The organism is Ruegeria sp. BHSA163 (assembly GCF_059613365.1).
On record NZ_JBXWSJ010000035.1, the window covers coordinates 1 to 48,323 of the forward strand.

Here is a 48,323-nt window from a genome sequence, read left to right on the forward strand (position 1 = left end):
CGAGAACATCCTGCATGCCGTCGTTGAATTTCTCGGTCCAAAATATGCGATCGTATCGTCCGCCATTTGCTATCAGGGTTGAGACATGCCCTGACATGGCAGACCAATGAATATCAGGATCCATCGGTCGGCGCCAAAGGATCGTATCTCGAGCAAAGAGTAGAAACCTGCGAAAGCTGGCAATTTGATCGAAATCTCCTTTGCCGTCCTCACCACCAACTTCGATCCCGTAGTTGTAGATCAACGTTGGAACCAGATTACCGCGGTAACGTTTCCCGTTTCGCTGAATGCCGCAAATCTTGTCAAAAAATGAACTCAGGATGCGGGTATATGGGTTTCGAACGCAAGTGAACGTATACGAACCGTGAGACCGTACGTTTCGGGTGATCAAACCCTTGCTTTCGTCAAAGGCCCATTTGTGTAATCCGCTCGTCGCATCGTGTATATCGCCTTCAAAGAATTTGCCGTGATCCGAATAAAACATGATCTGGCCAATCGTCGAGCAGGCGCATTTAGGCACAACTCGGTAGACCATACTTTGGCTCTCGGTCATCCATGTTCCGGGAAAACCCATCGACTGCGCCTCCTCTGCCGGTCGCGTCTTAGAACGACACCCCCGCATTTGAAATCAAAGAACCAAAAATATTCTGTTTATTCAATCGTTCATCATAAGTATCACGGTTGCAAACAGGCAGAAACGGAATTTGCGGAAGTCCAATGGCAAAGATTGCCTTCATCCTTTTGTGCCATAAAAACCCCGATGCGATCATCGCGCAGGCCAATCAACTGACTGCCGCCGGCGATTGTATGGCAATCCACTTCGACGCGCGCTCGGGGCAAGCGGAGTATGAACGCCTGTTTGCTGCCTTGGCCGACAACCCCAACGTCACTTTCACCGCAAAACGGGTTAAATGCGGTTGGGGGGCGTGGTCGCTGGTTCAGGCGACATTGAATGCTTTGCAGGCGGCGACCGAAGCATTCCCACGTGCCACGCATTTTTACATGCTGTCTGGTGACTGCATGGCGATCAAAACCGCCGAATACGCGCATCGCTTTTTGGATGATAATGATGCGGACTTCATTGAAAGCCACGATTTCTTTGAGAGCAATTGGATCAAGACCGGTATGAAAAAGGACCGGTTGATCTATCGGCATTACTTTAATGAGCGAACTCAGGCGGGACGGTTTTATGCAAGTTACGAGTTCCAGAAAAAGCTGGGCCTAACTCGCGATATCCCCCGAGATATTCAAGTTATGATCGGCAGTCAGTGGTGGTGCCTGCGTCGCCGGACGGTGGAGATGATCCAAAAGTTTCTGAACGACCGTCGCGACGTAGTCCGGTTCTTCTCCACAACGTGGATACCGGATGAAACCTTTTTTCAAACTTTGGTTCGCCACCTTATCCCAAAGGAAGAAATCGAAAACCGTACGCTGACATTTCTGATGTTTTCAGACTATGGAATGCCCGTCACATTTTACAATGATCATTATGACATGCTGCTTCGTCAGGACTATTTGTTCGCCCGCAAGATCAGCCCTCATGCCCAAGAACTAAAAGACCGATTGGGACAGCTGTACGCCGGCAAGGACGTAACCTTTCAAATTTCGGATGAAGGTCGAAGTTTACACCGCTTTCTGACCAATCGCGGACGCATAGGTCGCCGATTTACCCAACGCTTTTGGGAAACGTCAAATACACTTGGGCCGGATCGGGATCTATATTTAGTTACTTGCAAAAAATGGCACGTGGCCAAGCGACTTGTGGATCAGATCAAGACAGAAACCGACCTTCCCTGCCTTCACTACGTATTCAACGAAGAGAACACTCCATTACCGGATCTGGGCGGGATTGAAACCACATTGGCGAAACGGTCCCGACACCGCCGTGCAGTTGTAAACATGCTTTACGACCATTTTCGGCGCGACAGGCTGGTATTGTGCGTCGACCCCGGCAGTATCGAGATCATCCGAGATTTCTGCGCCGACCAAGTCAAGCTGCACGTACTAAACATCGCCTGCGAGTTTTCCAACGACTACCTTGCGGGGCATGCCCTTCGGGTCGGCCTGATTGGCGAAAGCAGCCCAGTTGAGTCCGTGCAGCGGATTTTGCCGACTCTTCGCAACGAACTGTCTCACGAAATCGAACAGATCCGATCAGCATCTAAGGAAGAGTATTTTCGTATCTCAGAATCACAGAACCGGGCCAACAACGTCGCTGAGTTGGCCCGATTCTTGACAGTTTCTAATAAGAAAGCCGAAGCTATTTTGAGTTTGGACTACCTGTTCAGCGACTGAATGAAGAAATCAAATGTCGAATTTGACCCCTTGTGCCAAGGGTAACTCAGCAGAGTAGTTAACAGTGTTTGTCTGACGGCGCATGTAGGCTTTCCATGCGTCGGAACCACTTTCTCGACCTCCTCCGGTTTCCTTTTCTCCGCCAAACGCTCCACCAATTTCAGCCCCTGACGGGCCGATGTTTACGTTTGCGATACCACAGTCAGATCCTGCTGCGGTCAGAAACTGCTCGGCCTCGCGCATGTTCAGGGTAAACACACAGGAGGACAGCCCCTGCGGGACATCATTTTGGAGATCGATGGCCTCTGAGAACTCATCGTAGCCCATAACGTAAAGGATCGGGGCAAAGGTTTCAGTTTTGACCGTCCGAGTTTGGCCTGGCATCTCGACAATTGCGGGTTCCATGTAAACGCCAGCGGGTACACCCTCTGTCACGCGTTTACCGCCGAACACGATGCCGCCTTCGGCCTCGGCGGCGCTTAGAGCGGCTGTCATCGCAGCACCGGAGGCTTCGTCCACCAATGGCCCGACCAGTGTTCCTTCGCTCAGCGGATCGCCGATCGGCAGGCCGGAATATGCTTTCTTCAACCGAGCGACCAACTCATCTTTTATCGAGTTGTGAGCAATTAAACGGCGGAGCGAGGTACAACGTTGCCCAGCTGTGCCAACAGCAGAAAAAACGACCGCCCGAACCGCCATTTCAAGATCGGCAGAAGGTCCGACGATCATCGCGTTATTTCCGCCCAACTCCAAAATGCATTTGCCGAACCGTTGAGCCACAACCGGCGCAACAGCGCGACCCATACGGGTGGATCCAGTTGCGGAAATAATCGGAACATCTTCGCTTGCGACCAGAGTTTCCCCTAAATCTGTTCCACCAATTACCGTTTGCAGCAGTCCGTCAGGCGCGTCGCCAAACCGAGCCAGCGCACGCTCGAAAACCCTCTGGCAGGCCATGGCGGTAAGTGGGGTTTTTTCAGACGGCTTCCAAATCACCGGGTTACCGCAGACAAGGGCAATTGCGGCATTCCATGACCAAACGGCCACCGGAAAATTGAAGGCAGAGATGACACCAACCGGGCCAACCGGATGCCAAGTTTCCATCATTCGATGTCCGGGGCGTTCCGAAGCGATGGTCAGGCCGTACAATTGGCGCGACAAACCAACGGCAAAGTCGCAGATGTCGATCATCTCCTGCACCTCACCCTGCCCTTCAGACGTAATCTTACCGACCTCCCAACTGACCAAGGCACCCAGATCGTTTTTAGCTGCACGCAGTTCCTCACCCAGCAGCCGTATCAACTCACCCCTTCGTGGAGCAGGTACAACGCGCCAATCACGAAAAGCTGCCTTTGAACGAGCAATGATAGCGCCCATCTCAACCTTGGAGGTCTCGTTCACCGTGGCCAGCTGCCTTCCATCGATTGGGGAAGTCACACGCAAGGTTCCACCGCTTAAGTCAGCGGCCGTCAGATCCAGATTCGCCAAAACAGTGTCTACAGTCATCATGACATCTTTCATTTCTCAGGCAGCCTTGTTTTGTTGAGTTACGTTGCCAGCGCGGTACAGCCGGCCAAATTCTGTATTCAGAAACTCGGGTAACTTGACTTGTTCCTGTCGAATAAATCCTTGCGACGGCAGCACACCCGTCCGCATCAAATCCACAACGCCCAGCACTCCCGCAGCGGTTGTTACCTGAATTGCACTCCAAACCCGCCCGTCTATGGTGCGCGCGAAGGATTTGTTGATCAAAGATTTCTCGCGCAGCGATCCGTCGATCGTGCCACGTGCAGTGCAAAAAACCAAAACCACATCTTGATCCGTGCGTGGCAACGCATTCTCGAAAATGTTTTTAAGAAGGTCCTTGCGCTGTCCCAGCCCTAGGTCATTTAACAGCAAACGCAAAATATCCCGGTGTCCTGGATAGCGAATTGATCGATATGACACAGCCTGCGCTTTGCCTTCCAGGGTTTCGGGCAATGTTCCAAGCCCTCCCGAGGTGTTAAAGCATTCGTATTCCACCCCGTCATGGCCAAAGATTTCATAATCCTCCAACGGGGCAGTTTTGACGCATTGGCCATTTACGATTGCATCGCAGGGATTGCAGTATTCGTTGATCAAACCGTCAGTCGACCACGTCAGATTATATTTCAGAGCATTGGTTGGATACAAAGGCAGGGCGCCCACCCTCATATGCAGGCTGTCTATCTCGTCGAACTCTGCTGCCAGGGCAGCGCCGGCGATTCCGACAAAACCAGGTGCAAGGCCGCATTGCGGCATCATTGCGGTTTGGATCTTACTTGCCAGCTCGCGCACTGCCTGCGTTGCCGAAACATCCTCGGTAAGATCAAAGTAATGAGCGCCGACCGTGCATGCGGCTTTGGCGATTGCCGGAGTCAGAAAAAACGGGGCTGCGGAAATTACTGCATCAAATCCCTGCAACCCACGTATTAGATTGTCATCATCAGATGCATCAATCTGCCGTGTCGAAACACCCATCTTATTTAGTGCTGACAACGCAGCAAGATCATGATCAGCTATTGTTACTGAATAGTTCGCCGATGTTTTCAGCAAGGTGGCGATCATCTGCCCGATCTTACCTGCGCCGACAATGCAAATGCTCCAAGTCACGAAATGCCTCCATTTGTTGTTTCTTTTGATTATGAAAGGCAATTTGTTCGTTTCGCAGGGGTAATCATGACGAAATTCACGCCAGTGTCAGCGTTTTGACGAAAACTTCGGCAATATGCTGGCTGGCGAGACTGGAATCGATGGGTGCCATGACTTTCTCCACCTAAGGTAGACGGGCTGAGATCAAGCCCCTCAAGCCAAACGTTTGACCCATTAGTACTGAAAAACTGGATACGATGTTGATCGCGAAAACCACCAGATTTGGCCGGATATTATGTGTCCAAGGGTATTTGAATGCCCGTATTTGGAGACAAAAATTACTTCTTTCTCTTTTCAGGCGGTTTTGTGCTATGGTCTCAAGATAGTTTATACATTTAAAATTCTGGAGGATGTGAGTCCTTTGTCGGAAGCCCAAATTAGGAACTACAGGCTGCGCCCTCTGGAGAAGGTGGACCTGGAAACGGTAGTGCGTTGGTTTCAAGACGTTGAGGATTTGTCGCTTTTTGACCGGACCTCGCGCGTCCCGTTGAACCATTGGCAGACCGAAGACGCATGGAAGGACGTGATCGACGGATCTCATGCCGGATGCAAGTGTTGGTTTGTTGTCGAGACCGCCGAAGGACTGCCCTTGGGTTTGACAGGTTTAGAAGCAATTTCAAACATTAACCGCGATGCCGTTATTCCGCTGTTCGTAGATAAGTCAGCCCGTCGTATGGGTATTGGAATTCGCGCGGCTGCATTGACTCTGGACTTTGCATTTCGACAACTAGGGCTTCATCGGATCACGTCCTATTACCGCGCAGACAACCACAGCACACGGGACCTTGTTAGTCGGTTGGGTTGTCAGGTCGAGGGGAATATGCGGCAAGCGTGGTTCGCAGACGGGCGGTATCATGACATGGTCGTGGTGGGAATACTTCAACAGGAGTGGAGCAAACGGCGAGAGGAGTTGGCCAAAGAGCTGTCCAACAACATAACTATTAGCTTTGGTGACGGCGCATCAGATAGCTGGTGCTGGCCGCCGAGAGGTGCCAAGCTTGACTAGGACATTAAGATTCGCAACACTCTTTCAAAACAAAATTCTGCTATATCTTGTTCGTCAGTATCGCCGAAAAGTTTTAGCTGAGTGCCCACTGTGAACAGTACACATTCTCAAACAACGATCAGGCAAAAGCTGGGCGCCGTCGTTTTCGCGGATGTTGTTAGCTATTCGCGGCTAATGAGCGAGAATGAGATGGCTACGTATAACGCGTTGAAGTCTCTGCTATCGCAGTTGGAACAAGTCTGCGAGCAACATCAAGGCCGGGTAATCGAGGTCCGTGGCGACGGAATTCTGGCGCTTTTTGAAACTGCCACCAGCGCAGTCGAATTCAGCGTGGAATTACACCGGATAGCAAGCCAGCACAACCAGGCGCGAGATGACGATCAACAGATCAAGTTTCGAGCAGGGGTTCATTTGGGCGAGGTCCTGATGGACGAGCGGGGCATTCACGGCGACAACGTCAACATAGCCGCACGATTGCAGGAAATTGCCGAACCCGAAAGGGTTTACGTCAGTTCGGCAGTCTACGATCAGATCCGAAACCGGCTGCGATATGGATATGAGTTCCTTGGACCCAAGCAACTTAAGAACATCCTGTCACCGGTCGCAACCTATTGCGTACGCAGCGAGATTGAAGGCGCAACCATGGCTGCAACTCTGCGACCCGAAATGCAGCTCGAGGTGTTAGAACGTCCAGACATCCCATCTGTGGCGGTGTTGCCTTTTGCAAGCCAAGGCAGCGATGAGGACGATCATTGGGTCGCTGAGGGGCTGACCGACGACATTATCATGAACTTGTCCAAGTTCCGGAACCTATTCATAATCGCGCGGAATTCGTCGTTCTTCTTCAAGACACAGTCGATGCCTCCACAAGAAGCAGCGCGACGGCTGAATGTCCGCTACGTGGCTCGCGGTAGTGTACGCAGGTCGTCCAGCCGAATCCGCATCACAGCCGAGCTAATTGACGCCAATTCTGAACGAACGATTTGGGGAGAACGTTTCGACCGCAAAATCGACGACATATTCGACATTCTGGACGAAGTTACAGAATGTATCGTAGCGGCCACTGCAGTTATGATCGAAAGCCACGAAAAGCAGCGAATGGTCCAGTCTGTACCGTCCGACATGCAGGCCTATGGATCGGTACTACAGGGGCAGCACCATATCCTGAAGTATACGCGGAACGATAACCGCAGGGCCCAGCACTGTTATGAGTCTGCACTCCAGCGCGACGGCGGTTATGCGCGGGCAGCGGCGGCGTTGTCGCGGACGCTAAATATCGATTGGCGGTATTCATGGACTGAAGACCCAAACAGCGCCTTGGACAAGGCCTTAAAGCTCGCACAACGGGCAGTCGAATTAGACCCGACTGACGCTCGCGGATTTGGCGAACTCGGTTATGTGCAGCTTTATCGTAAAGAACATTACTCAGCTATCGAGTCTTATAAACGGGCATTGCAACTTAATCCCAATGACGCAGATATGCATTCTGATTATGCTGACGCTCTGGCACATTGGGGTGACAACGAAGCTGCAATAAAACATATCCAACAGGCGATGCGACTGAATCCGTATTTTCCTGACCAATACCTCTGGCACTTGGGTGGCGCCTATTACAATCTGAAACGCTATGACGACGTAATTTCAGCGGTCAACAAGATGAATAACCCGACAGAAGGTCAGCGGGTTTTGGCAGCCAGCTACGCTCAATTGGGCAAAATGGATATGGCGAGGCAGATCGCCGACAAGCACCGCGCGGCTCATCCCAACTTTTCCCTTTCTCGCTGGGCGGAAGTTCAACCCGATCGTCTGGCGGACGATACCCAACATTTTGTTGAAGGTTTGGAAAAGGCAGGGTTCTGAACGTGAAAAAGGGCGCACGTCAAATGCGCCCCTTGCCTTATTTTAAGAGTGATTATTCGCCGCGAGCCTTTGCACCGCTGACTTTTGCACCACTCACTTTCGCTCCGCTAACCTTTGCACCGCTGACTTTCGCGCCGCTGACTTTGGCGCCGCTCACCTTGGCTCCGCTGACTTTGGCGCCGCTCATCATAGGCGCATCATATTCGAAATAGACGTCCAGAAGGACTTCTTCGATCTGACCAGCTGCAATGTCCATACGGATCGTGTAATCAGCTTGATCGTAGTTCCAGACACGGATGTCATTGGCCATCTGGTAATCCGCTGCCGCAACACCAGAAACCGAAGGATCCAGAGGCGCACGTGCCGTTTGCCGCGTTGTATCGGGGCCACCAGTGTTTTCCAGATTGAAGCCGCGCGGAAGGTTGCCCCCAGTGGCGCTTTCTCCATGTCCATGCACCAAGAATATCGTTGGCTCCGGCAGTTCGTAGTAAGTTCCATCATATGCAAAGCCATAAATCCGGGCCAGGCGAGCATCGCCTCCGAACTGATCTCCGATGAAATTATTCACTCCACGACCGCGCCTGCGATCATCCTGTTCGATGAACAATTGTCTATTGTGAGTGTTGGAATCCTGTAACCAGAACGTATGTTTAAATTGGCGACCGCGCCGCACATAAACGTAAGATTGATATTGGGCTTTCTTCCGCTTGTCCAGGTTGAACGCACCAGCACCATCATCCACAACTTTGTAGATCCCAGATTCGTTATTGGCAGTGTCACCCTTTTGAACCAGAACCCTGTCGTCCAACCGGACTGTCACCCCATCAATAGTTGTGAAGCCTGTGGGCAGAGAACCCGCCGCCGGAATTTCAACCGCTAGGCGAACGGATTTCTGTTTTAGTTTTAGATCGCTTAACTCTCTTCCAAACAATAATACTTCTGAAAAACTGAGTAAGGACTCAGACATATCAATTTCTCCCTATGGTAAGAAAGATGACGTCGTAGACCCCATCCACCCCTCTAACGCATCAATGCGCGCTCAGTCTCAAATATCATCCCTTGCGCACAAGTTGCCACAAAACGCGGCCAAAAACAAAGACTTTCAGGTCGTTCTACTCTGGTTTCAATGTTCGAACTGAAGATGCGTGGCTGGTCCCATCCGGTTTGCTCAGACGCGGACCGGGTCTCGTCAGCCCAATTTCGCGCATTCTAAAGTTGCCTTCAATGATCCTGCGAAAAGCACCTCCGGTGATCTCCTGATCAACGACAAACAGCGCACGCTCAACTCCAAAATAACTGAGCATGTCTGCATCCAGCATCTCCCACGCGTCGGCGAGATATGAACCCAAAAGATCCCTGGCCTCGACCAATGCAATTCTGAAACCCTCTGGATTTTCCGCGTAATGCTCGTCGAACAAGTCCTGCATTATCTCGTTATATTCCGGGGTACCCTCAAGTTCATCCGACAAGTCCTCCATCTCGGGATCAATCACGTCGTGCGCCACCAACCTTTCGTGATAGATATCCACCAAGATGTCGAACATCGCGCCGGTCAAAGGTTCCGATAGCGCATGTTCACTGGACCACCCGTGTGAAAACTCGGACAGAACCCGGTCGTTGGCAGCGATCCTAATCTGCGCATTTTGAGAAAGTTCGGCAAACCGACTGAGGCGGTTATAGGTGTATAGGTTTCCCCTCGTGTTTCTAAGCAAGTCTTCGACAACCGACCCGAAATGCAGCGATGCAAGCAAAGCCACCATGTCCGCTGCGGATTCATGGAATCCGTAGTACTCGCCCGATGCGTCTCCGTCGGACGGCAAACCGATGACGCTGTATATTATTGCATGTCCAATTTCATGCGCCACCACATCAAAATTCAAGCTATATGGGCGGTATTCTTCCCCATGCTCAGTTGTCCCACCGGTTTCCAGAAAACCCCATCCGATATGCGCGTTGTCGAGGCTTGGCAGTAAAGACAATTCCAGCCGATCAAAGTCTTGTTCGAAATGCCACGGTATAGGCCGCCCGAAATACCCCTCCCAAACATCCATTGTGAAATGCGCGGACCCAAACAAATGCGCGGCTTCAAAAGCCGGATCAGACGGATCTATGTGAATGAAATTGCCGAACTCATCCGGTTCAGGCGGCGGAAGAATGTATCCGTCCCAAGCTGGAAGGTACATCTGCGGCCCGTCAGGTCCCGGGATCATCGCCCCATATGGCGTCGTCTTGCCAATCGGGTTCATTGCGTACATCCGAGGCCCAGAAGGGCCTGGGCCGATAGAGCCTTGCGGCGCAGAGATTTCAACCATCTCGGGTTTCATGCCCGGTTCCAGAAATGGCGATTGCGGATACAAAAGGAACCGGGTGCCCGGTATCTCTTCTTCAGCAGTCACAGACCAGCCCATCTGTCTCCCCCTAGGATTTACCAAGCGGCGCGGCACCGATTAAATCCCAATGTCCGCGTTAAGCCTGGGACCTGTCAAAATGACAAAACAAGTATTCGGCTTCAATCAATTCAATCAACTCTTCACGCCCTTCCAGACCAAGAGCGGCTGCATAGGATTCAAGATCATCAGGTACGTCACGGTCAAGACAAGTTTCAAAATACCACATCAGGATCTGGGTCCGATTGGTCGGGGCTCTTGTCTCGACTGCATCAGTCTGATCTTGCACTACCAACGATTTTCGGTGTGCTCGGTCCTTCAAATCCGAATAAACTCCATCGCGCCGCAGCTCATCTATTATGGCAACATTCAACGTGTGATTCCGCTCGGCGATTGCCGCATCGGTGTGGCACTGATCAGCAAGCAGTGTCTCGTATTGTTGCAAAGTCAGATCATTGTCTTCCAGCCACGACATCAGATCCGAGCGTCGTGGCAGACCCGCTTCAAAGCGGTGGCGCGACATTTGCTGAACCAAATCGTTGCGCTGCAATTGGCGTTCAGCTCGGCGTGCTTCTTCTCTCGACAACAGGGCAAGAGCCGCTCTGTCCCGTAGGCGCGCGTAATGCGTCGGGGTAAGCCTTAATTCATCTACCAAAGCAGCGTCACCTTCGATTCCCAAGGGGCGTTCGGCGTCAACGCGATCGCAAAGCTCGCGCCAAGCCAGCGTCCGTTCGACTCGGGCAGGTTCACCAACAAGCTGCGCAGTTCCGCCAAGGTGTTGGGCCATCATTGACAGCATCTCGCGAGCGTCGTCGGCCTTTACGTCAACGCCACCCTGCGGCAGCCAATCAAGGAAAGCCTCTATTCCAGAAAGTCCGGCGGCGGAGCCTGTGATCCTGTCCCAACCTCGGTCGCGATAATTCAGTTCCTTCGTCAATCGCACCAGTTCAACAGCTGTATCAGGAGGCAAAACGCCTTCTTCCCGCGCCTTTGTTACAGTTGCACGGACCGAGACCATAGGCTCGCTCAAAGGTTTGAACCCAAGTTCCGCGGGGCCGTGAATAACAGCAACTTCATCGTCGTCGAGGATTGTGCCACTCAAGTAATCCTGGAACACGCGGCCCACACCGATCATACCAAAGTCTGCCAATTCGGCGGCACGTAATGCACCCATGCTTGCGCTACCGTAGACCGGAATACCCTGTTCCATCGCCCACAGAATTTCCTTATGCCAAACGGATGGAACCCCATCAAAATACCCATCGATAATTCCGATGGCTTTGGGATTGCTTTTGACTGCACGATAAACGTCACCCTGCTGCACCGGAGGCAGAATAGTCGCATCAAGAATTTCCGAAACACTGTTGGCCGAAAGTGTTGGCCCTACAAACACAATTACATTCATGCGTGCACTTTCGCGGCCTGTCTCGCACGTGGCCCTGCCACGAAATCCGGGTCGTCATGCGGTGCCTCAAGACCCGGGATTACAGCCCGAACAACCGAGATGTCAATTTCAGGTCGCGAAAGGTCTACGATCACAATCTGCGGTATTCCAACAATGGAAAGCTGAGTCTTAATAAGAGCCAAATCTTCGTCAAATGAGTCAGTCATATGTGTCGGGCACATCCTGAAATCCTCGCTCGCCGCGGAGTTTTGGATCAGATCCTGAATGTACTGTCCACGCCAGGATCGAGATGAACTTGAGAATTCGTCTGGATCCAGATCGTCTCTTGCACCAGATATGTAAGTCAGTCGGGTTTGCGCAGCTTCGGTTAACGCCCGCAACAGCGCGATGGATCGGTCCGGGTGACATCCATCCCCAATACCGATATGGCCGGATACGGCACCCAATTCGCAGATAACGCAACGGAAACTCGCAATCCCAATATCCGAGGTTGTGTTCCAAATACCAAGGTCCAAGCCCGCTGCAGCGATCCTTTCCATCGCTTGTCGGCACCTTTGATCCTCAATTGTCCCGGGATCGATGCGCGCCTGAGGACCTCGGAAATGCCAAAGCGTTGTGGCGTCCCGCTCAATCAGTTCACAAATTGCATGGCAAGTTGCCTCTGTCAGATCATTCCCTGACGCTAAACCATTGGTCGTTCTAGGAAAGGCCCGGCGGCCACTGACTGGCGATGAGGTGTAATCTGTGTCTACCATCTCATAGGGAACCCAGCAAGGGCGTCCCTTCGTCAAATCCTGCCCCTTGACCCATAGGATACTGGCATGCGGGACGAAACGACCGCCTGTGACCTCTGGCAGTTTGTCAACCTCAACGACATACTCAGTCTCAACAAGGTCGGAATAGCTGGCGAGGCGTAGACCCAACTCGATCCGTTCGGCATGCCAGGATTCAATCGCTTCCATTACCCCCGAGGCTTGGGCCGCACTCAAAGAGAGCCCCTTGCCCAGTGAGACCGCAACCGAACGCGAATTGGGTCTTGTGACCATGACGGTGGGCAAGCCGATGCGGTCCAATCCGGTAATGTTAGCGATGCGGGTTATGCCCATATCCTTGAGAAATGGCTGTACAACGGCCAGAGTTTGTTCCGGATCCCGCAGTCTGTGGGTGTCGTGCATATACGTCTTCTGAGAATTTCCAGGCATACGCTAACCTTGCTATTCCATTGAAAAAGAACCCGAAACCCCGACAAAACAATACCCGAGGTCCGTAACGGTTCGGGTTAGGATGCTGAATCAGACAGCGTGGGTCAACAGCGCCGGTTTTTCAGATATGTTTTTATTGAATGATTGATCCCCCTTGCACGGACTGGTCTCTACAGTTAAATCGGCCTTCGCATAGCCTCAATAGCTCAACCGTTAGAGCAGATCCTTCATAACCAGCGGGTTCATTCGCAATTGACGCTCGAGGCCAGTAGGTTAGAGAAGGCGCGCAGTAACGAGTAGGGCCATAGTAGGGCCGCGGAAAAAGAAGGAGGCCGCTGTAGCTCAGCTGGTAGAGCACGTCATTCGTAATTAGCGGGTCCCCGCGAGAATGGCTTGCGAAACCAACGAGTTCGCGGCAAAGGAGTAGAACTAGTAGGGCCATAGTAGGGTCCGAGAAGCCGCTGTAGCTCAGCTGGTAGAGCACGTCATTCGTAATGATGGGGTCGGGGGTTCGAGTCCCTTCAGCGGCACCAGTTCTATAAAAATCCAATCTCTTAGTCCGCATTTGGCCCTAAGCCGACCCTCGGCACACAGTATGGATGCTGCGATTGCAGCCCGCTTTGCGGTCGTTCGCGGCGAGCGCGAAATCTAAGCTCGGTCGAATCTGCAGTTCGCGGACGAATTTGCCGTTCGTTCCACAGCGCTCGATAGCGGCAATCATCCCAGACCCGCAATACGGTGTCGTCGTACGACAAAGGTCTACGGGACGAAGCGGACCTTGGCCCTCCAACGGTTCGCGAGCCGTGCATCGCCGGACCGCGGGCTGGCGACCCTAGCGATTCCCTCGCTTGATGCAGTGGGGCAAACATTCATCATGTTTGCATCTCCAGCCAAGGTTCGGGCGGTTCTTGGTGCATTCTGGTGCAACCCTGTGTAGGTTGGTGCCAAACTACACCAGGGAGCGGCCATGTCCGGCACCGGAAAAACAGAAATGCGCCGTTTCACGATCTCGCTGGAGGCGTCTGCTTATGAAGAACTAAAGGACATCGCTGCTTCACAACGCCCGCCACTCACCCTACAGTACACTGTCAGATACGCCCTTCTTCGCTTTCTTGATGAGAACAGAGGCCAGCAGCTCAAGCTGGACATCGAGTAACATGCAGACCCTTAAATTCATTGATTTATTCGCCGGACTCGGCGGTTTTCACCTCGCCCTCAAATCACTCGGTCATGAGTGCGTCTTTGCGTGTGAGCGTGACGACAAACTTGCCGCGCTCTACCAAAAAAATTTCGGTATCAGACCCCACGGCGACATCCGTGCGCTTGATCTGGCGTCTGTGCCTGCCCACGACATCCTGTGCGCCGGATTTCCCTGTCAGCCCTTCTCGAAAGCGGGTGGGCAACAGGGATTTCAGTGTCCGCAATGGGGCGATCTAATCGATTACATCGTGCGCATTCTGCGGCTGCACAAGCCCCGGTTTTTCATCATCGAGAACGTGCCAAACCTTGTCCGGCACAGGCAGGGGCAGACCTGGCGTTCGATTATCCACCGGCTACGGCTGGCGGGTTACAGCGTAGATGACAACCATTTCTCGCCTCACGAATTCGGCGTACCACAAATCCGCGAGCGGGCATTCATTGTCGGTCGGCGCGGCGGTCTGGAAGACTTCTCATGGCCCGCCCCCGACGCCAATACCGATCTGTCGATAAAAAGGGTTCTGGACAAGAACCCGACCGATGCGCGCGTATTGCCTCCGGCATTCATTAGTTATCTGGAAGCATGGCAAGCATTTCTTGACAGGTTTCCTGCAGACGAACAGCTTCCGTCGTTCCCGATATGGGCCATGGAATTTGGCGCAACATATCCTTATCGCGACCGCTCTCCTTACGGCACCAGATTGTCAAAGCTCAAATCCTATAAAGGCTGTTTCGGGAAGTCGCTGCGTGGCTTGGCAGCCGACGAGATCACAGCGGCGCTTCCTGCTTATGCGCGAGATACGCAAGAGAGCTTCCCCAAATGGAAGATCGAATTCATTCGGCAGAACCGTGAGCTTTATGAGCGTCACAAGGGTTGGATTGACGAGTGGCTGCCGCGCATCCGCGGCTTTGCGCCCAGCTTTCAGAAATTCGAGTGGAACTGCAAAGGCGAGCAGCGCTCGATTTGGGATTTCGTCATCCAGTTCCGGGCTTCCGGCATTCGTGTGAAACGTCCCGTCACAGCGCCGTCGCTCGTGGCGATGACGACAAGCCAGGTGCCGGTGATCGCATGGGAGCGGCGCTACATGACGACCCGCGAATGTAGCCGACTGCAAAGCATGGGTACTCTCAAGCATTTGCCGGAAGCGCAGACAGCAGCCTTTAAAGCGCTCGGAAACGCCGTGAATGTTGAAGTCGTGCGCGCGATTGCCCGCCAGTTGCTTTCCGTTGCTCCTGATGAGCAAGGCGAGACGGCGAAAGCTCCCATCCGTCCCAAGCGGGAAGACAACGTGCAAGCAGCCCTCATTTCAGCGGCCTGATACGCGCACAATTTGAAGGAACATAGGTTTGGCGCCCAACAAGGTTGATATTCGGCCCGGAGTCAGTGTGCTCGCGGTGCTTCGGCACCTAAACTACAAGCCGTGGTTTGCGCTTGCCGAATTCGTGGACAACTCCGTCCAAAGCTACTCGCGGCATCGAGAGGCGCTTCGCGCGCACCACGGGGATGAATTCAAGCTTGTCGTCAGTATCGATATCGATACCGCCGCACCCGCCCGCATTTCCATCCGCGATAATGCGGCGGGCATTGCGCTTGAGGATTTTGGGCGTGCATTTCGTCCGGCTGCCATTCCGCCTGATCGGACCGGCCTTGCCGAATTTGGAATGGGTATGAAAAGCGCCGCCTGCTGGTTCGCACCGCAATGGTCGGTGCGCACATCCGCGTTCGGCGAAGACGTAGCCCGAACTGTTCGCTTCGAGATCGAGAACATCGTCAATGATGAAATCGAAGAGCTCGATATTCATGAAGAACCCGAGGACGTAAACCACCACTATACCGAAATCATTCTGGAGGACATTTTCCAGGTCCCGGTGGGACGGACGGTCGGGAAGCTCAAGGAGCATCTGACCGATATCTACCGTGTGTTTATTCGCGAAGGCACATTGGAGCTCCGCTTTGGCGGTGATGCGCTGGCACCGCAAGAACCGCCTGTCCTAACGGCACCGTACTTTCGGGAGAAGGACAAACCCGCCAAGCTTTGGCGCAAGGACGTGGCTTTTGATTTCGGCGACGGGCTTTCAGTTCACGGCTTTGCCGCGCTGCGTGAAACGGCGAATACAGCCAAAGCAGGATTCTCCCTGTTTCGACGCGGGCGCGTCATTGAAGGCAGCGGTGATGAAGGTTACCGCCCCGCCGCGATTTTCGGCAGTTCGAACAGTTTCCGATATCAGCGGCTTTTCGGCGAGTTGCACCTGGATGGCTTCGAAGTGAGCCATACGAAGGACGGCTTTCGTTGGGACGAGAACGAGCAGCCATTCCTTGAGCTCTTGCGCGAGCATTTGGACAGCGAAGAGTTGCCACTTCTCAAGCAGGCCGAAGGTTATCGCGCGCGACCGGCACGCGCGCAGCTTACCAACACGGCCACACAGGCGGTCAGCAACACAGCGCGGGCCATGGAGGACAATCTGCCATCGGCCTTACCGGATATTGCGGACGCGCCGCCGGTCGATACGCCGGACGAGGAACCGCCCCATGCCGGAACGCTGGCACGCAAGGAGTTCAACATCCGGTTTCGTGACAAAGATTGGCATATTAGCATCGAGTTGACCGAAGACCCTGCTGAGAGCCAGTGGCTTGTGTTTAGCGACGTTGCAGCCTCAACAGAGCAGCCGCGTCGTCTGGATATCCGTGTTTCGATGATCCATCCATTCATGGTGCGCTTTGCCCAGACGGACAGCGAAGATGTCGAGGCGCTATTGAGGGTTGCCGCCGCACTCGCGCTTGCTGAAGTCATTGCCCGGGAATCCGGTGTCCGTCATGCCGGAACGATCCGGCGCAACGTTAATGATATTATTCGCAGTGCGCTCTCCGAGGCGTGAAAAACATAGGTGAAAAATGACAGATGATGCGCCGCTGATTGTCCAGCCAGTCGCCGGAGGCGCGCCCGGTGCGCGCTGGCAACCTGCCGTCGGCCCCGAAACACAGGATTTTCTGGATCACGTCGTACCCGCTGAAAGTCGCGATGACATTGCCGGTGCGGCGGCCTCAATCCTTGGGCGCGGGATCACGCCAGCCGATGCGAATGGTCACGAAACAGGGCTTGTCGTCGGCTACGTGCAGAGCGGAAAGACCATGTCCTTTGAGACTGCCGCAGCCCTCGCGCGGGATAACGGTTTCCAGATGGTCATCATCGTTGCAGGAAGTTCCAATCCGCTGCTTGAGCAATCAACAGGTCGTGTGCGCCGCGACTTGCGTCTTGATGATCCCGACCGGGCACGGGGCTGGATGCATTTCCAGAACCCCGAGCATGAAGATTCGACAGTCCAGACCATGCGCGATGTCTTCGAGGCATGGCGTGATCCGGGAACGCCCAACGATTACAAAATGACAGTCCTTGTGACTGTCCTTAAGCACTATCAGCGGCTTGGGAACCTAACGGCATTGTTGCGCGCTGTTGGCATGGAAAGCGTGCCGGTTCTGATCATTGACGATGAGGCCGATCAAGCCAGCCTGAACACCGAAGTTGCGCAGGGCGATGAGAGCAGCACCTATGCGCGGCTTATGGAGATGCGCAGTACGCTGCCGCTTCACACCTATCTCCAGTATACTGCCACCCCGCAGGCCCCCTTGCTCGTCAGCATCGTAGACTCGCTTTCCCCAAATTTTGTCGAAGTGCTGACGCCGGGTGAAGCTTATGTCGGTGGACGCGATTTCTTCGCTGACAACCAGGCGCTTGTGCGTACGATCCCGACAGCGGAAGTGCCGACAAACGCTAATCCGCTCACAGAACCCCCTGACACGCTTCTTGAAGCCTTGCGGATATTTATGGTGGGCGTGGCTGCCGGACTTCGCCAAGGCGGAAATCGTGGCAACCGATCGATGCTCGTGCATCCTTCGCACCGTACAGCCCAGCACAGGGAGTACTACAATTGGGTCCGCGACATTTTTGAGGAATGGAAGCGCATCTTGGGCTTGCCGGACAATGATCCGGACAAGCAGGAACTCCTGGACGAACTGCGCGGTGCGTACGAAGATCTCGCTGAGACTGTGCAGGACGGTTTGCCCACGTTCGACGAGCTTGCGCCGACGCTACGCTTTGCGTTTCGCAGCACCCGCATTCTTGAAGTTAATGCCAGCGGCGGGAGAACACCGCCGGTGGACTGGCGAAGCGTCTATGGCTGGATTCTCGTAGGCGGGCAGGCCATGGATCGTGGCTTCACCGTTGAAGGCCTGACCGTCACATACATGCCGCGCGGCATCGGTGTCGGCAATGCCGACACGGTGCAACAGCGCGCGCGCTTTTTTGGGTACAAGCGCGGCTATCTCGGTTTCTGCCGGGTGTATCTGGAGCAGGGGACGCATCGCGCCTTTCAGCGCTATGTCGAGCATGAAGAAGACATGCGCACCCAACTCGAACAAATCCGCGATAGCGGACGCTCACTCAATGACTGGAAACGGGCGTTTGTTCTGGATAACGCGCTCCGGCCTTGCCGTCACAACGTTCTGGAATTCGACTATATTCGCGGGCGCTTTTCGGATAGCTGGGTTGCACCGCGGGTCGTCCTTGCCGCGGACGAAGTCGTACGAGCAAACCGGCAGACTGTAGCGGATTTCATAGCCACCACGAACTTTGAAGAAGTGGACGGCCACCCGAACCGTACCGACGAACAGCGCCACGAAATCGCGTCCGGTTTGTCGCTTCGCGCTGTGATGGAGCAGCTTCTGGTTCCAATGCGCATTACCAGTTCGCGCGACTCCCAGCAGATCACGGGCTTGCTTTTGCAGCTTAGCCGCGCGCTTGAGCAGAACCCGGATGAAGTTTGCACTGTCTACCGGATGAGCCCCGGCACCCGGCGCAGACGATCAGTTGATGAAAACGGGGCGGTCGTAAATCTCTATCAAGGTGCCAACCCGCAATGGCCGCGTGAACGCCGCGGTGAAATCTACCCTGGTGACCGCGACATGCGCGAGGACGGTCAAGTCAATATCCAGATACACACGTTGGATTTACGCAGAGAGCAGACCGGTCCGATTATCGCCGAGAATATTCCGGTCTTGGTGGTCTGGGTTCCCGCGCGCATGGAAGCCGCCTGGGTTAATCAGGACCAGCCCGGTCAGAACACATGACCGCTGCGCTCTTCGAAGTCTTCGAAGCACTTGCTGCGCCGCCTGCCGATCAATCCGGTACACCAGTATTTGCCGTAAGGCCGGTCGCTTCGTATCAGAGCTACTTCGTCGGCAAGGACTCGCGGGGCAAAGCCTGCCTGCTTGTGCGCACGTCCGATGCCAGCGGGCGCGCGCCGCCGCCGATCAGACTGGAATCGCTCGATGCGCAGTTTGAACTCGGTTGCCGGATCACCGATACCCATGGTGATACGCAAGATGGACGCTTTACGGTTGCGCGTTGCCGATCCGCCGAGCCGGAGACGATCCGTTATTTCCTGTCCGTGTGCCATATCATCATGCGCCACATGGGAGACACACCCTCGCGTACTGATCTTGCGAGTGCCGTGCAGCGACTTGCCTCGATATTCCAGAGCATTCGCAGGCCGCCCGTCAGATCGCTCAACGGACTCTTTGGCGAGTTGTTTTTGATATCACGGTGCCGCAGTCCGGCGCGCGCTCTGGCCGCGTGGCGGATCGATGACAGCGCGCGTTTTGACTTCTCGGCCGGCGACATCAGGCTTGAAGTAAAAACATGCGCCGGCCGATTGCGGCAGCACAGTTTCTCATTTGACCAATGTAACCCGCCACCCGGCACGGTTGCCGTTCTCGCCTCGCTGATGATTGAACGGGTGCCGGCAGGATTGGCACTTTCTGATCTGATTGCGATGATTGAAGACCGGATAGCCGATGACGAAGACCTGCTACTCAAGCTCCACGACGTGGTTGCATCAACGCTCGGCACAAGTTTTGCGATCTCTCTTGATGTACCTTTCGATCAACGACTTGCCGAGAGTTCACTACGATACTTCGATTTGCGCACCATACCGGCGATGCGTGAGCAGCCGCCTGCAAACGTATCGGACGTGCGCTTTACCTCTGATCTGTCTGGAAGCACGCCCTTAGATGCTACCGCATTGGTTGATCGCGATCCGCTGTTCTGGGACCTGCTTCCGGCTGACATCGCTTAGCGCGATGTTTGGTTGCGAATTCCTTGCAGCGATGCCTACGAATTCAAAATTTCGTGTTTAATATCAGAATTTTAGTTGTTTTTCATCCACAAGAAATCATGTCCGCCCCGCGCGCCAATACTTCAGGTTGAAATCGAACCTCAGCGCGAATGTCGGCTTCCGCTGTCAGATAGGGACGCACTCGCGAGCACGGCGAAAGCCCGCTTTCCGCCCCTCATGTTCTGACAGGTAGTTTGGATGTGTCTGTATTGAACCGTTTAGCTAAACTTCCTCCATGAACTTCGTCTTCTACGATACCGAAACCACTGGTACGGACACCACATTCGACCAGATCCTGCAGTTTGCAGCGATCCGGACGGATGAAGACCTGAACGAGCTTGACCGCTTCGAAATCCGCTGCCGCCTGCTGCCGCATGTTGTCCCCGCGCCAGGCGCCCTACTGGCAACGCGAGTATCGCCAGCGATGCTGACGGACCCCAGCTTACAGACGCACTACGAAGCGATGCTGGCCATTGCCCAGAGGCTGCGCGAGTGGTCGCCGGCGATCTTCACCGGATACAACACACTCTCCTTCGACGAGCCTCTGATGCGGCAGGCGTTCTATCAGACGCTGCAGCCGATCTACCTGACCAACACGAACGGCAATCAGAGGGCGGATGTGCTGCGCCTGGCGCAGGCCACGGCAGCCCTGGCACCCAACGCCATCACGGTACCCATCAACCACAATGAGCGACCCACCCTGAAACTCGACATGCTGGCCCCCGCCAACGGGTTCGCCCATGAGAACGCCCATGACGCGCTGGCCGACGTTGAGGCAACTATCTACATGGCCCGCCTTATCCGCGACCGCGCGCCGGCGGTGTGGGATTCGTTGATACCGCTGGTCGATAAGTCAGAGGTTCAAGCGCGGGTGCTTTCGGGACAGCCTCTTTGTCTCGTTCAATATCATATGGGTCGACCGACTGTGCTGCCGGTGGTGGGATGTGGGCAGAGCAGCGACAACCCAACCATGCTCGGGGTTTTTGATCTGACAAAGGACCCGGCGCCGGTTCTGCAAAAGGATGTCGATGACCTCGTAAAGGCGATGCAAGGACCTGATAGGGCCATCCGGATTGTCACATCCAACAAGATGCCGGCAGTCGCAGACATCGACCTTGGAGCTGACTATGGTGTGCCAGAAGGTGAGATCGTCCGGAGGGCCTCTCAAATCGTCCAGGATGGTCCGTTTGCCGCGCGGGTGGGCCAAGCCCTGGCCCAACGCTATCCACCTTGGCCGGCCAAAGAGGTGGTCGAGAAGCGAATGTATGAGGGGTTTCCCAGCCGGGCGGATGAGGGTCGCATGCAGGCCTTCCATGTCGCGCCATGGCCTGAACGCGCGGAGATAATCGAAACCCTTGAAGACGACCGCCTGCGCGAACTCGGGCGGCGCATCGTCTTTCTTGAAAAGCCGGCGATGTTGCGACCGGAGCTTCGCCAGGGGCTTGAGACCTGGCTGCACAATCGACTGCACGGGCGCGAAGGCGTGGAAGCAGGTCGCACCCTCGGCGATGCACTATCCGATCTCGACGGGATAACTGCCGACGAAACCAACGCATCCGAGCTGCAAGAAATTCGAAGATGGCTCGAGGGCATCGGTGGTGAGTAGCGGCAAGCTGCAGATGAACCGATACTAAGGTTTGACTGGTTAGTAGGGTTTTTGCCGGCCGCGCGACGGCTGAGTAAACAAACCCGGTATACCCGCAAAACCAGTGGGGGCCGGCAATGCCGACCCCAACCGCATGTTCCGGATCGACCTTAGAAGGGCATGTCGATGGGCGGTGGCGCTCCGGGTGTTTCAACCCGGTAGCGCTTCACCCCAGACGGATCATCTTCGCAGCGCAGGACGCGTCCGCCAACCAAGCGGTCTTTGTGCCGAGCCAGATAGCGGCCGACACTGCGAGGATTGAAGACGTGCTTCGGGGTCCGCTCCGCGAGAGCCTGATGCAGGTCTGCCGATTTCGAACGCGGCGCCTTGGTTGCCGCATCCGCCAGCTCCGCCAGAGTGATTGGACGTCCGCCAACCGCTTCGGCCCACAACTCGAGAAGTTCGGCGAGTTCGTTTTTCCGCGGGTCATCTGCGATGACGGTTTCGCGGGTGATAGCGGGATCATCTTCCCCGAGCCACACCAGGGCCTCGCGCACGAGATTCCACCCCTCGAAGGAACCCATCGGTGTCATGGGGTTTGGCTTTCCTGCTACCACGTAGGCGCGCAAAACAGTGAGCGCGGCAACGACCAGTCGCGGTCGGTCTGCCATAACTTCATCCAGCAATTCGAACGTGTGGGGAATTTGGTCAGGTCGCTCCTCGCCAGTATCGATGCGACAGACCAACGTCCGGCGGCCAAGGTCACCAACAACTTCGAGATTGTTGCCCGTCGCCATCACCAGAACATTGGTCAGCATTTGCTTTCTCTCGGATTTCCCGAGAACACGCGCGGCGATGACCTCGGACGTCAGCATCGAACATAGTGTATCGCCGCCGAGCGGGCGTTCGCAGTTGTCGATCACGAGCACGGCGTCGCCGGCCATCAAAATGCTGGAGAGCCGTTTTTCGTCTTCTTCCGCTGATCCGCCTTGCGAGATGATGGTCGGTTGGTAGCCGGAGGTGATCACACCGATGGCAGCGCACATCAATGTCTTCCCCGAACCAGCTGTCGGCGCGTCTACAGCGAAAAGCGGTGCCGTGGGCAGCGTCCGCCGTATGACCGAGGTTAGAACTGCCGCGAGTAGCACCGACCAGTCAGCTGGCGTGGGCAGCCGAAATTCCCGAAACGGCTTTTTCAGTACACGCATCGCCTCTTGTGCTTCTGCAAAGCTAGGGCTGTCCGGCACCAGTGGGAAAATCTCTCCTCCCGGATCGTAGAGCAAGCCCGACTGGGGATCATATCCGGGCTCCTGCAAGATTGTGCCGTCGGTCCGCATGGTTGGGCTCGACACCAGGCCCCGCAGTACCGGCGCACGCCATTCTCCCACCCGAGCCAGAAGCGCCCGCGCGTGTTCAGTGGGTGGATTGACGGGATAGGGCTCCTCTTTGCCGTATTGCATCCAGACTGCCGAGAGTGCGAATTTCTCACGCAACCAGTCCACTTTGACCGGGTGGATCAACAGCGCCCCACTGGGACGCCGTACGCCGTCCGAGCCTTCGCTGTGCGGCAGGCGAACAACCCGCACAAGGTTTTCACCTCGTTGGTAGATGCCAAGGCCGGCGGCTAGGACGGCTTCCTCGGCAGCATCTACCTCTAATGGCAGGTTGCCGCCTTGCAGGAAAATCACAGGCCGACCTGGATCTGCGCCGCGCGTTCTGCGCGTTTTGGAACCCAGCCATTTGCGGAAGGCCGGTTCGACTTCTTCGATTCCCAGGCGCGCGCAGAGTTCCGGAAGTCCCCATGCGCCCTCGCCTGCATCGATGCGGGCACGGGTTGCCGCGGATTTACCAAGTCGCTTTTCGGCTTCTTCGTCGCCAGCCAATGACGCGACACACTCGATCAGGTCATCGATCACTTCATCATCGAAACCCGCGCGTACGAGCACGCCTGCGATCATCATACAGACTTCATCTCGCTGGCCTGCCACCTTCGGATAGGCCATCGCAACGGCGGATAGCACAGCGATGATACCGCACAGCCTCAGGAACTCGCCCGGTTCGACCTGGGGCAACGAAGTTGTGTCAGAATGCCATTGTACCAGCTCCCCGCTCGGATGGGTTGACGGCGGAAACATGGTTTGATGTCCGGTCCCGCGTAACTCGAGTAGCATCGCGCGGGACGCTTTGAGTTTGGTGGCGACTGCGTCCGGCAACTCAAATGTATAGCGGCCTTTCTTAAGTTTGGCCTGGGCAACGCGGTGGCTGTATGGCGAACCGGGTCGACCGAAGCTTGGCAAGGTATCCAGAAGGATCTTGGCGAGTTCGGCTGCTTCGGGGCAGTCGAAGTCGATGTCGATCAGGTTCCCAGACCGTTTTCCCAGTGCAATGCCGACATTGCTATTTTCGGAGAAATCCGCGTGGATTTCATCTTCGGTCCATGTCCGTGGCTCTTTCCATTTCCCTGCCGGCGATTTTTGAAGAGGGGGGAGCCGAAGCGGCTCCCAACCCAGTTTTACATATTCCATCGCTGCACCAGCAGGCGTGGCCATGGAATCGGAAAGGCGCGTCAACTGCTCACCCATGGTTGCCTCCTTCGATGAAGGCTTCCAAATCACTGAGACGATACCGAACGGCCTTGCTACCAACGCGGATAAAGCGTGGACCTTTTCCGAGATACCGCCAGCGTTCGAGAGTGTACGGGCTCAGCCCAAGATGTTGCGCTGCTTCTTTCGTAGTTAGCAGCGTGCTATTATAAGAACGCATAAGGGCGCTCCTTTTATGCTTGAGCATTGGCTCATGCACGAGTGCGCCACGACCCGTGAGCCATTGCTCGAGTTAAAAGGATGCCAAAAGGGCTATCGGCTGTCGTTGAACGTTGGTCGACGAGTTATGCCGGGGGTTTCTCCCGATGCTGCGGCACCTTGAAAAGGTGTACCCCGCACGCCGCTTCCCGAAACGTTGTTCGGGCGCAGGCCTGTCAACTCCTGCAGTCCTTCAAATATATCAGCGCAACGCTGCAATCAAGCCGGCGGGTTGGTTTATTTTGCAAGACAGCCAGGATCACGGCGTGACATTAGCCAAATCTACGCTCGGCTTGTTCGTTTTCGGCCGCGACGTTTTTCAGGATTTTCGCCGCAACCAGCGACACAGGCCCGCGCAGCCGGTCCAGATCGCTGACAATGTAACCGGCCGTGACGTCGCCAGACAGGCGGTGGTTTAGGAGCCGCTTCAAGGCGTAGTGTGGGATGTCCAGGCTTTCCGCGATGGTAATAAATGTCCGGCGCAAGTCGTGGAGGGTAAAATTGACACCACAGCGTTCGGTCACGCGCGCCGTGAACTTCTTGGTCTCGACGATATGGCCCTTCTTGCTAGAACTGGGAAAAACCCAGTGTGACCGACCTGCCCGAGTCTTTCGGTCCCGCAGCAGGTTCACCAGGTAATCGGACAGCGGAAGGTCCAGCGGGTCACCGTTCTTTGTACGTGGGATATGTAAGGCCCGTTCTTCCAGATTGATCTGATCCCAGCGCAGCGAGGCAATCTCGTTCCGCCGCATGCCGGTAAACAGCGCGATCAGAAGGAAGTCGCGCGCGTAGTCGGGCTCGTCCATCACGGCGGCCCACCAAGCCGGCAGGTCCTGGGCAGAAACCGCGCCGCGCCGGCGTCGCTCGGGATACCAGGCACGCGCCTGCGTTAGGATATTGACCGGGTTCGGTGGGAATTCATCATGCGCCGCTGCGGTCACATTATATACGGACCGAAAATGCCGCATGACGTTGTTGGCGGTAACCTCGCCATGGTCTTTGGCGATGCGCTGATGGCGCTTGAGCACCATCTGGCGGGTGATGCTGGTAACAGGCGACCGTTTCCAGTCCTTCAAGTATAGGTCTGCGGTGCGCTGGTAGCTTTCACGAGTACTGTCCGCGAGACCGCTGCGCGTTTCAAAGAACCGATCAAAGGCTTGGCCGAGGGTCAGGCTTTCCTGCGCAACGCGCCGCTTTTCGGCATTGGGGTCCACACCGGCGGCCATGTCGCTTAAAATGCCCAGCGCCCGTTTGCGGGCTTCGTCCACTGGCACGGCATCAGCACGACCGATGGTCACGCGGCGTGTACGCCCGGCCACCTGGCCTTCCACGTAGTAGACCTTAGACTGGGACCCCACTCGTACCCCGAGCCCGCGAAGCAGCTCATCACGATATAGAATTTGACCCATTTTGGGGTGCGGCAGCGCATCGACGGCGCGTTTGGTGAAACGAAGTGTCGGCATTGAGACCTCCTCTGGCCTCAACTCAACTTATGCATGAAATCACGAAAAAGCAATCATTATCAGATACTTATCTTTCTTCATCTGGCACCGTCCCATGCGCGCGCGCATGAGCCAAAGTCTGTAGGATCACCAGCTATAGAGATATTCATGTCGGCATTTCTCGGAAGGCGATGGTCGTCGCTGCTGCTCTTTTGACATGCAGATTGATCCAGGTAGGGCGCCAGAGAGGGTGGACCGAGAAAGGCAAGAGGTGCTGTGGAGCCCATCGCCGTGCATGGGGTGGGGTAGCCCACAGATGCCCCCTGAAGCTTGCAGAGACACAAATTGAAAACGGGCCGGTCGATGCCGGCCCGTAATCTTTTGCGATCTTCTGTCCTGGAGGTGAGCCGCGTGTCAGATGACGAGTCCAGTGATTTCTCCCAGGGCCTTGAACAGGCCGTGGAAGTTCACGTGGCCAGGGCGATACCAGTAATGAGATCCGTCGTTCCGAGTCTCGTACCGAAAACCCAGCTCTTGGAGGCGCTCGACGGTGATCCGCCCATCAACTGCAGTCGCAAGTATATACTGTCCTCGCCGATCGGTACTGAGGCCACCGAGCTGGCCGATGCGCTCGTGGAAGATCATCACTTGGACGGCGCCCGACTCTACGTAGATGTCATCGACTGCTTGCAGGGACTCGACGGCAGCGATAGCGGCAGAACCGAGTCGCGTTAGGGCGCGGCCTGTTGGGTTGATGTCAAACATTTGATTCTCCTTTTAAGCAGACATCGAAATGCCCAAGGAAGCATCTGGCCTTTCAGCGGAGATTTCCGCGTGGAGGGCACGGACGGTACCTAGGGTCATCGAAGAGCCCAACGTGAACCAACAAAGACAGTCAAGTATTCATTTATTTTTAATGACTTACGTCCGGCACCGCCCCGTATGAGCGGGTGTGGTCCAAGGACATTTTCAACGAGTGCCGTCGGCATTTCTCTCGATCTAGCGGCGCAACGACAGCGCCTGGTCAGCTGATTCGCGGCTCAAGCAAAGAATTCCGCACGGACTGCGGACGGACTGGAAGAGTTTGGTTTGGTGCTGATTTCGCCATCCGGGGCGACCAGACAGAGAGGGTTGACCGGGAGGGCGCATGTGCCCCTGATGACGGAGAAGCCGTGCACGGGGTGGGGTCTGCCGGGTTTTGTTGCTGCCTCGGCGCCGTAGTATTCGCGTTGTGTATACGCGCCACGAACCCCGAGGAGCAGAAGAGAAGATGCCGAACGATTTCTTCGAACTTGGCCCGGAAGCAGCAAGCGCAACCATACTGTTCGCTCATGGCGCCGGTGCGCCGATGGACTCTCCTGCGATGACTGCAATCACCGACGCATTGGTCCAACAGGGCCTGAGAGTTGTTCGGTTTGAATTCTCCTACATGGCCGCCCGCCGAACTGAAGGCACCAGGAAGCCCCCGCCACGCGCCGAAAAACTGAACTCGGAGTACTTGGCCGCAATCGAAGCGCTGCAAGCTGAAGGCCCGTTGATCATGGGCGGAAAGTCCATGGGCGGTCGCGTTGCCAGCATGATTGCGGATGAGCTGTTTGACGCAGAGCGCATCGCTGGGTTGCTCTGTGTAGGCTACCCATTTCACCCAATCGGAAAGCCTGAGAAGCTTCGCACTGAGCACCTTAAACACCTGCGGACCCCAACACTGATCTGTCAGGGAACGCGCGACCAGTTTGGTTCGAAGGATGAAGTCAGCACGTATGAGCTATCGTCAGGAATCCAGTTGAACTGGTTTGAAGACGGCGATCACGATCTAAAGCCACGCAAGCGCATCTCTGGCTTCTCACATGCCGATCACATCACTTCCATGGGCACAGCGGTTTCAGAATGGGTGGAAGGTCGTGTTGGTTAGCAAGCTCTTGGCGTGCCGGGTTTGCCGTGTTTGCAGGGTTTGGTTGGCAGACCGCAGCGCGTAAAAACCAACATTTAACTTAAGTGCGCTACTTGGCGCCTGTTCGAGCGTCTAAATCCTGGAGTCTTTCACGAAGCTAGGCAGATATTGTTTGCACGCGTTTTTCCAGTATCAGTCACTTCGATTTCGAATTGGATTGCAACTCCCTCGAGCATCTGCTGCCAGACCTCTGGTGATACTGAATCTCTGTGCACAAACGTATCTTCTCCCGCTTCATCACGAATGAAACCATAGACAGGCTTCAGTCCTTCCTTCTTTAGCCAGCCACGTCTCACTGGCCCGGACGCCTGCACCTCAACATGATCGGGCGTTGCAATGCCACCATTTTCCGGCTGGGGAACAAGTGATAGGACGTTTTGAAACTCCCTCTGAAGAGCAAGGAATTCCTCTAAAACATCATCGCCTAACGCTTCTTTCAGCTTAGCCACCACCCGGTAGTACTTCTGCAGGTGATTCACCAGAGTGCTATCAAGATGATCATAGCTGATTTCCGCTAGGAACTCTGTGAACTGAGGTAAGTGTCTAATACATTCGCGCGCATTACCAGTTGCCAAAGCGATATCAAATCGTCTTCCGTAATTCTGTAACTGCAAATCGAACAAGATAATTTCAGACCGTAGGTTTGGCGCTCCCAATCCAAGCCCACTCGAAATAAGCTCTTGAGCCCTATCAAAGTCATGTAAGAACATATTGGTTCTTGCCGCCTCAACAATTGGGAGAAGAGATTTAGGATCTAGCTCAATTGCCTTTTCAAAATTCCTAAGTGCTCCAGCATGATCTCCAAAAGACCTCATCAGGAAGCCGCCATAGTAATGATAAAGTTGAGGGTGGTTATCTGCTGAATCCAGTTCAATGGCTGTTTCATAAGCTCCTTGAGCCCGAGACAAATCACCCATCTTATTGCACACAAACGCTTCAACTCTACACACCTCAAAGTAATCTGGGTGGGATCTTTTTAACTCTTCTATCGTAGATAGCGCTGTTTCGAAGTCTTCCTTCAGAGTATTCTGGATCGCCTTCCGTAGCTTTCCGACTGCAAGTGCCTCGGACTGCGATCGGACCACGTACTTCCTTGGGTTGTAACGATCAAGAGATCCCTGTGCCCGCTCCGTCTGATATATTGCTTCGATATTGCGATACTTTGACAATATTGTTTGTAAGTCTCTCAGCTTTTCACCAAGAACTCTAACTAAGTAAGCCTTTGCAATTGGCTTTACTCGATATTCAATCTCATAGTCTGAAGTCGTGTCTTGCTCCACGATTGTGAACCGCATGAGTTGAGCCAAACTCTCCTCAATGTCGCCGGTGTTTTCTTCTGATACATGCTCTAAAATCGCTATTGACGCCGGCTTGGGCAAGGCAGCGAGAACACGAAGTAATCGCCTAGACTTATCGGTCAGCGCCTCGAATACATTCTCTAATACAAACTTTATTGCGACATCTGAGTTTCTGAGAATCCTGGCGGGTTCAAGGCCAGAAGCTACGCCCAAAGCAAACCACTTTAAGAGCAAAGGTCGATTATTGAGGACTTCGGCATGGCGAATAAGTGCCTCATCACTTTCCCGAAGCAGCTTAGGTATATTGTAAGCAGCCGCAATTCTTTTTAAGAAAGCAAGAGCTTCTTGCGAGTTGAATGTATCGACCACAACCGTGAGGTCGGAACCTAACGGAACTCTGGAAGTTAAGAGTACCTTACTCTCGCCTGGTACATCACTCGCAAAGTCGACAAGCGTTTTGTCAAGAATTGTTTCAAGGTTATCAATGACAAGAAGAACCTTATTATTCTCGAGCAAAGTTCTTACACGCTCAATTGGAGAATCTGTGTTCTCATCCATGAACTTGGCTACGGCACCAAATGCGTCCAGAGAATTGGAAATAGCTCCTTCTATTCTTTGAATTTCGCTAGTAGATAATTTCGATGACTTCGCTGAAACCCAAATTATTGCGTCAAAGTCATGATCATTGCTCGCAAGAAGGTCATAGAGAGTTTGAAGAGTAAGTGCGGTTTTCCCGTTTCCACCATCGCCAAGAACAGTGATGACCGGATGTCTTCCAAGTATCTTCTTTTTTAGTTCTTTTTCGATCCGCGGCCTTGGGAAAAATCCAGTATCCTCATAATCTGGTGAAGGAAGGTTATTTAGGATTTCGGGAAAGCTAAATTGTTCGAGAAGCTTTGAGGAAGCTTCGATTAATGATTTTGGATCGTCTTTGTACTTCCTCGTCGTCTCGGAAAGGTTTGGCCAGTACTTAGGTGATTTCAACAAGTCAGTCGCTAGCGCAAAACCTAGGGCGTACTCATCTATTGTAAGAGGCCTTCCATGCATTACCGAATTTCGTACTGAAATACATTTATCAAACGCACGCTTTTTGGAGGAAAAATAATCAGACAGAGATGATGGAAGATACTTTCGCCATCTTAAAAGTACGTCAAACTTTTCTCCAATATCTAAGCCATGTAGTAGATCAAGGTCATCCTCTAAGTTAAATGCAAACTCTCGCTTAGAGAGGTTGTCCTTCGCCTTATTTCTTTCCCCATCGTTAAGTATTTCAATGTCGGTTGAAACTACCATATCGCGGCAGTGAGCAACCAGATCACTCTCAATCGAGTCAAAGAAAAGAAACAAAGCAACCTTTTGGAAGCTGGACATTGAGCATGCCCTCCACTTTTGTGTTTGGCCAAGATGCCGCCCTTGATGCGCTCAATCGGACAATCGTTTCCTTCGAGGTGATATGGGTTGCCCTTGGCTTTCTCGCCAGACTACTCATTCTTGATGCTCGGGCTAGCTTCAAATTCGAAGAAAATGGGGCGCTTGGCCTTCACCACATTGTTTGCAAACCATCACACGTCCACCTCTTCAATTTTCTCTAACTCAAGCCGGGCCTTTTCCTGATTCAGACGCCACCGTCTGATGACATAGAATGCAAGCGCCTTCCGAGTTTCGATTTTTATGTGCGTTCTGTCTTCAAAGCCGTACTCCAGCCGGACAGCCTGCGCCTGTGCATCGGATAGATTTGAACGCGGGCGTATCCACATGCGCACAAAGTTGTGCCAGTCCGTGTCAACCGCTAGAGCAGACGACCTGTACCGCGTTGCCGCCTCAGTTTGCTTAGTTATTCGTATCGGGAGATAATCGCGGTAGGTCTCGTGCTTATAGCTCCATGCGCGGAGATAAATTGCCTCTCCGTCGAAATGGAAGCGCACCGGACTGATCCACTGCGGTCCGGAGAGACCGCTCGTCATCGAGGTGTAGGTAATCTGGATGTCTCGTTCGCCCTTCATGGCTCGGTAGAGTTGCGCGACGACGGTGGGGTCCATCACGCGATTAGGAAGAGGGATGCTCGCGCCCAGCGATGGCGTCTCTTGATCGAGCAATTCGAAAACTTGCTCCGGGCCAGCATCCGTCAACGGGTTATGGTCGCCGCTAGAAAAATAGGCCTTCTCAGCGGCATCATAGACTGGCGGCGTACCTGTCAGCGATAGATACGTTCGAAAGTCTACCGCAGCCTGTGCCATCGAGATATCGAACCGTTCCATCAAGTCACGACGGTTCGCCTGACCTCTCCAGGTCAGGCATTGGTCGAGGAACAAAATTCGCTCACGTTGCGCGTGTTTGAGGGCTTCCAGAGTCATGTGCCAAGCAATACTTGACTCCCTGCTGGAAGTCCATACATTTACTATACGTATAGAAAGTGGATTGACCAAATGCGCATACTTCATACGGCGGACCTGCACCTGGGGCGGCAATTTATGGGGTTGAGCCTCGAGGAGGATCACGAGGCCGTCCTCGGTCAGATTCTTGAAACGTTAGTGGTCGAACGGGCCGATGTCCTTGTGATCGCAGGAGACGTTTTTGACCGTGCCTCTCCGCCCAATTCGTCAATCCGGCAGTTCAACCGCTTCCTCAAGCGCGTAGCGGAGGAGAGCGAAGCCGCCGTAGTTATGATCTCGGGCAACCACGATTCCGGCGATCGGATCGAAGCAATGTCTGTCTTTTCCACTGCGTCGCGAGTGTTGGTGCGTGGGATCGCCGACGCGGTAGAAGCTCCGCTTGTGCAGCGTGACGAACATGGCGAGATCGCGTTTTCCGCGCTGCCCTTTTCCTATGAGTACGCCGCGCGCGAGGTGTTCGGGGATGAGAGTATCAGCGCGCCAGCAGATGTCATCGCGGCCCAGATCGCCGCAGCGAGGGGGCAGGTGCCCGAAGGAGCGCGTTGGGTGGTAGTGGCCCATGCCTTCGTTGCGGGCGGCGCGGTCGGCGAGACAGAGCGCGCCCTAACGCGAGTCGGTGGCATCGAAACTGTTCCCTCCGATGTCTTCGACGGGGCGGATTACGTTGCACTGGGGCATTTGCATAAGCCGCAGGACGTGGGCGCGCGTCATATTCGATACTCCGGCGCACCTCTCGCGTTTGGTTTCGACGAGGCGGGAAGCGAGAAATCCATGACTGTTGTCGATCTGAAAGCTGGAGGGGCCGAGATTCGCACGGTACCGTTCCGTCCTAACCGGCAAGTGCGCTCCCTCACTGGGGCATTCTCCGATCTTTTGGCAGGAACGCCGTCTGAAGACTTTATCCAGGCCATACTGACGGATGAGGTCCCTCTGATCGATCCGATGAAGCGGCTGCGTGCGATCTACCCCAATGCCTGCCATCTGGCCTACGCCCGGCAGGCGCGCGCGCCAGAGGCTAAGGCGTTTGACGCAGGCCGGGCTTCGACCACGCCGATCGAGATGGTCCACGACTTCATAAAGGTTGTGCGTGGCCGGGAGCCCAATGCCGAGGAAGTTGCGATCGTAGCGGACAAGCTCCATGCAGCAGCCTCCGGGGAGGAGCAGACATGAGACCCATTCGCCTATCGCTTCAGGCCTTCGGGCCGTTCGCGACCACTGAAGTAGTGGATTTCCGCTCTGCGCTGGAAACGGGGCTGTTCGGGATCTACGGCCAGACAGGGTCTGGGAAGTCGACGTTGTTTTCGGCGATGTCTTTCGCGCTTTTTGGAGCACCAACCAAAACCGATCAGGAACCACGTTCACTACGTTCGGACCACGCAGCACCGGATCTTCCCACCGAAGTCGAATTTGTCTTTGAGCTAGGTGCCAAGACCTACTTGATCCGTCGTCGTCCTGCGCAGGAACGTCCGAAGGCGCGCGGTGAAGGGACGACAGAAGACGCGGCAGAAGCCTCGCTATTCGACGTCACCGGAATTCCGTTGGACACACTTGATCCGAGCCAGTCTGGCCACGTCATTGCTGAAAAGAAGGTTTCGCTAGTCGGGCAGCAGATCGAGTCGCTGTTGGGTTATGGGGCAGATCAGTTTCGACAGATCGTGCTCTTGCCGCAAGGCAAGTTCGAGACGTTCCTTGCCGCGAAGACTGATGCGCGGGTCGAGATTTTGCGGGATCTCTTCGACGTGAAGATCTATCGCGATCTTGCCGCCCGGCTGAAGGACGAAGCCTCAGAGGCAGAACGAGCGTTGCGCGACCAGCGTGCGCTCTATGTAGCCCGGCTTGAGGAACGCGGCTTCGAAAGCGCCGAGGCACTGGAACTGGGTATTTCTGCGGCGGAAGTAAAAGTCGCCGAGAAGCAAGGAACTCAGCAGATCGCTGAGGCGGCGAACGAAGCCGCTCGCAAAGCTCTGACTGAAGGAGAGCAGATCGAAAAGGCCTTTGTTGCCGTCGATACGACACGGAAGGCTCTTGACGATCTAGAAGCGAAAACTGGCGAGGTCGAAGAGCTGGCCAAGCGGATTGAGGCCGTCGGGAATGCCTTGCAGGCCCGTGATCTTGAGACAGCATTGCGCGCTGCGGAGCAGGAAAGCCGGAATGCGGTGGGGGCTGTCACGAAGACCGAGTCGGAACTCAACATCGCTACTGGTGCGAAGGAGGTAGCGGCGCAAAAATTGGTCGAGGCACAGTCGGGCGAGGGGCGACGGCGGCAGGTTCAAGCCGACCTGACAAGGTTGGAGGCGATTGAAAAGCAGGTCGGGCAGGCAGCAGAGCTACAGAACGCGTTTGATGGGGCTGTGAAGGACGAAGTCACGGCAAAGAAGGCGCTAGCAGAGGCCGTAGAAGCAAGCGAAACGCTCCAGTCAAGGCGGGACGCGACGGATCAAGCGCTTGAGCAGTCTCGAAAGACCGAGGCGACACGAGGCGAGCTGACTGGTGAGCTAGCAGAGGTCAACCGTGAACTGGTTAAGGCTGCGGCGCATGCAAAGGCACAGGAAGCCGTCGCGGATGCCGAACGAAAAGTCGGAGCGGCATCGATCGAGCTGGTGACAAGAACCGAAGCGGCGGAAGCCGCCGAGGCGGCACTGATTCAGGCCGAGGCACGGCTTTCGCGCACACAGGCGATCATTCTGGCCGAAAAATTGACCGAAGGGACGCCTTGTCCTGTCTGTGGTTCCCACGAACATCCCACGCCGGCCTATGGTACACTTGAACAATCTGGTTTGACCGAGGCGTTTCGTAGCGCACAGGCTCAGGCAAGAACCGCAGCCGAAGCGAGGGTTCGGGCGGAAAGCGAACTCGGCAACTGCCTAACGCGGCTCGAGGAAATGAAACGGGCGCTGGAGGAACAGGAAAGTCCTGAGCGGAAGTTGGCGGAAATCGAAGCTGAAATCGCTAGGCTGGAAGACACCATCGCTGCGCTTGGAGAGGCCATTGATGTTGACGCAATGGCGGGGCGGCTTGCGGATTTGAAGCGGAAAGTGACCGAGGCTGAGACTGTCGAGGCTAAGGCGCGCACAGCCGCAGGAAAGGCTGAGACGACACTAGCCGAGGCTCGCGCCAAGCGCGATACAGTGGTTGAGGCCTTGCCTGAAGGGCTTCGTACACCTGAGGCGGTTGTCGCACGGCGGAAGGCTTTGCAACGCGAGCAGAGTCAACTCTCTGAGGCGCTGGAACTGGCAACGCAGGGTGATAGACTGGCGAGCGAAGCGCTAACCCGTGCGCAAGAGCAGCTCGAAGCCGCTAAGCGGGCACGTGATGCGCAGGCGCAGCGCGTGGAAAAGGCGCAAACTGATTTTGGCGCTCGGCTCGCCGAGGTCGGACTGGACAAAACAGTATATGAGGCCTGCAAAGCTCATTTCTCGACCCTCGACGCCAACCGCAAGACGGTTTCCGATCATCGTGAGGGCCTGATCGCGGCGCGCACGACTTGGCAGAACGCCAGGGCTGCCTGTGCGGATCGCGAGCGCCCGGACCTCGCCCCGCTTCAGCTGGCAGTCGACAACGCTACCCAGGAATTGAACACCGCCAACGATGCGCTTTCCGCGGCAAGAACGGATGTATCGTCCCTTACCAAGTTTAAGGAATCGCTTGCCGCGGCCTTGGCCGAAACCGATCGGCTTGAAGCCGAAACTGGTCCGCTACGGGGACTGGCTGATCTGGCCAACGGCAAGAACGATTTCAAGATGACACTAGAGACCTTCGCGATCGGCGCCATGTTCGACGAGGTGCTTGAGGCGGCAAACATGCGGCTCGACCCTATGACTCGTGGCCGCTACCGGCTCACGCGCGGACTCGAGGCATCGGGCGGGCGAGGCAAGCGCGGGCTGGAAATCGAGGTTTTCGACATAAACACTGGTAAGGCGCGCCCGACGGCGACCCTTTCCGGGGGCGAGACATTCATTGCGGCACTTGCCCTGGCGCTTGGGCTCGCCGATGTGGTCGAAAGCCTGTCGGGTAAAATCCGGATGGACACAATCTTTATCGATGAAGGCTTCGGCAGCCTCGATACCGAGAACGGGGCGGGCACGTTGGACCAGGTGATTCAGGTTCTTGCGGCGCTGACAGAGGGCAGCCGGGCGGTGGGCCTGATCTCGCATGTCGGTCTGGTGCAGGAGGCTATTCCGCAAGGATTCTACGTACGTTCGACGCCGGGCGGTAGCCGGGTCGAGGAAAGAAAGGGGTTGGTATGACGGGTGCCTACCACGCTTGGAGTCACCATGCATGGGTTTGGGTGCGTCAATTAGTAGGGGATTAGTAGGGAATGTTCGTCAAAGGTTCGCCAACGACGTCCGACACCGTCCAAGAGCATCGCTCAAAATAGTGATTTAATCGTAATGAGTTATGCGGCTTTGGGCGGCTTCATCCGGTCACGTCCAACTCATGGACGGCAAAATTCGTAATGATGGGGTCGTAGGTTCGAGTCCTATCACCGGCACCATTCTTCTTCGGAAACACTCCAAATTTAACAGTGGAATCAACACCTTCGGCAAATTCGCAAGGTGAAGTTTGCGCTTTCGGTTTTCAGACAACCGGGCTAGGCTGCGCTCAGGAATGGCAGATAGAGCCAGTCTCGGGGCGTATTAACCCCTCCGGTAACGGTCGGTGTCGATCGTAATGACACCTCCTCGAACCCTAAGCGTATCTATTTTCAACAGCGCGTTGCTGTGAAAGGGAACGCTTCGGTATCGCGGATAGCCGCGCAGCCCTCCTTCGCAACAGTTGGCAAGCAGGCGGCCGCTGCGATGTAATATTGGGCCACGAGATCAAATGCTCTTTGAACATACGGTTCAAACTCATCTCTTGGCGTTTTATAGCTCATCGCACTATTTTTTTTGATAATTTTTCCAAAAACACCGGCGCGCAATGATACCGCCCAATTTCTTCTATAATTGCAAATACTCACTTTAGCACTTCAGACTGTCGCACCTTTCAGACGAATGGCTGTGCCAATACTGCCGGCGCAGACGCCCACTACGATGGCAATCACCAATTCGAGTGTTTCGACATGGTCTAGTTGCCAGCCAGCGAAGATTAGTGTCTCGATCACGCCGACCACACCGCCCATTAACGCACCCAACCAAAGTTTGCGCGTCATCATGCCCAGCGCCAACCCGAGAATACCGGGCAGGCTAAGGACATTGCCACCGATGGTTCCGAGAATATCCAGCATTGTTGCGCTACCTTCAGTCTGTGGAATTTTGCAGGAATGAACGAATATCGTCGCCAGCGGCTGCGTGTTTCTCAAGCGGTTCCGCTGCTTGGGCACTCAGCTCTTCTGTAACCTTTTGATACTCTTCGAGATAATCCGACGGCAAACTATGAGCGATACCCTGATGGCAATCAATACAGGTCATATTGTTGTCAATGGCGCGTTGATGCTCCGAGGCTGCACGTGCCTCCTGAATGGTGAAGTCCATATAGGCAAAGTTATGACAATTCCGACACTCACGACTGTCGGATTCCTTCATTTTTTTCCAAACAGCCGATGCCATGCTCAACCGATGTGCCTCGTACTTCTCGGACGTGCCAATGGTACCAACCAACTCGTGATAGACATCCTTGACCGCCATGACCTTGGCTTTGATCTTGTGGTTCCATTCGTGAGGGACATGACAGTCCGAGCAGATCGCGCGGACGCCGGAATGGTTGTTGTAATGGATCGTCTGCCGATACTCACCAAGATTGGTTTCCATGGAGTGGCATGAGGTACAAAACTCTTCTGTATTGGTCAGTTCAAGCGTCCAGTGAAATCCACCCCAGAAAAGGATGCCTGCCAAAAACCCGGCGATCAAAGTAAATCCGACGCTGAGTACGGGTATCGGGCTCCAGAACCAGTCCCATATGCGACGGGTACGGCCTCGGTTGTCTTCTGCCATCTTGCGCGCTCCTTATGCGATCCGTTTCGATCAGTTGCCGTAGGACGGCACAAAGACGTTTTCGACCAGCGGTTCAGTGTCGGCCTGTGGCACATGGCATTGATTGCAGAAATACCGTGTGCCCGCGATGTGATCCAGTTCGTTTCCTTCGCGATCAAGGTAATGGGTCATAGATAGGGTAGGTGCATTGCGTTCCCCCGCCTTGGTCCAGTCATGGCAAGACAGGCATTGATTGGTTCTCAGGTCGATCTGATACTGGGTGATCGAATGCGGGATGAGAGGTGGCTGCTGACGGTAGTTCCTGACCATGCGCCCCTCGCGCCCTTCCCACTGAAGGCTCATATTGACAACGCTTGGTGCATCCGGCGGCGTACCGCGCAGGTCCTGAAGCTCCTGAGCCAGAGAAATGCTGCCAACCACAACTAACAGGGCAGCGACTATAGCGACTATCTTTTTCATCTTGCATGTTCCTTATATTTGGCTGGACGGCTGTTTGTTGATTGCCATCGCTGCTTTAGGCACGCTCGACTTTGCAGGCGCATTTTTTGAAATCTGTCTGCTTGGAAAGCGGACAGGTCGCATCAAGTGTCAGTTTGTTTGTAAGTTGCCCTTCATCAAACCAAGGCATGAAAACCAATCCGCGTGGCACCTTGTTTCGACCTTTGGTCATGATCCGGCTAGTCACTTCGCCCCGGCGGGTCTTGATCTTGATTTCCTGACCGTGCCGCAATCCGCGATCCGCGACATCGTCCGGATGCATATAGAGAACCGCCAACGGGAACGACCTGTGCAACTCGGGGACCCGGCGCGTCATCGACCCAGAATGCCAATGTTCCAGAACGCGGCCAGTGCAGAACCACAGATCATATTCCTCATCCGGGACTTCCGGCGGCGCTTCGTAAGGTGCGAATATTATCTTGGCTTTCTTGTCGGGGAACCCATAGAACTGCAGTTCCGAGCCGGCCTCAACATACGGATCATGGCCCTCGCGATAACGCCAGCGTGTCTCTTTGCCATCGACAACCGGCCAGCGAAGACCGCGTTCTTCGTGATATCGTTCAAAAGGCGCAAGATCGTGGCCATGGCCACGACCAAATTCGGCGTATTCTTCAAACAGGCCCTTTTGTACGTAAAAGCCAAAGTGGTTGGCGTCGTCATTAGGATGGCCGTGTTGGATTTCGCTCAGTGGGAACTTATCGACATTGCCGTTGTTGAAAAGGATTTCATACAAAGTTTTCCCGGCCATTTCGGGCGCAGTAGCAACAAAGTCTGCGCCCCACGCTTCCTCAACGGTAAAACGTTTTGAGAATTCCATAAGTTGCCAAAGATCAGATTTGGCATCGCCAGGGGCGTGCACTTGCTGGCGCCACATTTGGGTCCTTCGTTCCGCGTTTCCGTAGCACCCTTCTTTCTCGACCCACATCGCTGTTGGCAGAATAAGATCTGCCGACATTGCCGTGACCGTTGGATACGGATCTGAAACAGTCACGAAATTGTCCGGGTTGCGATAACCTGGCCAGCCTTCCTCATTCATGTTCGGTGCGGCCTGCATATTGTTGTTACACTGCACCCAATAAGCGTTCAGCACCCCATCGTTCAGCATGCGGTTTTGCAAAACAGCATGGAAGCCCACTTTATCCGGAATTGTACCCTCGGGAAGCTTCCAGATTTTTTCTGCTTTGGCGCGATGTTCAGGGTTAGTAACAACGTAATCGGCAGGCAACCGATGGGCGAAAGTGCCGACTTCCCGGGCTGTACCACATGCCGACGGCTGCCCTGTTAACGAAAATGGAGAGTTGCCGGGTTCAGAGATTTTGCCTGTCAACAAGTGTACATTGTACATCAACGAATTCACCCATGAACCACGGGTGTGTTGGTTAAAGCCCATTGTCCAAAGGCTCATAACCTTACGATCGGGATCGGCATACTGCTTGGCAAGGAGTTCAAGTTTTTCAGCGGGCACACCGGACAATTCAGCTGTGTATTCCAAAGTGTAAGGCTTAACCGACTCAGCATATTCATCAAAACTAATCGGGGTGAGTTCGCCGGAATTCGGGTTGGCGGCGGCCAACTGAAGCGGGTTTTCATCTCGCAAGCCGTAGCCGATTTCCGTGGCGGTTTTAGTGATGTTAACGTGTTTGGACAGGAACTCTTCATCCACCGCCCCGGTCTGGATAATGTGATTCGCAATGTAGTTGAGAATTGCCAGATCGGTCTGCGGCGTGAAAACCATCCCGTTGTCGGCAAGTTCGAATGAGCGGTGTTCAAAAGTAGAAAGCACATGAACCTGACAGTCTGCCTTTGTCAGGCGCGTGTCAGTAAGACGCGACCACAGGATAGGGTGCATCTCGGCCATGTTCGAACCCCACAAAACAAATGTGTCCGCGGCCTCCAGATCGTCATAGCATCCCATAGGTTCGTCCACGCCGAAGGTGCGCATAAAGCCTACGACGGCTGACGCCATGCAGTGCCGTGCATTAGGGTCAATGTTGTTGGACCGAAACCCTGCCTTCATTAGTTTTGACGCAGCGTACCCTTCCCACACGGTCCATTGGCCAGAACCGAACATGCCGACCCCTTCGGGACCCTTGCTTTTTAGCGTCTCTTTCCACTTCTCGGCCATAATGTCGAAAGCCTGATCCCATGAGACAGGTTCGAACTCTCCGTCCTTGGCGTACTCACCGTCCCTCATGCGCAACAAAGGTTGGGTCAGCCGATCTTTCCCGTACATGATTTTGGACAAGAAATAGCCTTTGACGCAATTGAGGCCCCGATTGACCTCGGCTTGAGGGTCGCCCTGTGTCGCGACAACGCGGCCATCCTTCGTTCCCACCAGAACGGTGCATCCGGTCCCGCAAAACCGGCAAGGTGCCTTATCCCATTTGATATCCGGGACACCGACCTGTGCATTGGCTTTGCCTGTGGTCAGCGTCAAACCCGCTGTTGAGGCCGTGGCAGCGGCAGCAGTCGCTTTCAGAAAGGTCCGACGGGATTCAGAGATGGTCATATCGGGGTCTCCGGTGTTAAATTTGATGAGAAGCGATATTCTGCGGATGAGTATCCGCTGGATCTTCGAAATGGTGATAGGTTAGGGACAAAGAAATTACGCCCGGCACATGGTGCAGATCCATAATCGTCTCTGATGCAAGGCGGTTTGGCGTGTCCTCGACGACCACGACAAGGCGGCCGTCCTCGGTGGCTGCGTGAACTTCAGCACCCTCCACGCTTTCAATTCTATCCCGGGCAGCCTTCAGTGAATCAGGCGACACATGAACAAGGCAGCCACATATGTTCATTGGCTTACCTCCAAAATTGGATTGTCGTTGCGCTTCAATGTGACTGCACCAGCGGGACACGCACCGACGCATGCGCCACAACCCGTGCATGTTTCGGCGTCCAATTCAGGCACATACAACCCACCAAGCTGGGGGCGAAAACGCAGAGCGTTTTCCGCGCACGCGTCCTGACAAACTCGGCAGCTGACACCATTCAACGCCAAGCAGGACTCAGCAATTTTTGCAAGCCAAGGCCAATCCTTAATCCTTGTTTTTTCCAACGCACCGGTTGGGCAAGCTTCGGCACAAGCGGTGCAAAAAGTGCAGCTCCCCGAATCGAAACTAAGGGCGGGCCATCCCTGACCATCGATGGAAATAATATTTTCCGGGCAGGCCGGAACGCAGTCATTGCATTCCTGGCACAGGTTATAAAACTCGTCACCAATTGCGCCTGGCGGCCGGATGGCTTGGCGATCTGGTCGCAGCGCTTTGCCGGTCATAAATGCGCGCCGGCTTGCTTGCTTGTTCATTAGCTTGCCACCTCCGGTTCAAAAGGCCACACGCTAAATGCGCCCGTACCAGAGCTAGCCTAGCACGTAGTTTGAAAATTTGACCCACTTGATTTCGGATGTGATAATTGTTTAATCTAATATCTGAATTTATTAAATCTTTTCCCAGATCGGACTGCTTTTAAGTAGAAAGAAACTCGACTCAAATCGGGTCAGATCGATAGTTCAAGCCCGTTTTTCTCCGATTGAAGCCACTCCCAGAACTGAAAGAACCTTTTCTTCAATATGTTCTGCGTTCATCCCTGCCGCCGCATACATATCTGCCGGATTGGCTTGATCTATGAAAGTGTCTGGAAAGACCATGGACCGGTACTTTAATCCCTGATCAAATACACCTTCATCGGCAAGCAATTGTGCCACATGGCTGCCAAACCCGCCAATGGCACCTTCTTCTACCGTTATCAAAGCCTCGTGTTCGTTTGCTAGTTCAAGAATCAGGTCGCGATCCAAAGGTTTGGCAAAGCGCGCATCCGCTACGGTGGGTGTGACCCCACGCGCAGTCAGCGCCTCGGCAGCCTTTTGAACCTCGGTCAACCTTGCACCAAAAGACAACAAGGCGACCCGCGCCCCTTTCTGGATCAGACGGCCCTTGCCGATTTCGATGACCTCGCCCCGTTCGGGAAGCTCCACCCCAACACCTTCGCCACGCGGATACCTGAACGCGATGGGCCCCTCGTCATGCGCCGCGGCGGTCGCGACCATGTGTACAAGCTCAGCCTCATCGGCTGCGGCCATGACAACCATGCCGGGCAGGTTGGACAGGTAGGCGATATCAAATGATCCTGCGTGAGTCGCTCCGTCCGCGCCGACCAAACCTGCGCGGTCAATTGCAAATCGAACGGGCAACCTTTGGATAGCAACATCATGCACAACCTGATCATAGCCTCGCTGCAAAAAGGTTGAATACATTGCACAGAACGGCTTCATTCCACCAGCCGCCAAAGCGGCTGAAAATGTGACCCCGTGCTGCTCAGCTATCGCCACGTCGAAACAACGGGAAGGATAGCGCTCGGCAAATAGGTTCAAACCTGTTCCGTCCGGCATCGCTGCTGTTACGGCAACAATTCTGTCGTCCCTTGCGGCTTCATCCACCAGGGATTTTCCAAACACCGACGTATAGGACGGCGCGTTCGAGGGCGTCTTTTTCTGTTCGCCCGTAACAACATCAAACTTGGCAGTAGCATGCCCTTTGTCGCGGGCCCGTTCGGCAGGGGCGTAGCCCTTGCCCTTTTTAGTAAGAATGTGAATCAGCGTAGGCCCGGTCGCACGCGCTTTGACTGCGCGAAGAACAGGAAGCAACTGGTCCATGTCGTGCCCATCGATAGGACCGATATAGGAAAAGCCCAGCTCTTCAAACAGCGTTCCCCCAACAGCCATACCTTTAAGCATTTCTTTCGCGCGTTTCGCCCCCTCGCGAAAAGGTTCCGGCAACAAGGACACTGCGCCTTTGGCCGCCGCCTTGAGATCATGGAACGGTTCTTCGGCATAGATGCGCGACAGGTATGTCGAAAGGGCACCGACTGGCGGAGCGATGCTCATCTCATTGTCGTTCAGGATAACGATCAGACGCTTTTTCAGATGCCCCGCGTTGTTCATCGCCTCAAACGCCATGCCTGCTGACATTGAGCCGTCACCGATGACAGCAATTGCATCACCCAGACCTTCAGGAGTCACGCCACCCAGATCACGCGCAACTGCAAAGCCCAGTGCAGCGCTGATCGAGGTCGAACTATGGGCCGCTCCAAACGGGTCGTATGGGCTTTCACTCCGTTTAGTGAAGCCGCTAAGGCCGTCTTTTTGACGAAGCGTTCGAATGCGATCACGCCGCTCAGTGAGTATTTTGTGAGGGTAACATTGATGCCCCACATCCCAGACGATTTTATCGCGCGGTGTTTCAAAAACGGAATGCAGGGCTGTTGTAAGTTCAACGACCCCCAGGCCAGCGCCCAAGTGCCCACCCGTTGTGGAAACCGCGGAAATCGTCTCGGCCCGCAGTTCATCCGCCACTTGCTTTAACTGAATATCTGACATCTGCCTGAGATCCGCAGGGCGGTTCACAAGGTCCAGCAGCGGTGTGTGCGGGCGTTCAGACGTCATCGTTGTAGCGTTCCTTGCGGCTTAGCTGTCCCGGGCAATAACGAAGCGGGCGGCTGCGTTCAAGGTTTCAGCGCCAGAACCGTACCCTTCTAGCGCCGCGCAAGCCTGATCAACCAGATCTGCAGCGCGGGATTTGGCACCATCTAGTCCAAGAAGCGAGACGAACGTAGCCTTGCCAGCTTCGACATCCTTTTGCAGACGCTTTCCGGCCTTTTCGGCGTCACCCTCCACATCCAAGATGTCGTCGGCAATTTGAAAGGCAAGGCCAAGGGCGTGGGCATATCGGCGCAGGGGTTCTGGATCAGTCTGAGCCAGCCTGGCACCTGCACATGCCGACCATTCGATCAACGCGCCAGTCTTACCAGTCTGCAATCTTGTGATATCATCCAAGGTCAGCGGATCCTGTGCTGTTTCCGCTGCAATATCCAATGCTTGGCCTAATACCATCCCTTCGGCACCGCTCGCCTTTGCCAGCGTCAGAGCCAGTTCCGCCCGAATTTCAGGATTTCCAACTTCTGGACGCGTGCATAATTCGAACGCCAGCGTCTGCAGGGCATCGCCTGCCAGAACAGCCGCGCCCTCATTCCACTTAACGTGCAATGTCGGTCGCCCACGTCGCAAATCGTCGTCGTCCATACACGGTAAATCGTCATGAACTAGCGAGTAGGCGTGAAGTGCTTCGATCCCGGTTGCGGGCCAAATTGCCTGCACAGGGTCAACAGCGTGCAGTCTGGCGCTCTCCATAACCAAAAAACCCCGCAGTCGCTTACCACCCTTTGTGGCGTAAGCCATCGCCCGGGTCACATCTAAGTCGTCCAGAGCACCTAACACAAGATCGAAATGCTCTTGAATGCGCGCTGCATCCTGCGCCAGTCTTTCGCGAAACATTCACTGACTTTCGACAGGTGTTGTTCCGGTTGGTTGGCCGTCAGCATCCAGAGTAATCGCAGCTACTTTTTCCTCGGCCCGCTTCAACTCGTCTTCGCAGCGCTTCTTCAGTTGCGCCCCGCGTTCGTAGAGAGCAATGGACTGATCCAAAGCCACGTCACCGCGTTCCAACTGACCCACCACAGTTTCAAGCTCTTTCATCGCCTGTTCGAAAGTCATCTGATCAACTGGGGTATCGGTCATCGTGCTGCCTTCATTAATTCTTCCACGTGGGCGCGTGTTGCCTCGGACAGTGCGTTCAGATCATACCCGCCTTCCAGAGTCGAGACGATACGACCATCACACATTTCATTTGCGATTTTGCACAATTCACCTGTGATCCACGCGAAATCGCTGGTCGTCCAATTCAAACTTGCTAAAGGATCATCCTGATGAGCGTCGAAACCAGCAGAAATGATGATCAACTCCGGTCTAAAGGCGCGTAGGCGAGGGAATGCCTGGGCCTCGTAAGCTGATCGCATCTCTGTTCCACCCGAACCAGGCGGCAGTGGAATATTCAGCACTGTTTCATAAGCGCCAGTTTCGTCTGGACGCCCAGAGCCGGGCCACAATGGCATCTGCTGACTAGTTATTACCAGTGCGCGCCTTTCATCCCACAGGAGTTCTTGCGTTCCATTTCCGTGATGCACGTCAAAATCAAATACTGCCACTCTGGACAACCCATGGTGATCCAGCGCGTGTTTGGCGGCAAGTGCGGCGTTTCCAAACAGACAAAATCCCATGGCGGTCTCTGTTTCGGCATGGTGCCCGGGTGGTCGAACAGCGCAAAACGCATTCGAGACCTCACCGCGCACAACCATATCAACCGCTCGTACCGCCGCGCCAGCCGCGCGGTAGGCAGCATCGACCGATCCCGGAGACATGAACGTATCACCATCGATTTGCTTGAACCCTTCGATTGGCCGACTGTCGCGGATATCGGCGATGTAGTTGGCAGGATGCACCCTTAGAAGGTCGTCGTCGGCAGCCAATGGCGCGGTTACCCGCTTCAGATCTAGCGGTTCCAATGCGAGCAAGATATGTTCCAACCTCGCCACTCGTTCCGGATGCCCATTTGGAGTCACGTGATCAAGACAATCGGCGTGGGTCAGAAGAGCCGTCGCCATCAAATATCCCCCTCTATAAGGCGGAATACGCCATTCGGTAACATCAGTCCGGAGCCAACATGTAACCCGCACCTCTGACGGTTTGCAGATAGCGGGGTTGTTTTGGATCCTGTTCGATCTTACGACGCAAGCGTGTAATCTGTACGTCGACCGCACGCTCCTGCGCCTGCCCTTTGTCACGACCAAGATCTTCGACCAACTTGGCTCGACTAATCGGCTCACCCGGCTGTGCTGAGAAAATTTTCATCAACTGGCTCTCTGTCGCGGTCAGTCGCACCGGGTCTTCGCCCTTCCACATTTCGCCACGCTCAATGTCGTACCGGATCGGCCCCAGATGCAGAATTTTGGCTATGGCATCCTGGGCGGTCGTTTCCGGCATACGCCGCAGAATCGCGTTGATCCGCAAAAGCAGCTCCTTGGGCTCGAACGGCTTTGCCAGATAGTCATCAGCGCCAGCCTCCAACCCGGCAATTCGGTGTTCGGTTTCGCCCTTGGCCGTCAACAGCAAAATCGGTGTCGTGTGAGTCTCGCGTAGAACGCGGGTCAGGCTGACACCGTCTTCTCCGGGCATCATCACGTCCAGAACGATCAAATCGAAATCAAGCCCAGAAAGAACCCTGCGCGCATGAGCTGCGTCACGGGCCGAAGTCACCAGAAACCCGCTGCGCATCAGGAATTTCTTGAGCAAGTCCCGAATACGCTCGTCATCATCGACAATCAGAAGATGGGCGTCCATATCGCTCATGAAGTTGTATCCCGCAGTTTTGTGTACGAGTGACGCATATCAGCATCCATCATTGCCTCAAGCACCTTGCGAAATCCAGCCACGGCTTCGGGGCCAGCATCTTTGTAAGCCGCCCGCATGCGCGCCCGCTGCGCATCTGACAATCTGGTTTCAAGCGCTTCACCATTTTCCGTTAAAAAAAGATGCCTCTCTCGTTTGTCAATCGTCCCCACGCGGCTTTCGACCAAACCGTCCTCGATCAAAGTGCGCAACACACGATTCAGAGACTGCTTCGTGACACCTAAAATCGCGAGCAGATTGTTAACGGTCGTTCCAGGTGCGCGGTTGATAAAATGGATCGCCCTGTGATGAGCGCGGCCATATGCCATTTGTGCCAGAATGCGATCAGGATCCGCTGTGAAACCGCGATATGCAAAGAACATTGCCTCAATCCCTTGCCGCAGTTGCTCGTCCGTCAAAAACAGCAAGCTTTCGCCCCCAAAGACCGGAGCAGGCCGGATCTCAGACATATCACGCCTCATTCGTTACACGGTTTGACTTTATGTCAGCGTTATTGACATTCCAAGGGTGGGCAGGTATCGAATCGCAATTTTTGAGCAACTTTATGTCCGATCCGGACTTAAATAGCGCAACAATCGCAAAATTGGCGATATTCAGGAGGTTGGCATGGCGGGATATGATGACCGTGACGGTTTCATTTGGATGGATGGAAAAATGGTGCCTTGGCGGGATGCCAATGTCCACATCCTTACGCATGCGATGCACTATGCCTCATCTGTTTTTGAGGGCGAACGCGCTTATAACGGCAAAATTTTCAAAAGCCGGGAACATTCCGAGCGGCTCGTTGCTTCTGCCGAAGCGCTCGATATGCCCATGCCATATTCAGTCGATCAGATTGAGGCTGCGAAGGAAGAAGCCTTGAAGACCAGCGGCCTGCAGGACGCATACGTTCGAGCACTGGTTTGGCGCGGTTCCGGCGAAGACATGGGTGTGGCATCGGCTAAAAACCCGGTGCGAATGGCGATCGCAGTCTGGCCTTGGGGAGCCTATTATGGCGACGCCAAAATGAAGGGTGCCAAGTTAGACATCGCCGAATGGAAACGCCCCAGTCCTGAGACAATACCGGTTCACGCCAAGGCTGCAGGCCTTTACATGATTTGTACAATCTCCAAGCATAAGGCCGAAGCAAAGGGATGCTCGGACGCGTTATTCATGGATTGGCGCGGTTATGTAGCCGAGGCGACAGGGGCAAATGTTTTCTTCGTCAAAGATGGCGAGGTTCACACGCCATTAGCCGATTGTTTTCTTAACGGGATCACCCGTAAAACGGTGATCCAAATGTTGAAAGACAAGGGCATAACTGTACATGAGCGCCGCATCGAACCCGAAGAGATGGCTGACTTTGAGCAATGTTGGTTAACCGGAACTGCGGCTGAAGTCACACCAGTGGGTCAAATCGGTGATTACACTTTCGAAGTTGGAGATCTAACCCGCGAGATCGCCGAGGATTACGAAAAGCTGGTCCGCTCCTGATCCCGACGAACATAGCATCTCACTAAGGCAGAGTTAGCGCTTTGTAAGCGAACCAAAATTCATGGTATTATGCAGGCAGGCGGGAAAAGGTTGGAAAATGATCGATCCGTTTGGCGAAATCCTAGCAAGGCATGACGCTGCTTCTGCCTGCGGATGCACAGGATGCGACGACGACTATTGCGCTTATGTCGAGCATCCAAATTGCATGATCCAAGCAGAAAACCGATGGGGCACAAACCAGACCCTCGGTGTTGCTCGACAACGCAAATCAATTCGCTATTTGTTTGAATCGCAGATGTCAGTGCAAACACCTGACGACCTTTAAAGCAGCGTCGAAGTAGATGCCTAAGCGCTTGGGATTTTAGAAATCAACACCACGTTGCGCTTTGATACCGGCTTGGAACGGGTGCTTTTCTTCGGTCATTTCAGTCACCAAATCGGCGTATTCGCGCAG

At 54.6% G+C, this 48,323-nt stretch carries 41 protein-coding genes and 1 tRNA gene; 15 read left to right on the forward strand and 27 right to left on the reverse strand.

Annotated elements, in window-relative coordinates; all coding sequences use genetic code 11:
• Positions 1 to 574: sulfotransferase family protein (locus AC2FNV_RS15835; protein WP_496773827.1), on the reverse strand; the 574-nt coding region annotated here is incomplete at its 3' end.
• A gap of 143 nt (positions 575 to 717) precedes the next feature.
• Here AC2FNV_RS15835 and AC2FNV_RS15840 point away from each other — a divergent pair.
• The gene (locus AC2FNV_RS15840) at positions 718 to 2,295 is read left to right on the forward strand and encodes a DUF5928 domain-containing protein (RefSeq protein ID WP_170607417.1); all 1,578 of its coding nucleotides are present in this window, start codon (positions 718 to 720) and stop codon (positions 2,293 to 2,295) included.
• A gap of 9 nt (positions 2,296 to 2,304) precedes the next feature.
• On the opposite strand, the gene amaB is transcribed toward AC2FNV_RS15840, so the two are convergent.
• A complete protein-coding gene (amaB, locus tag AC2FNV_RS15845; protein ID WP_437436828.1) occupies positions 2,305 to 3,801 on the reverse strand; it encodes an L-piperidine-6-carboxylate dehydrogenase in 1,497 nt (498 codons plus the stop codon).
• An 18-nt stretch (positions 3,802 to 3,819) separates the two neighbouring features.
• Complete coding sequence (locus tag AC2FNV_RS15850; RefSeq protein WP_170607413.1) at positions 3,820 to 4,926, reverse strand: saccharopine dehydrogenase family protein; 1,107 nt, start codon at positions 4,924 to 4,926, stop codon at positions 3,820 to 3,822.
• A 391-nt stretch (positions 4,927 to 5,317) separates the two neighbouring features.
• On the opposite strand from AC2FNV_RS15850, the gene AC2FNV_RS15855 reads away from it, so the two are divergent.
• Both AC2FNV_RS15855 and AC2FNV_RS15860 read left to right on the forward strand, forming a co-directional pair.
• Positions 5,318 to 5,971 (forward strand): GNAT family N-acetyltransferase, encoded by a 654-nt coding sequence (locus AC2FNV_RS15855; RefSeq protein WP_367648202.1) that lies wholly within the window; start codon positions 5,318 to 5,320, stop codon positions 5,969 to 5,971.
• Positions 5,972 to 6,061: 90 nt separating this feature from the next.
• Positions 6,062 to 7,831 carry an adenylate/guanylate cyclase domain-containing protein gene (locus tag AC2FNV_RS15860; protein ID WP_170607409.1) on the forward strand — a complete coding sequence of 590 codons (1,770 nt, stop codon included), beginning with the start codon at positions 6,062 to 6,064 and terminating at the stop codon, positions 7,829 to 7,831.
• 52 nt (positions 7,832 to 7,883) lie between these two features.
• On the opposite strand, the gene AC2FNV_RS15865 is transcribed toward AC2FNV_RS15860, so the two are convergent.
• The 4 genes from AC2FNV_RS15865 to AC2FNV_RS15880 form a co-directional block, all read right to left on the reverse strand.
• Positions 7,884 to 8,798, reverse strand: coding sequence for a pentapeptide repeat-containing protein (locus tag AC2FNV_RS15865; protein WP_170607407.1), 915 nt, complete (start codon positions 8,796 to 8,798; stop codon positions 7,884 to 7,886).
• Between the two features lie 145 nt (positions 8,799 to 8,943).
• Positions 8,944 to 10,239, reverse strand: a complete 1,296-nt coding sequence (locus AC2FNV_RS15870; protein ID WP_170607405.1) for a gluzincin family metallopeptidase — start codon at positions 10,237 to 10,239, stop codon at positions 8,944 to 8,946.
• A 58-nt stretch (positions 10,240 to 10,297) separates the two neighbouring features.
• The gene (locus AC2FNV_RS15875) at positions 10,298 to 11,623 is read right to left on the reverse strand and encodes a TfuA-like protein (protein ID WP_170607403.1); all 1,326 of its coding nucleotides are present in this window, start codon (positions 11,621 to 11,623) and stop codon (positions 10,298 to 10,300) included.
• Positions 11,620 to 12,798: a YcaO-like family protein gene (locus AC2FNV_RS15880; RefSeq protein ID WP_254442625.1), complete on the reverse strand. Its 1,179-nt coding sequence runs from the start codon at positions 12,796 to 12,798 to the stop codon at positions 11,620 to 11,622. The genes AC2FNV_RS15875 and AC2FNV_RS15880 overlap by 4 nt, the downstream gene beginning before the upstream one ends.
• Before the next feature lie 484 nt (positions 12,799 to 13,282).
• On the opposite strand from AC2FNV_RS15880, the gene AC2FNV_RS15885 reads away from it, so the two are divergent.
• The 7 genes from AC2FNV_RS15885 to AC2FNV_RS15915 all read left to right on the forward strand — a co-directional run bounded on the left by AC2FNV_RS15885 (position 13,283) and on the right by AC2FNV_RS15915 (position 21,799).
• Positions 13,283 to 13,358, forward strand: a tRNA-Thr gene (locus tag AC2FNV_RS15885).
• 434 nt (positions 13,359 to 13,792) lie between these two features.
• Entirely contained in the window at positions 13,793 to 13,981 is a 189-nt protein-coding gene (locus AC2FNV_RS15890; RefSeq protein WP_372921669.1) for a hypothetical protein, read from the forward strand.
• A gap of 1 nt (position 13,982) precedes the next feature.
• Positions 13,983 to 15,341, forward strand: a complete 1,359-nt coding sequence (locus tag AC2FNV_RS15895) for a DNA cytosine methyltransferase (protein ID WP_496773832.1) — start codon at positions 13,983 to 13,985, stop codon at positions 15,339 to 15,341.
• Positions 15,342 to 15,369: 28 nt separating this feature from the next.
• Positions 15,370 to 16,899: an ATP-binding protein gene (locus tag AC2FNV_RS15900; protein WP_496773834.1), complete on the forward strand. Its 1,530-nt coding sequence runs from the start codon at positions 15,370 to 15,372 to the stop codon at positions 16,897 to 16,899.
• A gap of 16 nt (positions 16,900 to 16,915) precedes the next feature.
• Positions 16,916 to 19,147: a Z1 domain-containing protein gene (locus AC2FNV_RS15905; RefSeq protein ID WP_496773836.1), complete on the forward strand. Its 2,232-nt coding sequence runs from the start codon at positions 16,916 to 16,918 to the stop codon at positions 19,145 to 19,147.
• On the forward strand, positions 19,144 to 20,154 hold the full coding sequence (locus tag AC2FNV_RS15910) for a PD-(D/E)XK motif protein (protein ID WP_496773837.1): 1,011 nt from the start codon (positions 19,144 to 19,146) through the stop codon (positions 20,152 to 20,154). Before AC2FNV_RS15905 ends, AC2FNV_RS15910 begins: the two co-directional genes overlap by 4 nt.
• A 274-nt stretch (positions 20,155 to 20,428) precedes the next feature.
• Complete coding sequence (locus AC2FNV_RS15915) at positions 20,429 to 21,799, forward strand: exonuclease domain-containing protein (protein ID WP_496773839.1); 1,371 nt, start codon at positions 20,429 to 20,431, stop codon at positions 21,797 to 21,799.
• Positions 21,800 to 21,948: 149 nt separating this feature from the next.
• On the opposite strand, the gene AC2FNV_RS15920 is transcribed toward AC2FNV_RS15915, so the two are convergent.
• The 4 genes from AC2FNV_RS15920 to AC2FNV_RS15935 all read right to left on the reverse strand — a co-directional run bounded on the left by AC2FNV_RS15920 (position 21,949) and on the right by AC2FNV_RS15935 (position 26,786).
• Positions 21,949 to 24,360 (reverse strand): bifunctional DNA primase/polymerase, encoded by a 2,412-nt coding sequence (locus AC2FNV_RS15920; protein ID WP_496773841.1) that lies wholly within the window; start codon positions 24,358 to 24,360, stop codon positions 21,949 to 21,951.
• Positions 24,353 to 24,541, reverse strand: a complete 189-nt coding sequence (locus AC2FNV_RS15925) for a helix-turn-helix transcriptional regulator (RefSeq protein ID WP_496773843.1) — start codon at positions 24,539 to 24,541, stop codon at positions 24,353 to 24,355. Before AC2FNV_RS15925 ends, AC2FNV_RS15920 begins: the two co-directional genes overlap by 8 nt.
• 310 nt (positions 24,542 to 24,851) lie before the next feature.
• Positions 24,852 to 26,042 (reverse strand): tyrosine-type recombinase/integrase, encoded by a 1,191-nt coding sequence (locus AC2FNV_RS15930; RefSeq protein ID WP_496773845.1) that lies wholly within the window; start codon positions 26,040 to 26,042, stop codon positions 24,852 to 24,854.
• 393 nt (positions 26,043 to 26,435) lie between these two features.
• Positions 26,436 to 26,786 carry a hypothetical protein gene (locus tag AC2FNV_RS15935; RefSeq protein ID WP_496773847.1) on the reverse strand — a complete coding sequence of 117 codons (351 nt, stop codon included), beginning with the start codon at positions 26,784 to 26,786 and terminating at the stop codon, positions 26,436 to 26,438.
• A 505-nt stretch (positions 26,787 to 27,291) separates the two neighbouring features.
• Here AC2FNV_RS15935 and AC2FNV_RS15940 point away from each other — a divergent pair.
• Positions 27,292 to 27,933 (forward strand): alpha/beta family hydrolase, encoded by a 642-nt coding sequence (locus AC2FNV_RS15940; protein ID WP_496773848.1) that lies wholly within the window; start codon positions 27,292 to 27,294, stop codon positions 27,931 to 27,933.
• A 128-nt stretch (positions 27,934 to 28,061) separates the two neighbouring features.
• Here AC2FNV_RS15940 and AC2FNV_RS15945 read toward each other — a convergent pair whose 3' ends face one another.
• Positions 28,062 to 30,641: an NB-ARC domain-containing protein gene (locus AC2FNV_RS15945; RefSeq protein ID WP_496773850.1), complete on the reverse strand. Its 2,580-nt coding sequence runs from the start codon at positions 30,639 to 30,641 to the stop codon at positions 28,062 to 28,064.
• Between the two features lie 191 nt (positions 30,642 to 30,832).
• Positions 30,833 to 31,624 (reverse strand): BrxR family transcriptional regulator, encoded by a 792-nt coding sequence (locus AC2FNV_RS15950; protein ID WP_496773852.1) that lies wholly within the window; start codon positions 31,622 to 31,624, stop codon positions 30,833 to 30,835.
• A 72-nt stretch (positions 31,625 to 31,696) separates the two neighbouring features.
• On the opposite strand from AC2FNV_RS15950, the gene AC2FNV_RS15955 reads away from it, so the two are divergent.
• Together AC2FNV_RS15955 and AC2FNV_RS15960 are read left to right on the forward strand one after the other, a co-directional pair.
• Entirely contained in the window at positions 31,697 to 32,833 is a 1,137-nt protein-coding gene (locus AC2FNV_RS15955; RefSeq protein ID WP_496773854.1) for an exonuclease SbcCD subunit D, read from the forward strand.
• Complete coding sequence (locus tag AC2FNV_RS15960) at positions 32,830 to 35,910, forward strand: AAA family ATPase (protein ID WP_496773856.1); 3,081 nt, start codon at positions 32,830 to 32,832, stop codon at positions 35,908 to 35,910. The genes AC2FNV_RS15955 and AC2FNV_RS15960 overlap by 4 nt, the downstream gene beginning before the upstream one ends.
• Before the next feature lie 458 nt (positions 35,911 to 36,368).
• Here AC2FNV_RS15960 and AC2FNV_RS15965 read toward each other — a convergent pair whose 3' ends face one another.
• The 13 genes from AC2FNV_RS15965 to AC2FNV_RS16025 form a co-directional block, all read right to left on the reverse strand.
• Entirely contained in the window at positions 36,369 to 36,584 is a 216-nt protein-coding gene (locus AC2FNV_RS15965; protein ID WP_170610992.1) for a hypothetical protein, read from the reverse strand.
• Positions 36,585 to 36,632: 48 nt separating this feature from the next.
• On the reverse strand, positions 36,633 to 36,890 hold the full coding sequence (locus AC2FNV_RS15970) for a hypothetical protein (RefSeq protein ID WP_170607394.1): 258 nt from the start codon (positions 36,888 to 36,890) through the stop codon (positions 36,633 to 36,635).
• Positions 36,891 to 36,903: 13 nt separating this feature from the next.
• Positions 36,904 to 37,596, reverse strand: coding sequence for a NapC/NirT family cytochrome c (locus tag AC2FNV_RS15975; protein ID WP_170607392.1), 693 nt, complete (start codon positions 37,594 to 37,596; stop codon positions 36,904 to 36,906).
• Positions 37,597 to 37,626: 30 nt separating this feature from the next.
• The gene (locus AC2FNV_RS15980) at positions 37,627 to 38,055 is read right to left on the reverse strand and encodes a nitrate reductase cytochrome c-type subunit (protein ID WP_170474210.1); all 429 of its coding nucleotides are present in this window, start codon (positions 38,053 to 38,055) and stop codon (positions 37,627 to 37,629) included.
• A gap of 55 nt (positions 38,056 to 38,110) precedes the next feature.
• Positions 38,111 to 40,603, reverse strand: coding sequence for a nitrate reductase catalytic subunit NapA (napA, locus tag AC2FNV_RS15985; protein WP_170607390.1), 2,493 nt, complete (start codon positions 40,601 to 40,603; stop codon positions 38,111 to 38,113).
• Positions 40,604 to 40,619: 16 nt separating this feature from the next.
• On the reverse strand, positions 40,620 to 40,892 hold the full coding sequence (locus AC2FNV_RS15990) for a chaperone NapD (protein WP_170474204.1): 273 nt from the start codon (positions 40,890 to 40,892) through the stop codon (positions 40,620 to 40,622).
• Positions 40,889 to 41,401 (reverse strand): ferredoxin-type protein NapF, encoded by a 513-nt coding sequence (napF, locus tag AC2FNV_RS15995; protein ID WP_170474201.1) that lies wholly within the window; start codon positions 41,399 to 41,401, stop codon positions 40,889 to 40,891. Before napF ends, AC2FNV_RS15990 begins: the two co-directional genes overlap by 4 nt.
• A 204-nt stretch (positions 41,402 to 41,605) precedes the next feature.
• Positions 41,606 to 43,537: a 1-deoxy-D-xylulose-5-phosphate synthase gene (dxs, locus tag AC2FNV_RS16000; protein WP_170607388.1), complete on the reverse strand. Its 1,932-nt coding sequence runs from the start codon at positions 43,535 to 43,537 to the stop codon at positions 41,606 to 41,608.
• Between the two features lie 21 nt (positions 43,538 to 43,558).
• Positions 43,559 to 44,425 (reverse strand): polyprenyl synthetase family protein, encoded by an 867-nt coding sequence (locus tag AC2FNV_RS16005; protein ID WP_170474196.1) that lies wholly within the window; start codon positions 44,423 to 44,425, stop codon positions 43,559 to 43,561.
• Positions 44,426 to 44,668, reverse strand: a complete 243-nt coding sequence (locus AC2FNV_RS16010; RefSeq protein ID WP_170474193.1) for an exodeoxyribonuclease VII small subunit — start codon at positions 44,666 to 44,668, stop codon at positions 44,426 to 44,428.
• The gene (locus tag AC2FNV_RS16015) at positions 44,665 to 45,591 is read right to left on the reverse strand and encodes a histone deacetylase family protein (RefSeq protein ID WP_170607386.1); all 927 of its coding nucleotides are present in this window, start codon (positions 45,589 to 45,591) and stop codon (positions 44,665 to 44,667) included. Before AC2FNV_RS16015 ends, AC2FNV_RS16010 begins: the two co-directional genes overlap by 4 nt.
• Before the next feature lie 43 nt (positions 45,592 to 45,634).
• Entirely contained in the window at positions 45,635 to 46,336 is a 702-nt protein-coding gene (locus AC2FNV_RS16020) for a response regulator (protein WP_170607384.1), read from the reverse strand.
• A complete protein-coding gene (locus AC2FNV_RS16025; protein WP_170607382.1) occupies positions 46,333 to 46,845 on the reverse strand; it encodes a MarR family winged helix-turn-helix transcriptional regulator in 513 nt (170 codons plus the stop codon). Before AC2FNV_RS16025 ends, AC2FNV_RS16020 begins: the two co-directional genes overlap by 4 nt.
• Before the next feature lie 157 nt (positions 46,846 to 47,002).
• On the opposite strand from AC2FNV_RS16025, the gene AC2FNV_RS16030 reads away from it, so the two are divergent.
• Positions 47,003 to 47,869: a branched-chain amino acid aminotransferase gene (locus tag AC2FNV_RS16030; protein WP_170607380.1), complete on the forward strand. Its 867-nt coding sequence runs from the start codon at positions 47,003 to 47,005 to the stop codon at positions 47,867 to 47,869.
• A gap of 97 nt (positions 47,870 to 47,966) precedes the next feature.
• Complete coding sequence (locus tag AC2FNV_RS16035) at positions 47,967 to 48,194, forward strand: hypothetical protein (protein ID WP_170474178.1); 228 nt, start codon at positions 47,967 to 47,969, stop codon at positions 48,192 to 48,194.
• 36 nt (positions 48,195 to 48,230) lie between these two features.
• Here the strand turns inward: AC2FNV_RS16035 and AC2FNV_RS16040 are convergent.
• On the reverse strand, positions 48,231 to 48,323 hold a 93-nt coding region (locus AC2FNV_RS16040), incomplete at its 5' end, for a cob(I)yrinic acid a,c-diamide adenosyltransferase (RefSeq protein ID WP_496773862.1).

Bases quoted from the DNA above. Each gene is read 5' to 3' on its own strand.
- AC2FNV_RS15910 (WP_496773837.1), top strand. From the start codon at position 19,144: ATGACCGCTGCGCTCTTCGAAGTCTTCGAAGCACTTGCTGCGCCGCCT.
- napF (WP_170474201.1), bottom strand. From the start codon at position 41,401: ATGAACAAGCAAGCAAGCCGGCGCGCATTTATGACCGGCAAAGCGCTG.
- AC2FNV_RS15870 (WP_170607405.1), bottom strand. From the start codon at position 10,239: ATGGGCTGGTCTGTGACTGCTGAAGAAGAGATACCGGGCACCCGGTTC.
- AC2FNV_RS15905 (WP_496773836.1), top strand. From the start codon at position 16,916: ATGACAGATGATGCGCCGCTGATTGTCCAGCCAGTCGCCGGAGGCGCG.
- AC2FNV_RS15945 (WP_496773850.1), bottom strand. From the start codon at position 30,641: ATGTCCAGCTTCCAAAAGGTTGCTTTGTTTCTTTTCTTTGACTCGATT.
- AC2FNV_RS16015 (WP_170607386.1), bottom strand. From the start codon at position 45,591: ATGGCGACGGCTCTTCTGACCCACGCCGATTGTCTTGATCACGTGACT.
- AC2FNV_RS15920 (WP_496773841.1), bottom strand. From the start codon at position 24,360: ATGGGTGAGCAGTTGACGCGCCTTTCCGATTCCATGGCCACGCCTGCT.
- AC2FNV_RS15950 (WP_496773852.1), bottom strand. From the start codon at position 31,624: ATGACTCTGGAAGCCCTCAAACACGCGCAACGTGAGCGAATTTTGTTC.
- AC2FNV_RS15940 (WP_496773848.1), top strand. From the start codon at position 27,292: ATGCCGAACGATTTCTTCGAACTTGGCCCGGAAGCAGCAAGCGCAACC.
- AC2FNV_RS15955 (WP_496773854.1), top strand. From the start codon at position 31,697: ATGCGCATACTTCATACGGCGGACCTGCACCTGGGGCGGCAATTTATG.
- AC2FNV_RS15970 (WP_170607394.1), bottom strand. From the start codon at position 36,890: ATGCTGGATATTCTCGGAACCATCGGTGGCAATGTCCTTAGCCTGCCC.
- AC2FNV_RS15935 (WP_496773847.1), bottom strand. From the start codon at position 26,786: ATGTTTGACATCAACCCAACAGGCCGCGCCCTAACGCGACTCGGTTCT.
- AC2FNV_RS15925 (WP_496773843.1), bottom strand. From the start codon at position 24,541: ATGCGTTCTTATAATAGCACGCTGCTAACTACGAAAGAAGCAGCGCAA.
- AC2FNV_RS15895 (WP_496773832.1), top strand. From the start codon at position 13,983: ATGCAGACCCTTAAATTCATTGATTTATTCGCCGGACTCGGCGGTTTT.
- amaB (WP_437436828.1), bottom strand. From the start codon at position 3,801: ATGACTGTAGACACTGTTTTGGCGAATCTGGATCTGACGGCCGCTGAC.
- AC2FNV_RS15890 (WP_372921669.1), top strand. From the start codon at position 13,793: ATGTCCGGCACCGGAAAAACAGAAATGCGCCGTTTCACGATCTCGCTG.
- AC2FNV_RS15915 (WP_496773839.1), top strand. From the start codon at position 20,429: ATGAACTTCGTCTTCTACGATACCGAAACCACTGGTACGGACACCACA.
- AC2FNV_RS15960 (WP_496773856.1), top strand. From the start codon at position 32,830: ATGAGACCCATTCGCCTATCGCTTCAGGCCTTCGGGCCGTTCGCGACC.
- AC2FNV_RS15875 (WP_170607403.1), bottom strand. From the start codon at position 11,623: ATGAATGTAATTGTGTTTGTAGGGCCAACACTTTCGGCCAACAGTGTT.
- AC2FNV_RS16020 (WP_170607384.1), bottom strand. From the start codon at position 46,336: ATGAGCGATATGGACGCCCATCTTCTGATTGTCGATGATGACGAGCGT.
- AC2FNV_RS16005 (WP_170474196.1), bottom strand. From the start codon at position 44,425: ATGTTTCGCGAAAGACTGGCGCAGGATGCAGCGCGCATTCAAGAGCAT.
- AC2FNV_RS16035 (WP_170474178.1), top strand. From the start codon at position 47,967: ATGATCGATCCGTTTGGCGAAATCCTAGCAAGGCATGACGCTGCTTCT.
- AC2FNV_RS16025 (WP_170607382.1), bottom strand. From the start codon at position 46,845: ATGTCTGAGATCCGGCCTGCTCCGGTCTTTGGGGGCGAAAGCTTGCTG.
- napA (WP_170607390.1), bottom strand. From the start codon at position 40,603: ATGACCATCTCTGAATCCCGTCGGACCTTTCTGAAAGCGACTGCTGCC.
- AC2FNV_RS15865 (WP_170607407.1), bottom strand. From the start codon at position 8,798: ATGTCTGAGTCCTTACTCAGTTTTTCAGAAGTATTATTGTTTGGAAGA.
- AC2FNV_RS16010 (WP_170474193.1), bottom strand. From the start codon at position 44,668: ATGACCGATACCCCAGTTGATCAGATGACTTTCGAACAGGCGATGAAA.
- AC2FNV_RS15840 (WP_170607417.1), top strand. From the start codon at position 718: ATGGCAAAGATTGCCTTCATCCTTTTGTGCCATAAAAACCCCGATGCG.
- dxs (WP_170607388.1), bottom strand. From the start codon at position 43,537: ATGACGTCTGAACGCCCGCACACACCGCTGCTGGACCTTGTGAACCGC.
- AC2FNV_RS15975 (WP_170607392.1), bottom strand. From the start codon at position 37,596: ATGGCAGAAGACAACCGAGGCCGTACCCGTCGCATATGGGACTGGTTC.
- AC2FNV_RS15980 (WP_170474210.1), bottom strand. From the start codon at position 38,055: ATGAAAAAGATAGTCGCTATAGTCGCTGCCCTGTTAGTTGTGGTTGGC.
- AC2FNV_RS15990 (WP_170474204.1), bottom strand. From the start codon at position 40,892: ATGAACATATGTGGCTGCCTTGTTCATGTGTCGCCTGATTCACTGAAG.
- AC2FNV_RS16030 (WP_170607380.1), top strand. From the start codon at position 47,003: ATGGCGGGATATGATGACCGTGACGGTTTCATTTGGATGGATGGAAAA.
- AC2FNV_RS15930 (WP_496773845.1), bottom strand. From the start codon at position 26,042: ATGCCGACACTTCGTTTCACCAAACGCGCCGTCGATGCGCTGCCGCAC.
- AC2FNV_RS15880 (WP_254442625.1), bottom strand. From the start codon at position 12,798: ATGCACGACACCCACAGACTGCGGGATCCGGAACAAACTCTGGCCGTT.